Source organism: Streptomyces sp. NPDC053426 (assembly GCF_055585405.1).
Genome location: NZ_JBVJKE010000005.1, coordinates 113,633 through 170,469, shown reverse-complemented (window position 1 = coordinate 170,469; position 56,837 = coordinate 113,633). Strand labels below are relative to the sequence as shown.

General features: G+C 72.2%; 49 protein-coding genes (2 of these 49 running past the window's edge). 28 read left to right on the top strand and 21 right to left on the bottom strand.

Annotated elements, in window-relative coordinates:
• The 3 genes from ACZ62B_RS12555 to ACZ62B_RS12545 all read right to left on the bottom strand — a co-directional run.
• A protein-coding gene (locus ACZ62B_RS12555) for a transporter substrate-binding domain-containing protein (protein WP_344556421.1) crosses the window boundary here: on the bottom strand, positions 1-829 show its 5' portion. Its footprint begins 77 nt before the window's first position; the window shows 829 of its 906 coding nt (coding positions 1-829); the start codon lies at positions 827-829; the stop codon falls past the left edge of the window.
• Between the two features lie 12 nt (positions 830-841).
• On the bottom strand, positions 842-1,588 hold the full coding sequence (locus tag ACZ62B_RS12550) for a hypothetical protein (RefSeq protein WP_344556419.1): 747 nt from the start codon (positions 1,586-1,588) through the stop codon (positions 842-844).
• Between the two features lie 96 nt (positions 1,589-1,684).
• Positions 1,685-2,755 carry a LacI family DNA-binding transcriptional regulator gene (locus ACZ62B_RS12545; RefSeq protein ID WP_344556417.1) on the bottom strand — a complete coding sequence of 357 codons (1,071 nt, stop codon included), beginning with the start codon at positions 2,753-2,755 and terminating at the stop codon, positions 1,685-1,687.
• A gap of 184 nt (positions 2,756-2,939) precedes the next feature.
• Between ACZ62B_RS12545 and ACZ62B_RS12540 the strand changes: the two genes are divergently transcribed.
• A complete protein-coding gene (locus ACZ62B_RS12540; protein ID WP_344556415.1) occupies positions 2,940-4,487 on the top strand; it encodes a carboxylesterase/lipase family protein in 1,548 nt (515 codons plus the stop codon).
• 51 nt (positions 4,488-4,538) lie between these two features.
• On the opposite strand, the gene ACZ62B_RS12535 is transcribed toward ACZ62B_RS12540, so the two are convergent.
• Together ACZ62B_RS12535 and ACZ62B_RS12530 are read right to left on the bottom strand one after the other, a co-directional pair.
• A complete protein-coding gene (locus tag ACZ62B_RS12535) occupies positions 4,539-5,576 on the bottom strand; it encodes an MBL fold metallo-hydrolase (RefSeq protein WP_469690168.1) in 1,038 nt (345 codons plus the stop codon).
• 83 nt (positions 5,577-5,659) lie between these two features.
• Positions 5,660-6,601 (bottom strand): serine hydrolase, encoded by a 942-nt coding sequence (locus ACZ62B_RS12530; protein WP_344556411.1) that lies wholly within the window; start codon positions 6,599-6,601, stop codon positions 5,660-5,662.
• Positions 6,602-6,685: 84 nt separating this feature from the next.
• On the opposite strand from ACZ62B_RS12530, the gene ACZ62B_RS12525 reads away from it, so the two are divergent.
• Complete coding sequence (locus ACZ62B_RS12525; protein WP_344556409.1) at positions 6,686-7,654, top strand: LysR family transcriptional regulator; 969 nt, start codon at positions 6,686-6,688, stop codon at positions 7,652-7,654.
• 23 nt (positions 7,655-7,677) lie between these two features.
• Here ACZ62B_RS12525 and ACZ62B_RS12520 read toward each other — a convergent pair whose 3' ends face one another.
• The 4 genes from ACZ62B_RS12520 to mmuM form a co-directional block, all read right to left on the bottom strand.
• Positions 7,678-8,505 (bottom strand): MOSC domain-containing protein, encoded by an 828-nt coding sequence (locus ACZ62B_RS12520; RefSeq protein ID WP_468879119.1) that lies wholly within the window; start codon positions 8,503-8,505, stop codon positions 7,678-7,680.
• Positions 8,506-8,582: 77 nt separating this feature from the next.
• Positions 8,583-8,891 carry a hypothetical protein gene (locus ACZ62B_RS12515; protein WP_468879116.1) on the bottom strand — a complete coding sequence of 103 codons (309 nt, stop codon included), beginning with the start codon at positions 8,889-8,891 and terminating at the stop codon, positions 8,583-8,585.
• Between the two features lie 345 nt (positions 8,892-9,236).
• Positions 9,237-9,731, bottom strand: coding sequence for a Scr1 family TA system antitoxin-like transcriptional regulator (locus ACZ62B_RS12510; protein WP_469690165.1), 495 nt, complete (start codon positions 9,729-9,731; stop codon positions 9,237-9,239).
• Between the two features lie 340 nt (positions 9,732-10,071).
• Complete coding sequence (gene mmuM / locus ACZ62B_RS12505; RefSeq protein WP_468879111.1) at positions 10,072-10,983, bottom strand: homocysteine S-methyltransferase; 912 nt, start codon at positions 10,981-10,983, stop codon at positions 10,072-10,074.
• Positions 10,984-11,133: 150 nt separating this feature from the next.
• Between mmuM and ACZ62B_RS12500 the strand changes: the two genes are divergently transcribed.
• A complete protein-coding gene (locus ACZ62B_RS12500) occupies positions 11,134-12,918 on the top strand; it encodes a hypothetical protein (protein WP_469690163.1) in 1,785 nt (594 codons plus the stop codon).
• A gap of 72 nt (positions 12,919-12,990) precedes the next feature.
• Here the strand turns inward: ACZ62B_RS12500 and ACZ62B_RS12495 are convergent, their stop codons facing one another.
• Entirely contained in the window at positions 12,991-13,392 is a 402-nt protein-coding gene (locus ACZ62B_RS12495; protein ID WP_344556398.1) for a hypothetical protein, read from the bottom strand.
• A gap of 56 nt (positions 13,393-13,448) precedes the next feature.
• Entirely contained in the window at positions 13,449-14,339 is an 891-nt protein-coding gene (locus ACZ62B_RS12490; protein WP_469690161.1) for a septum formation family protein, read from the bottom strand.
• Between the two features lie 288 nt (positions 14,340-14,627).
• On the opposite strand from ACZ62B_RS12490, the gene ACZ62B_RS12485 reads away from it, so the two are divergent.
• The 3 genes from ACZ62B_RS12485 (at position 14,628) to ACZ62B_RS12475 (ending at position 18,146) form a co-directional block, all read left to right on the top strand.
• The gene (locus tag ACZ62B_RS12485) at positions 14,628-17,297 is read left to right on the top strand and encodes a winged helix-turn-helix domain-containing protein (RefSeq protein WP_344556394.1); all 2,670 of its coding nucleotides are present in this window, start codon (positions 14,628-14,630) and stop codon (positions 17,295-17,297) included.
• Positions 17,298-17,314: 17 nt separating this feature from the next.
• Positions 17,315-17,839, top strand: coding sequence for a hypothetical protein (locus tag ACZ62B_RS12480; RefSeq protein ID WP_344556392.1), 525 nt, complete (start codon positions 17,315-17,317; stop codon positions 17,837-17,839).
• Between the two features lie 109 nt (positions 17,840-17,948).
• On the top strand, positions 17,949-18,146 hold the full coding sequence (locus ACZ62B_RS12475; protein WP_344556390.1) for a hypothetical protein: 198 nt from the start codon (positions 17,949-17,951) through the stop codon (positions 18,144-18,146).
• A 17-nt stretch (positions 18,147-18,163) separates the two neighbouring features.
• On the opposite strand, the gene ACZ62B_RS12470 is transcribed toward ACZ62B_RS12475, so the two are convergent.
• Positions 18,164-19,576 (bottom strand): DUF2252 domain-containing protein, encoded by a 1,413-nt coding sequence (locus ACZ62B_RS12470; RefSeq protein WP_344556388.1) that lies wholly within the window; start codon positions 19,574-19,576, stop codon positions 18,164-18,166.
• A gap of 172 nt (positions 19,577-19,748) precedes the next feature.
• Between ACZ62B_RS12470 and ACZ62B_RS12465 the strand changes: the two genes are divergently transcribed.
• From ACZ62B_RS12465 to ACZ62B_RS12450, 4 genes are read left to right on the top strand one after another with little or no spacing between them, the layout of a single operon-like run.
• Positions 19,749-20,219, top strand: a complete 471-nt coding sequence (locus tag ACZ62B_RS12465) for an SHOCT domain-containing protein (RefSeq protein WP_344556387.1) — start codon at positions 19,749-19,751, stop codon at positions 20,217-20,219.
• Between the two features lie 45 nt (positions 20,220-20,264).
• A complete protein-coding gene (locus tag ACZ62B_RS12460; RefSeq protein WP_344556385.1) occupies positions 20,265-20,714 on the top strand; it encodes a DUF7144 family membrane protein in 450 nt (149 codons plus the stop codon).
• A gap of 10 nt (positions 20,715-20,724) precedes the next feature.
• Positions 20,725-22,047 (top strand): diacylglycerol/lipid kinase family protein, encoded by a 1,323-nt coding sequence (locus ACZ62B_RS12455; RefSeq protein ID WP_344556383.1) that lies wholly within the window; start codon positions 20,725-20,727, stop codon positions 22,045-22,047.
• A gap of 18 nt (positions 22,048-22,065) precedes the next feature.
• The gene (locus ACZ62B_RS12450; protein WP_344556381.1) at positions 22,066-22,908 is read left to right on the top strand and encodes a class II glutamine amidotransferase; all 843 of its coding nucleotides are present in this window, start codon (positions 22,066-22,068) and stop codon (positions 22,906-22,908) included.
• Positions 22,909-22,967: 59 nt separating this feature from the next.
• Here ACZ62B_RS12450 and ACZ62B_RS12445 read toward each other — a convergent pair whose 3' ends face one another.
• The gene (locus tag ACZ62B_RS12445) at positions 22,968-23,426 is read right to left on the bottom strand and encodes a peptidoglycan-binding domain-containing protein (protein ID WP_344556379.1); all 459 of its coding nucleotides are present in this window, start codon (positions 23,424-23,426) and stop codon (positions 22,968-22,970) included.
• A 268-nt stretch (positions 23,427-23,694) separates the two neighbouring features.
• Between ACZ62B_RS12445 and ACZ62B_RS12440 the strand changes: the two genes are divergently transcribed.
• The 8 genes from ACZ62B_RS12440 (at position 23,695) to ACZ62B_RS12405 (ending at position 33,133) form a co-directional block, all read left to right on the top strand.
• Complete coding sequence (locus ACZ62B_RS12440; protein WP_344556377.1) at positions 23,695-25,815, top strand: peptidoglycan-binding domain-containing protein; 2,121 nt, start codon at positions 23,695-23,697, stop codon at positions 25,813-25,815.
• Positions 25,815-27,623, top strand: a complete 1,809-nt coding sequence (locus ACZ62B_RS12435; RefSeq protein ID WP_344556375.1) for a PhoX family protein — start codon at positions 25,815-25,817, stop codon at positions 27,621-27,623. Before ACZ62B_RS12440 ends, ACZ62B_RS12435 begins: the two co-directional genes overlap by 1 nt.
• An 83-nt stretch (positions 27,624-27,706) precedes the next feature.
• On the top strand, positions 27,707-28,255 hold the full coding sequence (locus ACZ62B_RS12430) for an AAA family ATPase (protein WP_344556373.1): 549 nt from the start codon (positions 27,707-27,709) through the stop codon (positions 28,253-28,255).
• 131 nt (positions 28,256-28,386) lie between these two features.
• Positions 28,387-29,472 carry a glycoside hydrolase family 43 protein gene (locus ACZ62B_RS12425; protein ID WP_469690157.1) on the top strand — a complete coding sequence of 362 codons (1,086 nt, stop codon included), beginning with the start codon at positions 28,387-28,389 and terminating at the stop codon, positions 29,470-29,472.
• 1 nt (position 29,473) lies between these two features.
• Positions 29,474-30,886 (top strand): RICIN domain-containing protein, encoded by a 1,413-nt coding sequence (locus ACZ62B_RS12420; RefSeq protein ID WP_469690154.1) that lies wholly within the window; start codon positions 29,474-29,476, stop codon positions 30,884-30,886.
• Positions 30,883-31,953, top strand: coding sequence for a rhamnogalacturonan acetylesterase (locus tag ACZ62B_RS12415; protein WP_344556367.1), 1,071 nt, complete (start codon positions 30,883-30,885; stop codon positions 31,951-31,953). Before ACZ62B_RS12420 ends, ACZ62B_RS12415 begins: the two co-directional genes overlap by 4 nt.
• Before the next feature lie 100 nt (positions 31,954-32,053).
• The gene (locus ACZ62B_RS12410) at positions 32,054-32,515 is read left to right on the top strand and encodes a hypothetical protein (RefSeq protein WP_344556366.1); all 462 of its coding nucleotides are present in this window, start codon (positions 32,054-32,056) and stop codon (positions 32,513-32,515) included.
• 117 nt (positions 32,516-32,632) lie between these two features.
• On the top strand, positions 32,633-33,133 hold the full coding sequence (locus tag ACZ62B_RS12405; protein ID WP_344556365.1) for a hypothetical protein: 501 nt from the start codon (positions 32,633-32,635) through the stop codon (positions 33,131-33,133).
• Between the two features lie 15 nt (positions 33,134-33,148).
• Here the strand turns inward: ACZ62B_RS12405 and ACZ62B_RS12400 are convergent, their stop codons facing one another.
• Positions 33,149-33,727, bottom strand: coding sequence for a TetR/AcrR family transcriptional regulator (locus ACZ62B_RS12400; RefSeq protein ID WP_468720756.1), 579 nt, complete (start codon positions 33,725-33,727; stop codon positions 33,149-33,151).
• A 170-nt stretch (positions 33,728-33,897) separates the two neighbouring features.
• Here ACZ62B_RS12400 and ACZ62B_RS12395 point away from each other — a divergent pair, with 170 nt between their 5' ends.
• The gene (locus ACZ62B_RS12395; RefSeq protein ID WP_469690151.1) at positions 33,898-35,610 is read left to right on the top strand and encodes a PHP domain-containing protein; all 1,713 of its coding nucleotides are present in this window, start codon (positions 33,898-33,900) and stop codon (positions 35,608-35,610) included.
• Positions 35,607-36,116: a hypothetical protein gene (locus ACZ62B_RS12390; protein ID WP_344556361.1), complete on the top strand. Its 510-nt coding sequence runs from the start codon at positions 35,607-35,609 to the stop codon at positions 36,114-36,116. The genes ACZ62B_RS12395 and ACZ62B_RS12390 overlap by 4 nt, the downstream gene beginning before the upstream one ends.
• A 6-nt stretch (positions 36,117-36,122) precedes the next feature.
• Here ACZ62B_RS12390 and ACZ62B_RS12385 read toward each other — a convergent pair whose 3' ends face one another.
• From ACZ62B_RS12385 to ACZ62B_RS12360, 6 genes are all read right to left on the bottom strand, one after another.
• Positions 36,123-38,987: a glycoside hydrolase family 2 TIM barrel-domain containing protein gene (locus ACZ62B_RS12385; protein ID WP_469690148.1), complete on the bottom strand. Its 2,865-nt coding sequence runs from the start codon at positions 38,985-38,987 to the stop codon at positions 36,123-36,125.
• Between the two features lie 23 nt (positions 38,988-39,010).
• Positions 39,011-39,868, bottom strand: a complete 858-nt coding sequence (locus tag ACZ62B_RS12380; protein ID WP_344556358.1) for a carbohydrate ABC transporter permease — start codon at positions 39,866-39,868, stop codon at positions 39,011-39,013.
• Positions 39,865-40,818, bottom strand: coding sequence for a carbohydrate ABC transporter permease (locus ACZ62B_RS12375; RefSeq protein WP_344556357.1), 954 nt, complete (start codon positions 40,816-40,818; stop codon positions 39,865-39,867). The genes ACZ62B_RS12380 and ACZ62B_RS12375 overlap by 4 nt, the downstream gene beginning before the upstream one ends.
• A 23-nt stretch (positions 40,819-40,841) precedes the next feature.
• Positions 40,842-42,110 carry an ABC transporter substrate-binding protein gene (locus tag ACZ62B_RS12370; RefSeq protein ID WP_344556355.1) on the bottom strand — a complete coding sequence of 423 codons (1,269 nt, stop codon included), beginning with the start codon at positions 42,108-42,110 and terminating at the stop codon, positions 40,842-40,844.
• Positions 42,111-42,282: 172 nt separating this feature from the next.
• Complete coding sequence (locus ACZ62B_RS12365) at positions 42,283-43,509, bottom strand: ROK family transcriptional regulator (RefSeq protein ID WP_468720652.1); 1,227 nt, start codon at positions 43,507-43,509, stop codon at positions 42,283-42,285.
• Positions 43,510-43,633: 124 nt separating this feature from the next.
• A complete protein-coding gene (locus tag ACZ62B_RS12360; protein WP_468879067.1) occupies positions 43,634-44,890 on the bottom strand; it encodes a D-arabinono-1,4-lactone oxidase in 1,257 nt (418 codons plus the stop codon).
• A 156-nt stretch (positions 44,891-45,046) separates the two neighbouring features.
• Here ACZ62B_RS12360 and ACZ62B_RS12355 point away from each other — a divergent pair, with 156 nt between their 5' ends.
• The 7 genes from ACZ62B_RS12355 to ACZ62B_RS12325 all read left to right on the top strand — a co-directional run bounded on the left by ACZ62B_RS12355 (position 45,047) and on the right by ACZ62B_RS12325 (position 55,629).
• Entirely contained in the window at positions 45,047-46,369 is a 1,323-nt protein-coding gene (locus ACZ62B_RS12355; protein ID WP_344556349.1) for a radical SAM protein, read from the top strand.
• Between the two features lie 228 nt (positions 46,370-46,597).
• Positions 46,598-48,076, top strand: coding sequence for a cellulose binding domain-containing protein (locus ACZ62B_RS12350; RefSeq protein WP_468879060.1), 1,479 nt, complete (start codon positions 46,598-46,600; stop codon positions 48,074-48,076).
• Between the two features lie 106 nt (positions 48,077-48,182).
• Positions 48,183-50,153, top strand: coding sequence for a dynamin family protein (locus ACZ62B_RS12345; RefSeq protein WP_468879057.1), 1,971 nt, complete (start codon positions 48,183-48,185; stop codon positions 50,151-50,153).
• A gap of 3 nt (positions 50,154-50,156) precedes the next feature.
• A complete protein-coding gene (locus ACZ62B_RS12340) occupies positions 50,157-51,980 on the top strand; it encodes a dynamin family protein (protein ID WP_468879054.1) in 1,824 nt (607 codons plus the stop codon).
• A 17-nt stretch (positions 51,981-51,997) separates the two neighbouring features.
• Positions 51,998-53,953, top strand: coding sequence for a dynamin family protein (locus ACZ62B_RS12335; RefSeq protein WP_468879051.1), 1,956 nt, complete (start codon positions 51,998-52,000; stop codon positions 53,951-53,953).
• Positions 53,953-55,131 (top strand): nucleotidyl cyclase domain-containing protein, encoded by a 1,179-nt coding sequence (locus ACZ62B_RS12330; RefSeq protein ID WP_469690140.1) that lies wholly within the window; start codon positions 53,953-53,955, stop codon positions 55,129-55,131. The genes ACZ62B_RS12335 and ACZ62B_RS12330 overlap by 1 nt, the downstream gene beginning before the upstream one ends.
• A gap of 3 nt (positions 55,132-55,134) precedes the next feature.
• The gene (locus tag ACZ62B_RS12325) at positions 55,135-55,629 is read left to right on the top strand and encodes a Pycsar system effector family protein (RefSeq protein WP_468879046.1); all 495 of its coding nucleotides are present in this window, start codon (positions 55,135-55,137) and stop codon (positions 55,627-55,629) included.
• On the opposite strand, the gene ACZ62B_RS12320 is transcribed toward ACZ62B_RS12325, so the two are convergent.
• The gene (locus ACZ62B_RS12320; protein ID WP_468879043.1) at positions 55,562-56,365 is read right to left on the bottom strand and encodes a Crp/Fnr family transcriptional regulator; all 804 of its coding nucleotides are present in this window, start codon (positions 56,363-56,365) and stop codon (positions 55,562-55,564) included. The genes ACZ62B_RS12325 and ACZ62B_RS12320 overlap by 68 nt on opposite strands.
• A gap of 439 nt (positions 56,366-56,804) precedes the next feature.
• Here ACZ62B_RS12320 and rsgA point away from each other — a divergent pair, with 439 nt between their 5' ends.
• On the top strand, positions 56,805-56,837 hold the start of the coding sequence (rsgA, locus tag ACZ62B_RS12315; RefSeq protein ID WP_469690137.1) for a ribosome small subunit-dependent GTPase A. Its footprint extends 1,071 nt past the window's final position; 33 of the gene's 1,104 nt are visible here — the first part of the coding sequence; the start codon lies at positions 56,805-56,807; its stop codon lies beyond the right edge, outside the window.

Here is a 56,837-nt window from a genome sequence, read left to right as displayed (position 1 = left end):
CGGCGACCAGGGCGGGCAGTTGGGCCTTCACATCGCTGGCCCACTCGTCGGCGATGTAGCGGCGCAGCGCGTCCCGCAGCTTGTCGCAGTCGCCCCGGCGGTCCTCCGGCAGAGCGATGCCGTACCGGTTGATGTTGCCGAACGAGACGTCGGGCACGACCTTGACGGGCGTGGCGCTGTTCTTCTGCTGTTCCACGTAGCCGTAGAGCAGTGCCTCGTCGGTGAACACGGCATCGACGTCGCCCTGCTGGACCTTGCGCACGCACGTCGAGTAGTCGCTCTCCGTGTGCGGTGTCGCGCCGCCGGGCAGTGCGGCGATGGCCGCCGTCGAGCCCTCGACCGTGCAGATCACCTTGTCCTCGACGTCCTTCTCGGTCTTGATGCCCTCGTAGTCCTCGCGGACCAGGAACGCCTGCTTGGTGACGAAGTAGGGCCCCACGAAGTCGACCTGCTCGTCCCGCTGCGGGGTGATCGAGTACGTACCGATGACCAGCGTCGACGACTTCTCGACGAGCTCCTGCTCGCGCTTGGCGGACACCACGTCGTGCCACTTGGGGGTGAAGCCGATCCGCTTGCCGAGGTAGGCGGCGAGGTCCGGTTCGAAGCCGCGGTCGGTGTGCTCGCTGTGCAGGTTGAACCCCGGCTGGTCGGTCTTGCCGCCGATGTAGACGGTGCCGGTGAGGGAGGTCTCCTGGTCCGCGCCGTCCGCCGTCCACCCGCAGGCCGCGACGGTGAACAGCAGGGCGGCGGCCACCGTGACCCGCGCGCACCGGTGGCCGGGGGAGCGGGAGGAGTACGGGCGGCGCGGCGAATGCGTGTTGGCTGTCACTGGCTTCTTTCCCTAGTCGTCCAGATGCGCGGAGGCGACGGACAGGTCCACTTCGCAGCCCTGCTCGGCGTCGAGCAGGACGGACAGCTCGACATCGGTCACCCCTCGCCCCAGGGCGAAGGCGAACTCCGTGCCGGGGTCGCCCGTCCGCACCTGGTCCTTCCCGGCGCCCGCCGTGGAGGTCACGGTCAGCCCGGTGCCGGGCACGCACACCGGGGCGGCGGGGTCGTGCGGGGCGACCTCGAAGGTGATGGTGAGCCGCGGCTTCGGATCGTCGGTGTGCAGGGAGGCGTGGACGGTGTCGCCGTTCACCAGGGGTGGGGCGACGTCGAGCTTCACGCGGCTCGTCACGTCCACGGGGCGGCTGTCCAGGAACGCCCAGGTGCCCCAGGCCGGCAGTCCCACGGCCAGGACGGCCAGCGGGATCACCACGAGGACGAACGGCGGCCACAGCGGTGGCTGTCCGTCGGGGCCCCGGCGTCCGATCAACGGCAGCACGGCGGCGGCGAACGCCAGCAGCGCCGCCGCCGTCACGCCGACCACCGCGGCGTCCCCGCCGAGCGTCAGCCAGATGGCACCCGCCCCGAGGACGGTCACGAGATCGGCCAGGAGCAGGAGGGTGATCACCCACGCGCCCGCGGCGGCGTCGCGGACCCGCAGCGCCGCACGCCGCAGCCACGAGGGACGCGGACCGTCGTCGCCCGGGGGATCGGCACCTGTCGAGGTACTCGACGAGGTGCTCGTCACTTCGTTGCTCACGCGCGCAGCATAGGAGCATACGGAGTGACATGGCGGGGGATGTCACCCTGGCGGCTGACCACGGGACGAAGTGGCCCGCAACGGCGCTTGGTTGTGCTATCGAACGTCCCCCGAACCGTCGGACGGGTCCCGTGGCCGTGCCGTGCTGGCGCGTTCCACCAGACGGGTCGACAGTTCCGTGCGGGTGCTCTCCGGGCGGTGGCCGTCCATCATGCGCAGCAGCAGCCGCAGGGCCGTCGCCGCCATCTCGGACAGGGGCTGGCGGACCGTGGTCAGGGCCGGGGTGAGCCAGCGGGCCTCGGGCAGGTCGTCGTAGCCGACCACGCTCATGTCGTCCGGTACGCGCAGACCCCGCTCGGCCAGGGCCTCGTAGACGTCCAGCGCCATCCGGTCCGAGCAGACGAAGACGGCCGTGGGCGGCTCGGGCAGATCGAGGAGTTCGCGCACGCGGCGGCCGGCCGCGCCCTCGTCGGAACCGGCGTGCCGGACGTACTCGGGGCGGTGCCGCACACCCGCCGCGGCGAGGGCCGAGCGGTAACCGGCGATCCGCGCGTCGGCGCACAGCGTGTGCCGGTGACCGGCGACGACCGCGATGCGCTCGTGCCCCAGGGCCAGCAGGTGCTCGGTCGCCGTCACCCCGCCCCGCCAGTCCGCCGCGCCCACCGAGACCACGCCCGCCGGCGGTTCGAGCACCGGGTCGATCATCACGAACGGGATGCGGTGCTGCTGGAGCCACGCGTACTGCGGCTCGCTCAGCTCGGCCAGGTGGAACAGCACCCCCGACGAACCCCGCAGGACGAGCTTGTCCAGCCACCCCCGCTCCGGCCGCTCCGCACGGCTCCGCGTCAGGGCCGCCGAGACGACGAGTTCGAGACCCGCGTCGTCCGCCGCCTCCTCCGCGCCGTGCAGCACCGCGCCCGACCCGGAGGTCTCCAGCGAGTGCACCACGAGGTCCACCAGACGCGGCGCCCTCCCGCCGTCGAACCGGGGTCTCCTGATGTACCCGAGCCGGTCCAGTGCCTCGGTGACGCGGCGACGGGTCTCGGGAGCCACGTCCTCGCGGCCGTTGACCACCTTGGACGCGGTCGGCACCGACACCCCCGCCTCACGGGCCACCACCGCCAGCGTCGGCCCGGCCGTCACGCCGGCACTCCCCGCACGGACCATCGAGCACCCACCTCTTCGAATAGAAAGCGCTTCCTACTGTAGATCCGGTGCGCCGGGGCGGGAAGAACTCTCACGCGTACCCGGGAATACCGAGGGGCGTCGTGGTGCTCTCGTGTTACCGGCGGGGCCGGTGGGCCCGGCCGGTGCGTGACGCCGCGCGGCGCGGCGAAGGGCTGGTGGGCACATGACGGCGGACCGAGTGAACCCCGTGACCAGAACCCCGTACGGAGCCGTCCGCGGCCGCTGGGAGCAGGGCGTGGCCGTCTTCCGGGGCATCCCCTACGCGGCACCCCCCTTCGGCCCCCGCCGCTTCCGCCCGCCCACCCCGCCCGAGCCCTGGGACGGCGTACGCGAGGCCGCCGCCTTCGGCCCGACGGCCCCGAAACCCCCGTACTCGGAGGCCTTCGCGCAGTACCTGTCCGACCCGGCCGTCCCCGGCGACGACTGCCTCAACCTCAACGTCTGGACCCCCGACCCCGCCCCCGGCGCCCGCCTCCCCGTCCTCGTATGGCTCCACGGCGGCGCCCTGACCAGGGGCTCCTCGGCGGTCCCCGTCTACGACGGCCGCACCTTCGCCCGCGACGGCGTGGTGTTCGTGTCGGTCAACTACCGCCTCGGCGTCGAGGGCTACGGCCTCTTCCCGGACGCCCCCGCCAATCCCGGACTGCGCGACCAGCTCGCCGCGCTGCACTGGGTCCACGAGTCGATCGGGGCCTTCGGCGGCGACCCGGACCGCGTCACCCTCGGCGGCCAGTCCGCCGGAGCGATCAGCACGGGCGCGCTCGTCGCCGCCCCGCAGGCGCGGGGCCTGGTCCGCCGGGCCGTCCTGCAGAGCGGCCCGCCCGAGACCACCGACCGCGACAAGGTGCGCCGCATGGTCCGCCGCATGGCGAACCGCCTCAAGGTCCCCGCCACCGCCGAGGCCTTCGCCGCCGTCGACCGCGACCAACTCCTCCGCGTCCAGGCCGACATCGGCCGCCTCGGCAGCCCGATACTCGGCGGCCCCGCCTTCGGCATCGTCACCGACGGCGACCTGGTCCCGCGCGACCCCCTGGAGGCGCTCACCGACGGCGCGGCCCCCGGCGTGGAGCTGCTGACCGGCTGGACCCGCGACGAGTACCGCCTCTGGCTGGTCCCCGGCGGCCTGGTGGAACGCGTCGACCGCCTCGGCGCGGTCGCCCTGGCCGGCGCGATGGCCCGCTGCCGCTGCGGCAGCGAGGTCCCGCGCGGCTACCGCGCCCTGCGCCCCGACGCCGGTACGGCGGAACTCGTCGGCCAACTGGTCACCGACCACCTGCTCCGCGTCCCCCTGCACCGCCTCGCCGACGGCCGCCGGGACCCTTCCTACGTCTACGAGTTCGCCTGGCCCTCCCGCCGCCCCGGCATGGGCGCCTGCCACGCCCTGGAACTCGGCTTCGTCTTCGACAGCGGCGACGAGCCGGACGCCCGCAAACTCGCCGGCGAGGGCGCCCCGCAGGACCTCGCCGACGCGATGCACGGAGCGTGGGTACGGTTCGTCACCGACGGCTCACCGGGCTGGGAACGCTGGGACACGCACCATCCGGTGCAGGTGTACGGCGACGGCGACCCGCACGTCGAACACGGCCCCCGGGACCGCGAACTCGCCCTGTGGACCACCCCCGCCCCCGAGGCCCCCGCGCCCGCCACGCCCCCCGAACTCCGCTCGGTCGTACGCCGCCTGCGCCGCGTCGGCGCACTCCGCCGCGACTGACCCGGGCGTGCGGCCGGCCCGGCGGCTCCGAACCGGCCCGGTGGGCCCCGCCTACCGGTTCGCGGGCCGCATGTCGCCGTCGTACACGGTGCGGTAGTCCGGGACGACGGTCCGGGTGGCCGGAGACGCCTTCTCGACCCGGGCGAGGAAGGCGTCGAGGTCCATCGCCGGGTCGCGGACCGGGGAACCGCTCAGCGGCAGCTCGAAGTTGTCCCAGTGGACGGGGACGACGACACCGGGGGCGTCCAGGGCGCTCAGCAGCCGGGGCACGTAGTCGTGGGTGGTGCTGGTGGCGGTGGGTACGGCGACCATCGCGAGGTCGGGGCGCAGGCCCCGCACCGCCCGTTCGGAGAAGTCGCTGGCTCCCATGAGGAACGCCGACGGGCCGTGCTCCCCGGCCGTGACCTGGAAGGCCAGGGTGTCTCCCTCGGGCAGGTCCGCGATGGTGCTGGGAACCGTCGTGGGCGGGGCGTTCAGCGTGCCCGGGGCGAAGTACGAGCAGTTCTTGTTGCGGCTGTGCAGGCTGGGGACGACCTCGACGGTGATCGTGCCGATGTCCAGCACCTCGCCGCCCTTCACCACGGAGATCTGCTTCGAGTCGACTCCGAGGGCGGTGAGCAGGTGGTACGTGGTCTCGGTGCCGATGACACGGGCGCCGGTGGTCTTGGCGATGTAGGGCACGTCACCGAGGTGGTCCCAGTGGGAGTGGCTCACCAGCACCAGTTCGGGACGGCCGATGTGCGCGTCCACGACGGCGGGATCCGTTTTCAGTTCGGTACCCGAGTCGAGGCCGCCGTCGAACAGGCCGGTGGGGAAACGGGTGAGGTAGGGGTCGAAGAGCACGGTGCGGCCGCCCACGTCGATGCGCCAGCCCGCGGTGCCGAGCCAGCGGAACGACACGGAACGGGCGGCCCGGTCACCGCCCCGGTCGCGGCCGGCGGACGCGGACGCGGTGGCCGCTGCGGCTGCCGTGGCCGGGATCAGCGGGGCCGCCGCACCGAGCGCGGCGCCCCGCAGCACCGTACGGCGGTCGAACCCGCGGCCGGGGGAGACATCTGATCTGTCCGAGGTGTGTATGTCCTGGGTCATGGCGTCAGCAGATCAAGGGGGGAAGTCCCGTGTCCAAGACCGGCGTTCGGCACTTCCGATACGAGAACGCATATGTGCCCCGGTCAGCGGCCGTCGCCGCGGAGGGAAGCGGCCGCGATTCCGGCGGCCCGGCCGATCGCCGCGTCCACCGTGGCACGGGAGGCGGTCAGGTCGTGGGTGCGTGCGAACACGGCGATCGCGTAGCACTCGCCGTCCGGGTAACGGGCGACGCCCGCCTCCATGTGCAGTCCGGGCAGGGTCCCGGTCTTGGCCGCGACCGCGACGTCGTCCGGGAAACCCGACACCAGCCGGTGGCGGAAGACCTGTCGGCCCATCAGATCGCGCACGAGCGCGCAGGCTTCCGGCGGCCCGGCGGCATCGGTCCAGACGAGCCGGAGCAGCCGTGTGATCTCGCGGGGCGTACTGGCTGTGGTGTGGCGGGGGTCCAGCACCGCCAGCCGTCTCTTCCGCTCGTCCGGCAGGGCCGGGTAGCGCACGGCGAACTCCCTCTCGTCGCGTGCCCCGACCTCCGCGAGCATCGACTCCAGCAGGTTCCGCGGGCCGCCCACGACGCGCGTCCGGTCCAGGCCGAGTTCCTTCGCGAGCAGTCGCACGGTGTCCAGGCCGACCCGGTCCAGCAGCAGATCGGCGGCCGAGTTGTCGCTGACCGACATCGCGAAGTAGGCCAGATCGCGCAACGACAGCTCGACGTCGTCCAGACAGCCGGCGGTGCCCCAGCCGCCGAGCCGGTCGGCCGAGGTCACCCGCACCCGCTCCCTCGGATCGAGCTGGCCGGCCACGGCCTGCCGGGCGAACTCCAGCACCAGCAGTATCTTGAAGATCGAAGCGATCACCACGGCGTCGTCGGCGCCCACGGCGACTTCACTGACACCCCGCTCGCCGTCGGCCTCCCCGGCGGCCGGCGTGCGCGCGCGGACGGGAACAGCGTGCAACTGCCCCCTCGCGCCCGCCTCGGCGAAGACCTGCCGGATCCGATCCTCGATCGCTGTTCGCGTGCTCGTCACTGCTCATCCTCGGACATCGACGTTCCCCGTCATCGGCCGTCCGGTCCATCCCCGTACGGCGGCTTCCGGATAGGATCCTTGACCGTGGATCTCTTGCGCCACCTGCGTCTTTTCGTCACCGTAGCCGACGAGCTGCACTTCAGCCGGGCCGCCGAGCGACTGGGCATGGCCCAGCCACCGCTCAGCCAGGCGATCCGCCGGCTGGAGAAGGAACTCGGAGCCGAACTGTTCGACCGCTCGCAGCGCGGCGTCCGGCTCAGCGCCGCCGGAGCGGCGCTGCTGGAAGAGGCCCACGACCTCCTCGCCCGGGAGAAGAGGCTGCGCACCCTGGCCCGTCGCGCCGCCGACGGCGGCCTCGGCACCCTGCGCGCGGGCGTGCCTCCCGACACCACGGCCGCCGTGTTGTCCGCGCTGCTCTCCGCCTGCGCGGAACACGCCCCGGAGCTCTCCGTCGACCTCCAGGAGGTCACCACCGTGGAGCAACTGCGGCTGCTGGCCTCAGGCGGCCTGGACGTCGGACTCGTGCACCATCCCGTCGACGCCACCGAACTACGGCTGGGCCCCGCCGTCTCACTGGACCTGGGCGTCGTCCTTCCTCGCACCTCCCCCCTGGCCCGGCTGCCGGAAGTGTCGCTCGGCGACCTCTCCGGCCACGACCTGGTGCTCTTCCCCCGCGCACACGCGCCCGGTTGGCACGACCGCATCCTCGACGTGTGCCGCGCCGAAGGCTTCGTCCCCGGCCGTCTCCGCCACGCCTCCAACCCCGAGTTCCTGCTCGCCCTCGTGACGGCGGGGCACGGAGTCGCCTTCGACCAGGGACCGGCGGCCCGCAGAGAACCCCGCGTCGCCTGGTCCCCCCTGGCGGGCCGCCCCCTCACCCTGCGCATCGGCGGCGCCTGGCCCACCGGCCGTGGAGCCCACCCGGCCGCCCGCCGCTTCGCCGAACTCGCCGCCGAGGTCCTGGCCCGCCACCACACCGCCACCCCACGGCGCGGGGGCACCGCCCACCCACCCGACGACACCCCGCGCCCGTGGTCGGTGGTGTACGGCTGAACCCCCGCACACCGGCCGGTGTCCTAGAGTTCGGACTCTCCCCACGAGGTGACGTCCACGGCGTCGCCGACGGACAGGGTGCCGGTGCGCAGCACGGCGTACTTGGTCCCGTAGGCGACGCCGCCCTCGGCGGCGCGTCGGTAGTCGGCGAGGGTGCGGAGCGGCTCCGGGCCCGCCTTCGCCCCCGTGCCCTGTTCGACCATGGTGACCGCGCAGCGGATGGCGAGCTTGGCGTAGCCCAGTTCGGTGTCGCCGATGCGGATGCGGTGGGCGCGGTCCTCGGTGTGCGGTTCGGCCCAGCCGTCGACCACGATGTTGGGCCGGAAGCGGTTCATCGGCAGCGGCGGGACGCCGCGTTCGGCCAGCTTGCGGTTGAGCAGGCCGAGCGTGGCGCGTGAGACGACGTGCAGGGCGCAACTGTCGGCGTAGGCGGAGGTGCCGGGGGTCCTGCCGTCGGTCACCCGGTCGTGCTCCGGCGGCACGCGCACGAGCCGGCTCGGCACGCCGAGCACCTCCGTGAACCAGTCGGCTGCCGTGTCGCCCTGGTCGATGCCCTGGTGGACCGTCCCGAACAGGTCCACCTTCCGCCGGGCGGCGGCCGTGTCCACGCGGAGGTCCAGCGTTTCGAACCCTGGCGCGTGGAGGGTGAGTCGGCCGCCGTCGGCGCTGACCGCCGGCCGGACCAGGGCCAGCCCGGGATCCCTGCGCTGCGTCCGGCCCGCCCCCTCCTCACCGACGACCATGAAACTGCGATCGTGCGCGAGCCCGGCCGGGGTGAGCAGCGCCTCGCGCGCCGACGTCCCGGCGCAGCCCTTGACGGGGTAGTACGTCAGCTCGACAACGCTGGCCATGGTGGCGTTTCCGTCCTGTTCCGCCGGCCGGGAGGCCGAGCCGGCGGAACGCTCGTCCGCGCTCTGCCCGCACGAACCTACCCGCAGTGGACGCCACTGCGGGAAACCTGGGCCGTACCCCAGGAGCCGAGGATCAGCCCGTAGATCGATATGCACCGATCTGCGGCGGACAACGAGACAGGTCCGGCGTAGTACGAGTAGAGCCCCTCGTCGGTCACCTTCTTCTCCGAGTAGCAGCTCGAACCAGAAGTGCCGGCCCTGCATCGGTCAAGGGTCACGTTCGTCAGGGACGGTGTGCCGTACGCGCCGGCCGAGTTCTTGACCGTCGCCGCGCAGTTGTAACCGGTGGAGGAGTCGTAATAGAGGTAGACATTACCTCTCGACACCCCACTGTTGTCCTTCACCGGATACGTGCTGATGAGTGACCCGGAGCAGCCGTATCCTGCGGCGCTCGCCGTCGGCGCGGCCATCAGTGTGGCCCCCACGGTCGCCATGGCCACAACAAGACCGGAAGCGGCGGTTCGTTTCCGCATCTACCCTCCATGAGTGAATCTTCCCGCGGTTGACCGCGAGTGGGTGACATTGTTCCGACTGGACATGCGTCACGACGCCGGCGCGCGACCGGTCGAAGGTATTGCAGGAATATCCCGAACCGATCGGCACCAGGACCCGTCCGGCGATTCGGGAAAAGGACGGGGATTATGTCTGCGTGCCGAAACAGCGACATCAGCTTAATCGTGCATAGCTTGTCGGGCGGCGCGGGTCTTGGGAGTTGGCGTAATCACGACACCTCTTCGGGTGCGCTGAACCTCTTTCACCCTGGGGTGTCGGATGAGCCGGGTCGCCGCGGACGAGAGGCCGCAGACGCGGTACGGGTTTGCGCCTGGCGTGTGGTGACGGGCGGCATGGACGGAGGAAGTTGAGGCGACGCCGTTCAGGAGCGCTCTCGAAGTGCGGTGCTGCCCATTGGTCTCCCAGGAGACGGTCCGGCAATTCCCTCGTGTCCTCCACTTCTGCGTGAGGATCGCCACCTCGTCGGGATCGGCGATCAGTCGGCTGCCGCGTTGGTTCTCCGTGTGGGCGAGCCGCTGATGTTCGGGGGTTTCCAGCAGCACGAACGGGCCGTCGAGGGCTGCGTGTGCGGTGTGTCCCAAGGGCAGAACCCGCAAGGTGAAGCCCGGAAATTCGGCGAGCTGCCGCAGATGCCGCAACTGGTCGACGTACACCTCCCCACGTGAGTGTTTCTTCGGACGTGGGCGTCGTTCCGTGCCCGGTGCACGGGCGTTCGCGCGCCGGGCGCTGGAGGACCAAGGTGTGCGCGGGCGCACGGACGATGTGCTGCCGTGCGTCAGTGAATTGGCGACCGACGCGCTGCTGCACGGCGTGCCGCCCGGCCGTGGATTCCTCCTCCGCCTCCTGCCGTACGCCGACGGCGTCCGCGTCGAGGCGCGCGACAGCGGGGGCGGTGTGCCCGCCGTACCGCAGGACGAGCCCGACGAGAGCGCTGGCGGACGAGTGGGGCGTGGGGGAGCGGGACCCCGGGGAAGGTCGTCTGGTGCGAGTTCGCTACGGGGTCCGCAGCGCCGACGCCACCGACGCGATCGTCCCCGGTCCCACCCGGCAGCACCCTCCGATCAGCCGGGCCCCCGACTCACGCCAGCCCTTCACCCGCCCGGCACTGAACGTCGACCGGCCCGTCCACGCCCGCGCCCCGGCGTCCCACGTCTCGCCGCTGTTGGGATAGACCACGACCGGTTTGCCGGTGACGCGGGCGGCGAGGGCGACGGCGTGGTCCGCGTCCTCCGGCGTGCAGCAGTTCACGCCGACCGCGATCACCTCGTCCGCCCCTGCGGCCAGCGCGAAGGCCTCCTCCAGCGGCTGGCCGGCGCGGGTGCGGTCGCCGGAGGCCGAGTACGACAGCCAGGCCGGTACGCCCAGACCGCGCAGCGCACGCAGCAGGGCCTGGGCCTCGTCCGTGTCGGGGACCGTCTCCAGGGCGAGTACGTCCGGGGCGGCCTCCGCCAGGACCTCCATGCGCGGGCGGTGGAAGCGCTCCAGCTCCGCCACGCTCAGCCCGTACCGGCCCCGGTACTCCGAGCCGTCCGCGAGCATCGCGCCGTACGGGCCGACCGAGGCCGCCACCCACAGGGGGCGCGTCACCCCGGTCCGCCGGGCCGCCGTCCGGGCGCACTCCACGCTCAGGGCCAGCAGATCGGCCGCCCCCTCCCGGCCGGTCCCGCGCCGCGCGAACCCCTCGAACGTGGCCTGGTAACTGGCCGTGATCGCCACGTCCGCGCCCGCCTCGAAATACGCGAGGTGGGCCGCCGTCACCGCCTCGGGGTCCTCGGCGAGCAACCGGGCCGACCACAGCTCGTCGCTCAGGTCGTGTCCGGCCGCCGCGAGCTGGTTGGACATGCCACCGTCGAGTACGACCGTGCCGTCCGCGAGTGCCTCTGCGAGGGCGGGAGGGGTGCTCATACCGACGACGCTAGCCGAGGTGGTTCCGTACGCCGCGATCCGTCGGCCAGAAGGGCGTGCTGATCCGCGCGGTGATGTCCGTCGCGAGCGGCGGCGTCGGGCGTGTACCGTTCCGGGCATGACGAAGAGAATCGAGTTTTCTTCCGGCCGGTGAGCGTGGCCCACGAGCGCAGTGCGCTCGACCGCCCGGTCTCCCTGTTCGAGCATGCGCGGCGACTGTCCCGGCTGTTCCCGGACGGACCGCTGCCGGACGGCGGCCGTCCCTGGCCGGATGACGGCGACCACCCCAGTGTTCCCCCTCCCGAACGCAGGCTCGCCCTCACCGCCGTACTGCGGGAGTTCATCGGCGATACGGCCCTGTCACCCGCGGATCTTCATGACCGGTGCACTCGCCTGGCGGTCGACACCGGGGACGTGACCCGAGTCCTGAGCGAGCTCGCGCCCGAACCTTCGCAACGGCTCCTCGACGCGGCCCGGTGGCTCGTCAGGAACGGCTGGGATCGGCGCGCGGTCCTCGTCGGACTGGGACTGCTCTGCGGCCATGCCGAACAGCGCGACGTCCCGGCCGTCAGGACGGTCGGGCTGTTGTGCTTCGCCGACCGGCTCGCCGTGGAGGCGCTCGCGAAGGTACCGGGTGCGGCGCACGACCTCATCCGGCTCGCCGAACGATCACGACGCCCCGCGCGGGTTCTCGCCGTCCGGGCGCTGACCGCGCATGCGGATCCGATCGTGCGCCAGTGGGTGCGGTCGACACCCAGGGACCTGCTGTCCAGCGACCACGCGCGGCAGATCGCCGAGGAGCACGGGCTGGCGGAGCTGCTCGGCCGGCCGACGGCGGACGACGCCCTCTGGGACCAGGCCGGCAACCTCCTGCTCGCGATGACCAGCACGCGCAACTACCGGTCCGAGATCAGCCGGTATCAGGAAGCCGAGGTCGTCTGTCGACGGTGGGTCGCTCTCGCCGGCCGACGACCGGCGACGTTGCAGCGGGCCGCCGTGCTGACCATGGTCGCCCAGGACCTGTGCACGGGGCCGGCCGCCCCGGCGGTCGGCGGGCTTCGCCGAGGTCTCGTCGAGCGGATCAACCACGTGCTGTCCTCCCGGCCGTGGGTCGAGATGCTGCGCCGCGGTGCGCGTTCCGACGACCCGGTCGAGGCCCGGCGCGCCGCTTGGGTCCTCAGCGAGGTGCCCCGGAACGACGTACCGGAAGGAAGGTTCGCGATCCGGGTCGTGGTGCCCGATCCGGATCCGGTCGGCTTCCCCCAAGTGGAGGCCAGGGTCGTGGTCGACGGCATGCCGGTCGTCGCGGCCGCGTTCGACAAGGGTCCCGCCGAAAGCCCCGAGCGGCTGGTTCACCACGGGCGGCTCAGGGCCACGGGCGAGCCGAGGGAGGTCATGCTCGCCGAGGCGTACTGCACCGAAGGGTGCTGCGGCGGGCTGTACACCACGATCGTGCGCGACGGGGCGGAGGTGGTCTGGAAGGACTGGCGGTCCTCGATGCCGGGCGATCCGCCACAGGAGCTCCGGTTCGACGCGGCGGAGTACGACCGGGAGGTCGCCCGAGCCGAGCAGGACCACAGTTGGGAGTGGCCGGCCCGGACACTGGCCCGGCTGGTGGCCGACCGACTCCGCGCGGATCCGACCGTCCTGGGCCGGTGGGACTGTGCGCCCGGCTGGTGCACAGCCTGGCTGAAGGAGTTCGACACCGCGCGCCTGACCTTCACCCACCCGGCTCGCAAGGACTTCTTCGAGGACCCTTCCCTGCAGTTCGGCCTGGTGATCGACGTACGGGGCCGAGCCCCGGAGGCCCTCGCGGCCGAGATCATCGAGTCGTTGAGGAACACGGACCCGAAGTCCGTCGCGGAGATGATCGGCGGAAGCAAGGACGGGGCGGAGAAGCTGGGACTCGTCCGCAGGGAGCCGAGCCGCTGGTAGAACCCGTCCGCGCGGTCGATCGCAGACGTCCGGCAACGCTCCCGGCGGTCACCGGCGGTGAGGCGCGGGTACTCACGCCGGGTCCGCCGAGCCCCGCCTGTCCTCGACGTGGACGACGTGGAGTTCGGTGCCGTCCCGGTGGCGCTTGGAACGTCCGAGCAGTCCGACGGCGATCTCCGACCGGTCCTGGGGCTCATCGGGGCCGACGTAGGTGAGGACGTCGTCGTGGTGCCCGGTGACGACCCATCCCTCGGCGTCCTCGAGGGCGATCACTCCGAAGTCCCCCGCCGCGGACCCGGCATGCGCCGGGCCGAACCCCCGCAGGATCCCGGTGGCCTGTTCGGCGAGCTCTCCCTCCGGAGCGGTCAGCACGACACAAGTGCCGTGCTCGAACAGCACCCACGACTTGCGGGGGTCGGCGAGGAGCCGCTGCCAGACGTCTGTCAGTGTCTCGGTGTTCACGGCGGTCATCATGCCGCAGAGCACTGACACCAGGGTGGCGACCGGCTCTTCGCCGACGGGGGCGGGTGTCAGCCCGCCCAGATCTCCGCCTCGTCGGCCGGGACGGTGGTGGCCAGGCCCAGTTCCTTGCGGGCGGCGACCGACTTGTTCGGGTCGATGTCGGTGAACGCCGGGTCGTAGGCGACGTAGAACGCGTCGGCGTCGGCGGCGTTCGCGGCCTCCTTCCAGTTCCCGGCCGCCTTCGTCAGCGTCGCGCGGAGCTTGCCGACCTCGGTGCCCTCGATGCCGTCCAGGCCCTCGAGGTGGGTGTCGAGGGCGGCGGCGACGGCCTTGGCCTGTGCCTTGTAGCCGGCCAGGTCGGCCTCGACGGTGTCCTGCTCGGGCTGGTTCGCCCACAGGGCGTTGTAGACCGCGTTCGAACCCGTGAGGTACGTCGTCTGCTCGGGCTTGAGGGACTTCGCGGTGTCCAGCGAGCCGCTGAGCTTGGCCCCCTCCGCGGTGTAGGTGCAGCTCACCGAGCGGTCGCCGGTCGCCCAGCTCTCCTTGGTCGGGGTGTAGTAGAAGAGGGCGGCGCCCTTGGGGAGCGCCCAGGTGTCCGGGGCGTACTTCTGCGCCTCGACCGGGCAGCGCTCGTCCGCGATCGCCGAGATCTCGTCGTCGCCGGGGTACTCCGTGCCCTTCTTCTGGATCGCGAACTCGCCGACGACCTGGCCCTCGTGGGCCTCGTCGCAGGGCACGACCTCGACGGAGTACGCCTCCCCCTCGGCCTTGCCGTTGGGGTTGTAGCAGTCGCCGGTGTCCAGCGAGAACACCGAGCGCTGACGGGCCACCTTCTTCGCGCCGTCCTTGGCGCTGTCGACGGCGTCGGACACCTCCGAACATCCCACCGCGCCGATCGCGAGCAGGGCGACAACGGCGGATATGCCGCGAAGGGAACGATGCGGGGCACGGATTGCCATGGCGTGTGCATCCTCTTATGTGATCTTTATGAGGGTCGCGCGCATCGTATGCCATTCCCGTGGTCCGGTTGTGCGCAGACCCTCACCCCGTGGTGACGTCTCTGACTCGCGACGGACCGAAAGGGTTGTATCCGGACTGTCCGCAGGTGGGAGCCGGGTGCTGGTGAGTGCGTGGAGGGGGGTGTGCGAGCCCGCGCCCTCGACGAGGCGGCACCTCACGGCGCGCCCTCCGGTCACAGTGCTGGGATGCTGAGAGGGAGCCGCAGCCGAACAGAGGCGGTGAGCGCCATGACCGGGCTTGAAGGGGACGGTTCGTCCGCCGCGGAACCCCTCGCCGACCCGCACGGGGATCCCTTCCTGCGGACCCGGTTCGCCGTTCCGGCGAGACCGGTGACGTACCTGCGGCGGGAGCGGCTGACCAGGCGTCTCGACCAGGGGCTGCGGACTCCGCTGACCATGGTCAACGGTGCCGCGGGTGCGGGGAAGACCCTGCTCGTCGCGGACTGGGCGGAGCGTCTGGGCGACGGGCTGCCGGTCGCCTGGTTCACCACCGAGGCGGCCGGGGACGGGCCCGGGATGTTCTGGGCTTACCTGCTGCGCGCCCTGCACACCGCCGGTGTCCCGCCGCCCGCCGGCGTCGGGTTCCCGGCGGACGCGAACCGCGTGAGCCCCACCCTGGGGGCCCGCCTCGCCGCCGAGCTGAGCGTCCGGGAGCGGCCCGTGGTGCTGGTGCTCGACGAGTTCGACCGGGTCACCTCCCCGGAGATCGCCGAGCAGCTGGAGTTCGTGCTGCGTCACGCCGGGCCGGGGCTGCGGCTGGTCCTCGTCACCCGTACCGAGCCGCTGCTGCCCCTGCACCGCTACCGGGCCGCGGGCGAGCTGACGGAGATCAGGGGCGCCGAGCTGGCCCTCACCCCCGACGAGGCCGCCGAGCTGATGGAGCTGCACGGGCTGCGGCTGCCCCCGGCCGCGGTGAGCGCCTTGGTGGAGCGCACCCGGGGGTGGGCCGCCGGGCTGCGGCTGTGCGCGCTGGCGGCGGGGGAGAGCCCGGATCCGGAGGTGTACCTCAAGGAGTTCGAGGCGGACCGCAGCACGATCGCCGACTTCCTGCTGGCGGAGGTGCTCAAGCGGCAGCACGCCGAGACCCAGGACCTGCTGCTGCGGGTGAGCGTGCTCGACCGGTTCTGTCCCGGCCTGACGAACGCGGTCACGGGGCGCGACGACGCCGAGGCCATCCTGGCCCGGCTGAGCCGGGACAACGCCTTCGTCGAGCACCTCGGGCACAATCTGTACCGGCTCCACCCCTTGTTCGCCGAGATCCTCCGCGCCCATCTGCGGATGCGCCTGCCCGGACTGGAACCCGAGCTGCACCGGCGGGCCGCCGAGTGGCTGCGGCGGTCCGGACACCTTCCGGAGGCGCTCGGACACGGGGCCGCCGCCGACGACTGGGAGTTCACCGCGAACGCCCTGGTCGACGACCTCGCCATCGGCCAGTTCTTCACCGGGCCGCGCTCCGACGCGCTGGCCGGGCTGTTCTCCCGGATGGGGCGGGAGGGCACGGGAGCGGCCCCGGAGCTGGTGCGGGCGGCCGACCGGCTGGCCCGGTGCGAGATCGACGGCGGGCTGACCCACCTGCGCCGCGCACGGCACGAGCTGGCGGAGCACGACGGCACGGCGGACGCGGCGGCGGCCCGGCTGAGCTGCGCCCTGCTGGAGGTGCTGGCCGCCCGGCTGACCGGTGCGCCGGAGCGGGCGGAGGACGCGGCGCGGGCGGCCGGGAGGCTGCGGGAAGCGGTCCCCGCCGAGCTGCTGGACCGGCATCCCGAACTCACCGCGCTGCTGTTGGACCACCTCGGCTCCGCACGGCTGTGGGCCGGGCGCTTCGAGGAGGCGCGGGCCGCCCTGTCCACCGTGGCGGACTCCGCCCCGGGAGCGGCCACGGCCCTCCCGCGCGAGGACTCGCTCGGCCGGCTCGCCCTGATCGACCATCTGGACGGCTGGCTCGGCAGGGCCGAACGCAAGGCCCGCGAGGCCCTCGCCGAGACGGAGCGGTTCGGGCTGCCCCGGCCGTCCGGCTCCGGTGTCGAACGGCTCGTCCTGGCCGCCGTCGCCGTGGACCGTGACGAGCTGGGGCAGGCCCAGGCCCTGCTCGACACGTCGGCCGAGGCGCACCCCGCGATGCGGGACCCCGTACTGGAGGCCGGACGCGCCCTGACGGCCGCACGTCTGCATCTGGCGCGCGGCGATCCGGAGGCCGCGCTGAAGGCGGTGGAACCGCAGGTGCCCGCCGACGCCGTCTCACCGTGGGCGCGCGGGCAGACGGCGCTCGTCGCGGCCGACGCCCACCTCGCCGAGGGACGTACGGAGACGGCCGCCGGGCTGCTGCGGGAGGTGCCCGACGAGCAGCCGGCCTGCGTGGTGGGGGCCGCGCGGGTCCGGCTCGCCACCGGCGGGGCCGCCGAGGCCGTACGACTGCTCGACCGGGCGCGTCCGGAGGGGCGCGCCGGTCCCGCCGTGGCCGTCCGGGCCCTGCTGGTGCGGGCGCGGGCCGCGGACGAGGCGGGGGACGGCGCGACCGCGCGCGGACTCGTGGCGCGGGCGCTGGCGGAGGCGCGCCGGGAGCGGCTGAGGAGGCCCTTCACCGAGGCCGGGCCGTGGATCCGGCGCTACCTGGGCGCGGCGTCGCCGCCCCGGCCGGTGACCGGCCGGCCCGCACCCGGCAACGGCGCGTCCCCGCGCGGGCAGGAGCCGCCGCCCCCCGTCGTCGAGGAGCTGAGCGGACGCGAGTGCGACGTGCTGCGGCGGCTGGCCCTGACCATGTCCACCGAGGAGATCGCCGCCGACCTGTACGTGTCCGTGAACACGGTCAAGACCCACCTCAAGAGCGTCTACCGGAAGCTGTCCGTCAACCGCCGCAACGAGGCGGTGCGCCGCGCCCGCGAGCTGGACCTGCTGTGACGAGGGGGAAGCCCGTGTTGACCGGCACCGGGCACCGCGCGCCCGGCCGTGCCGCGCGCACCGCCGAACGCCGGGCGCACGCCGACTACACGGGCGGTGTCTACGGATCCATGCTCGCGGCCTCGGTGATCGTCGGGGCCGGCACGCTCGGCTCGTTCCCGCGGCTGGAGATGGTGCTGCTGCTGTTGCTCACCGGCGGGGTGTTCTGGATCGCGCACGTGCACGCGCAGTTGTTCGGGGCGCGGCTGGCGCAGCGCAGTCCGGACCGGCACGTCGTCCTGCGGGCGTGCCGTGAGGAGTGGACGATCGTCAAGGCCGCCGTGCCACCGGCGGCCGCCGTGGCCGTCAGTCCCGTGCTCGGCCTCGGCGTGCAGGGCACCCAGTGGTTCGCGCTGTCCGTCGCCGTGGCGGGGCAGGTGGGCTGGTCGGTGGCGGCGGCCCGCCGGGCCGGTGCCGGCCGGCGCCTGATGGCCCTGTCGGCGGTGGTGAACCTCGTACTCGGCCTGGTGATCCTCTCGTGCAAGCTCTGGCTGAAGCACTGAGACGGGCGGTCCCTCACCTGTACCGGGTGAGCCGGGCCGCCGCCCGGTGGCGGACGATCGCAGGGTACGGGCGCGGCCCGCCTGTCCCAGGCCACCCGGGGAGCAGCCCATGCGCTACGAGATCCGTGTCGACGGACATCTCTCGGAACCGCTGATCGAGGTTTTTCCGGAACTCGACCACGTCGTGATGTCCGGTCAGACCCTGCTGTTCGGGCACGTCGTCGACGAGGCACACCTGTACGGGCTGCTGGCCCGCTGTCAGTCCCTGGGGCTGCGGGTCGTGGAGATGCGCCAGGTGCCGGAGTAACGGTCCCGGCCGGCGGGTCACGGGCTCTCGGCGCGCACCCTGCCGGACCGCACGGCCTCGCCCAGCGCCTCGAAGTCCCGCTGGTTGCGGTCCGCGTAGTCCTGCGCGAACCCGGCGAGCGCCCGGTCGAAGCGGTCGCCGCGCCCCAGGTAGGCGGCGATGGCGACCGGATCGCCGGACCGGGCGTGGGCCCGTGCCAGACTCGCCCCGCACAGCCGCGCGAACAGCCGCAGCAGCCCCGGGTCCATGGTCTCCGGACGGGCGATGCCCTTCCAGTCGCGCAGCTGCCGTACGTAGAAGTCGCGGGGGCGTCCGTCGAGACCCACGGCGTGCGTCCAGCCGAGCAGGATGTCGCTGGTCGTCTGGATCAGCCGCTGACCCGCCACGACCCGGCGGCCCTGGTTGTCGTAGCGCTCGTGGTGCGCGCCGTCCGTGTACGGCGCGAGCACCGACTCCTGCGCCTCCTTGGCCTGCAGCAGCAGGGGATCGCCGTCGTCCCGGCCGAGCAGGAGCACGATCCAGCAGCGGGTGCCGACACTGCCGACACCCACCACCTTCCGGGCCACGTCGGCCAGGTGGTAGCGCCCCAGCAGGTGCCGGCGCTCCGACGACAGCGAGCGCGCGTAGCCGTCCAGGACCTCGCGCAGCGCCTCCTCCTCGGTGGAGGGATCGTCCAGCAGGTCGCGCAGCGGCGTGACCAGCGGCGGATCCGGGGCGATGCGCCGCCCGTCCGCCGATACACGGGTGAGCTTCGCGAAGGCCTGGAGATGCGTGCGGGTCCGGGCGCGTTCCGTCGCCCCGGCGGTACGGCGCCGGGCCGCACGGTTCATCGACGAGGCCATGAGCTCCCGCAACCGGTCGGCGTCGTCCTGCGCGTACCAGACGTCCAGGGTGCGCATCCCGGCGAACTCCCGCATGCGCAGGCGGTACGCCTCCACGCAGGCGCGCACCGCGCCGTTCTGCTTCCCGACCGGGAAGCCGTTCGCCCGGCCGGCGACGGCGAAGCTCGCCGCCAGTCGCTTGACGTCCCACTCGAAGGGACCGGCGTGCGTCTCGTCGAAGTCGTTGATGTCGAAGACCAGACGGCGCTCCGGGGAGGCCAGCAGGCGGAAGTTGAGCAGGTGGGCGTCGCCGCACAACTGCACGGTCAGACCGGTGTCCGGGAGCGGACCGAGGTCCGCCGCCATGATCGCCGCCGCACCACGGTAGAACCGGAAGGGGGACTCGAGCATGCGGCCGTGGCGGACCGGCACCAGCTCGGGCAGCCGGGTCGCCGACTGCCGCTCGATCACGCCGACGGGGTCGGGCCGGTCCCCGGCCGCCTCGAACCGGCCGTGGGAGGCGCGCGGGACGCGGCTGCGCGCGTCCTTGCCCCGGGCGGCACGCTCGGCCGGGCTCAGGGGGGTGCCGGACGAACTTCCTGCGGCCATCGCTGCCTCCCGTCCGTGCCGCGCGCGACGACTTCCCCGAGGCCCATCCCATCGCGTCGGCGCCGTGCCCGGATCACCCGTCCCGGGTGAGGCAGTGGGCCACGCGCCGAGTACAGGCTGAGCCTGGCACCCAACCGCACGTCGGGGCGCAGGCCCGGAACGGAGGACCGAGATGAGTGGTGCGACGTACCTCGCGTACGACTATCCGCTGCTGAGCGCCTTCTGGACCATACTGGTCTTCTTCCTGTGGATCATGTGGTTCGTCCTGCTCTTCCGGGTCGTCATGGACATCTTCCGCGACGACGACCTGAGCGGCTGGGCCAAGGCCGGCTGGCTGGTGTTCACGGTCGTCCTGCCCTTCCTGGGCGTCTTCGTCTACGTGATCGCCCGCGGCAGGAACATGGGGCGCCGCGAGATCGCCCAGGCGCGCGCACAGCAGGAGGCCTTCGACAGCTACGTCCGCGAGACCGCCAGGGGCGCCGGCGGCCGCGCCAGCAGCGTCGACGAACTCTCCCGGCTGTCCGAGATCAAGGCCCGCGGAGACATCACGGACGACGAGTTCCGCCGGGCGAAGGAACTGGTCCTGAGCGGCCACGGCCCGGCGGAACACCCGGGCCCGTTCGCTTCCTCCGCGAGCCGCTGAACACACGACACGGACACGGACACGACACGGAATCGAGGCATCGGAATGACAGCGACACATCCGACACACGGCGCACGCGCGGCGACCGGTGCGCACGCCCCGTCGGCCAAGGGGCAGTGGGCCGAAGGCCTGACCGTCTTCGCCGCCGTCACGCTCATGATCGTGGGAGTGCTCGACATCCTCCGGGGCATCATGGGCATCGCCGAGGACGACGTCTTCGTCACGACGCGGAACTACGTCTTCGAGTTCGACCTCACCGCCTGGGGCTGGACCCACCTGGTGCTCGGCGCCCTCGCGGTGCTCGTCGGCCTCGGCCTGACCCGGGAAGCCATGTGGGCCCGCGTCGCCGGCGTGGTGATCGCCGGGCTCATCATCATCGCCAACTTCCTGTCCCTGCCGTACTACCCGGTCTGGTCCGTCGTGATGATCGCCTTCTCCGGGTTCATCGTCTGGGCGCTGTGCGTGTCGCGTGCGCACACCGGCGCGGAACGCTGAGCCGGGCTCCGTGCCGACCACCGGCCGCCGGGGTGCCCGGTGGGCGCGACTGGCGCTCCTCGCCCTCGCGGCCGGCGTCCTGGTCCCGCTCGTGGCCGCCGGCCTGCGCAGCGTGCTCTGGGCGCTGCTCGGCCTCGCCGGACTGGCCCTGGCGGCCGTGGGACTGTGGTGGACGCTCTCCCACTTCGGGGCGGTGCGGATCGTCGGCGCGGTGCTGTGCGTGACGGCACCGCTGACGGTCCTCGCCCTGTACGCCGCGGGCGGGATGCTGGGGCCGGCCGCGGTGTCCCTGGCGCTGTGGGCGCTGGCCGTGGGCGCGGCGCGGAACGCGGTGGCGCCCGCGACCGCCGAGCCGGTGCCCGCCGAGCCGCCGCGCCGTCCCTGGGCGCTGATGAACCCGCGCTCCGGCGGCGGCAAGGTGGACCGCTTCCGGCTGGCGGACCGGGCGCGTGCGGCGGGTGTCCGGGTGGTGCTCCTCGGCGCCGGGCACCAGGACGTGGCCGCGCTCGCCGAGGACGCCGTGCGCGACGGAGCCGATCTGCTGGCGGTGGCCGGCGGGGACGGCACCCAGGCGCTGGTGGCGGAGGTGGCCGCCCGCCACGACCTGCCGTTCCTGGTGATCCCGGCCGGCACCCGCAACCACTTCGCGCTCGACCTCCGTCTCGACCGGGACGACCCGGCGAAGGCCCTCGACGCCCTGACGGACGGCGTCGAACTCCGGGTCGACCTCGGTTTCGCCGCCGGCCGGGTCTTCGTCAACAACGCCTCCTTCGGCACGTACGCGGCGGTCGTGGGCGATCCCGCGTACCGGGAGGAGAAGCGGCGGACCACGCTCCGGACGCTGCCCGGTCTGCTGTCCGGCCCGTCGGCGCCCCGGCTGCGGATGCGGGCCGCCGGGACGCGGGCGGACGGGCTGCAGGCACTGCTCGTCAGCAACAACCCGTATCTGCGGGTGGTCGACGCCTCCCGGCCGGGGCGCCGGGAGCGGCTGGACTCCGGACGGCTCGGGGTGCTGGGAGTGCGGGTCGAGAGCGCGGTGCGGGCCGCCGGGATGGCACGCGGCCCCCGCGCGGCCGGCCTGCTGCGGCTGACCGCCGACGAGGTCGTCGTGGAGGCGGACACCCCGGTCGTCCCGGCCGGCGTGGACGGGGAGCACGTGCTGCTGCCGGTTCCCGTGGTGTGCCGGATCGTGCCCGGGGCGCTGCGGGTGCGCGTCCCGCGGGGTGCGGTGGGTACGCGGCCGGGGAACGGGGCACCCGACTGGCCGCGGGTGACGAGGCTCGCGCTGGGCCGGCGCGACGACGGACCCTGGAACGGCGGTTGTGACCGTTGACCGGGAAGGCGGTGGACGATGTGCCGTTGGCTCGCCTATTCGGGCACTCCCATCCTGCTCGACAGCATCCTCTACAGGCCGGCCCACTCACTGATCGACCAGAGCCTGCACGCCAAGATGGGCGTCGAGACGACCAACGGTGACGGGTTCGGCGTGGGCTGGTACGTGCCGGACAAGGACAGCCCCGCGGTCGTCCGGGACATCGGACCGGCCTGGAGCGACCGCAACCTGCGGGAGATCGCCGAGCACGTCGTCTCGCCGCTCTTCTTCGCCCACATCCGGGCCTCGACCGGCACGGCGGTGCAGCAGACCAACTGCCACCCGTTCCGGCACGGCCGCTGGATGTGGATGCACAACGGGGCGATCGCCGAGTTCCACCTCGTCAGACGCGACCTCGCGCTGTCCGTCGAGCCGGGTCTGTTCCCGTACGTCGAGGGTTCCACGGACTCGGAGATGATGTTCTACCTCTCGCTGACCCTCGGTCTGGAGGAGGATCCGCCCGGTGCCGTCGCGCGGATGGCCGGCCTGGTGGAACGCGTCGGCCACGAGCACGGCGTGGAGTTCCCGCTGCAGATGACGGTCGCGGTGACCGACGGCGTGCGCCTGTGGGCGTTCCGCTACTCCAGCCAGAAGGAGTCGCGCTCGCTCTTCTACAGCACCCGCGTGGACACCCTGCGCTCCCTCCACCCGGACCTGGCCTTCCTGCGCGAGATGTCCGACGACGCCCGCCTCATCGTCTCCGAACCCCTGGGCGACCTGCCCGGCGCCTGGAACGCGGTCCCGGAGGGGACGTACGGCGTCGTCCAGCCGGAAGGGGACCGGATGGGGACCTTCACGCCTGTGGCGGCCCGAAGGCCCTGACCGCGGAGGGCCGGAGACCGTACGTCACCCCGGTCCCGCCGGGACCGGGGTGACGTGGGCTAGACGCCCGCCTTGACGCAGTTACGGCCGGGGTCGCCGTTGATGTAGTAGTACCACTTCATCGCCTTGCGGGTCTCCGGCCCGTAGATGCCGTCCACGCCGATCCTCGCCGCGGCCTGGACCTCCCTCACGGCCTGCCGCGTCAGGTCCCCGTAGATGCCGTCGGTGCCGCCGGTGTTCTTGCCGTGGCAGTGGATCAGGTTGAACTGCAACTCCTCGACGGCCGGCCCGGAGTCGCCTTTCCGCAGCTCGCAGTTCCTGCTGCCCGTGCCCTTGTAGTACGGCTGCAGGACCGTCGTCGCCCCGGCGTCCAGCGCCTTCTCCTTGACGCCGTTGCACGTCGGATAGGAGGCGGCGGACGCGGTGGGCGCGGCGGCGACCGCGCCCACCAGGAGACTCGCGGTGACGGCTCCCGAGAAGAGAGCGGCCTTGGTACGAGGCAGGCGGCCTCGGTGCATGGTTCCCCTCCTGTTGTTGGTGCGGATGTGGTCGGCGCACCGGTCTGCCGCTTCAGCGTTCCTGCGACCGGCCTGGCCGGCCAGGCCTTTGCGCCCTGCCGAAAAGGCCCAGCACACGAGGGGGCGCCGCATGCTCCGAATTCACCTCACCGACATCGCCCCACCTGGGCTTTTGCGTCCAGCCTCAAAGGTGTGGCGTGGTGGTGGAGTTGCGGCGAACGTTGGCCGGGTATGCCCCTGTGCCCACCGTTCACTGGAGAGAGCCGCCATGGCCGTCACCATCCTGCGCCGGTCCACCTGGGCCGCCCATGTCCCTGATACGTCGACGGGAGCGGAACTCATCGCGGACAGAGCCGCGACCGTCTACTGGAACTACGAGTTCCCCTACCGGGCGGCGGAGGAGGCCATCGTCGCGCAGGCCGGCATGGGCCCGCTGAACACCGGCCGCGCGTGGACACCGTGGAAGGGCGGCGTGTTCATCCACCACCGCGGGCTCGTCCCTCCCGTCCTGAACTCCGAGGACGACTGCCGCCGCGACATCGCCGAGGTGTGGGCGAAGGAATACGCCGAGGACTTCGAGGACATCGAGTACAACTTCCTGGTGTGCCCGCACGGACACGTCTACGAAGGGCGCGGCCTGCAACGGGGGGAGGCGAACTCGCCCGGATACATCCGGGAAGAGGGCTACGGGGACGTCGGACGCAACACCGGCTACTACTCCATCTGCGGCCTGCTCTGGAAGTACCAGCAGCCGACGTCCGCGATGAAGAACGCGATCAAGGACCTGATCTGGCATCTGCGCACCGCCGTCCCCGACAACCGCAAGGCCGGCGACGCGATCTACCCCCACTCCAAGAACAACCCGGACACCGACTGCCCCGGCAACCTCACGGAGTACGCGAAGACGGGGTCGGCCATCGACCCGGGCATGCCGAGCCAGTCGGCCCCCGCCCGGCTCGACGTCATCTCCCGCTCGGAGTGGGGAGCGCGCCCTCCCCGTGACGTGGTCAAGGTGGCGTACGGGCAGCGCATCGGCTTCGCCGTGCACTACTCCGCCGCGAACAAGTACCAGACCGTGCGGGCGATCCAGAACTACCACATGGACTCCAACGGCTGGGACGACATCGGCTACAACTTCCTCGTCGACTGGCAGGGGCGGATCTACGAGGGGCGGGGCTGGGACAACCTGGGCGCGCACATCACCGGGCACAACACCACCCACTTCGGGGTGTGCTTCATCGGCGTGGACGGCGATGCCACGACGGCGGCCAAGAACGCGATCCGCAGCCTCTACCACGCCGCCAACGAACGGACGAACAAGGTCCTCGACGCCACCTACCACGGGGCGCTGGCCTCCACCCAGTGCCCCGGCTCGGAGCTGCGGCTGTGGGTGATCAACGGGATGAGCGGGTCGACCCTGCCCATCGGAGGCGGTGATCCGGGCACTCCCGGAACGGGACTGGTCAGCGTCCGCTCGGTCTCCGCCCAGCAGCGGGCCGTCAACAGCCTCGGTTACACCCCGCCCCTGGACGTGGACGGCAGCTTCGGCCCGCTCACCGAGGCCGGGGTCAAATGGCTGCAGACCAAGGTCGGTACGGATCCCGACGGGTTGTGGGGGCCGCTCACCGAGGCGGCGTACGTGGCGTACATCGGCAGGGGCGGCGGCGGGGGCGGGTACGCGGCGATCCGCTCCATCGCCGCGCAGCAGATCGCGGTCAACGGTCTCGGTCACACCCCGCCGCTCGACGTGGACGGCAGCTTCGGGCCGCTCACCGAGGCGGGGGTGAAGTGGCTGCAGACCAAGGTCGGCACCGCGCCGGACGGTTTGTGGGGACCCGACACCGAGCAGGCCTACGCGACGTACACCGGGTCACCGAACTTCGGTGGGGGCGGGATCACCACGATCCGCTCCGTGCGGTCCCAGCAGAGCGCGGTCAACGGCCTGGGCCACACCCCGCCGCTGGACGTGGACGGCGTCTTCGGGCCGCTCACCGAGGCGGGGGTGAAGTGGCTGCAGACCAAGGTCGGCGCGGCGGCGGACGGAATGTGGGGACCCGCCACCGAGGCGGCGTACACCGCCTACACCGACGGGGAACGCCTTTCGGTCGACGGGGAGTTCGGACCCGCGACGATCACCGCGACACAGCGCGCGATCGGGGTCACCGCCGACGGGGAGTGGGGGCCGGCTTCCAAGCGCGCCCTCCAGCAGCACCTCAACACCTGGGCGGGGGCGGGCCTCGTCGTCGACGGCGACATCGGTGAGGCCACCGTGAAGGCGATGCAGCGGCACCTCAACAAGATGACCGGCGCCGGTCTGACCGTCGACGGCGACTGGGGAGCGGGCACCACCCGGGCCCTGCAGACGGCTCTCAACCAGGGGAGGTTCTGATGCGTGACGGAGCGTGGAGCAACGAGGCGCCGGGCAACGACGCGCCGGGCAACGGGACGGAGGCGGCGGGGGGCCCGTCGCGGCGCGGTGTGGTCGCGTACGGCGCGCTGACCGCCACCGGACTGCTGGCCGTCGGGGCACCCGGCGCCGCGGCGGCCGACGGCTCCGCGCGGCGGCCGGCCGCAGGGACCAGCCGCCCGCCGTCGTCACGGTTCGAACCCGTGGCGGCCAGTGAGGCGGACGCCGTCACCGTCCCCGCCGGGTACCGCGCGGACGTCATCGCCCCCTGGGGGCAGCGGATACGCACGTCCGGGACGGACGCGGACGGCTCCACCGCGCAGGCGCGGCAGGTCGGCAGCCACCATCACGGCATCCGGTACGTCCCCCTGGCGGACGGTGCCGCGGCGAGCCGGCACGGTCTGCTGGTCATCGGCCACGAGAGCGCCGATCCCGCGCTGCTGGGCGACGACCCCCGTACGGCCATGGCCGCCCAGGGGGTCACCGTGGTCGAGGTGCGGGAGTCCGGCGGGACCTGGAGGACCGTGGGCTCGGCGCTGGGCCGCAGGATCACGGCGGACACGCCGACCCGGTTCTCCGGTCCGGTCGCGGTCGACGGCGACCCGCGCGGTGTGCCGGCCGTCAGCGGTGTCGGCGTCACGCCCTGGGGGACGTGTCTGGCCGCGGAGGAGGACTTCCGGGCCTGCTTCGGCACGGACGACCCGGCCTGGCGGCGCACCGAGGAGGACATCCGCTACGGGCTGTCCGCCACCGGGTTCGGTCACCCGTGGCACCGCTCGGACCCGCGCTTCGACCTGTCCCGACCGGAGGCGAGCCCCCGGCACTTCGGCTGGATCGTGGAGTTCGACCCGCGCGACCCGTCCTCCGCGCCGGTCAAGCGGACCGCCCTCGGCCGCTTCGCGCACGGCGGCGCGACGGTGACCGGGAGCGCCGGCCGTGCCGTCGTCTACAGCACCGACGCCGTGGACGGCGGCCACCTGTACAAGTACGTGAGCGGGGGCGGCCGGAGCCCGCTGGACGACGGCACGCTCTACGTGGCGCGGCTGCGCGCCGACGGCACCGGGGCCTGGCTGCCGCTGCGGCACGGGCACGGCCCGCTGACCCGTGAGGCGGGGTGGCGTGACCAGGCCGACGTGCTGGTACGCGCCCGGCTCGCCGCCGACGCCCTGGGCGCCACCGCGCTGAACCGGCCGGAGCGGGTCGCCGTGAGCCCCGTCGACGGCCACGTCTACCTGGCGCTCGCGGGCGGCAACGGCACGGCCCGGTGTTCGGACTCGGGCACCGGGAGCGCGGTGCCGCGGCTGGGGGACGCCGATCCCCACGGGCGCGTCGTGCGGTGGCGGGAGACGGCCGGTGACGGGCTGCGCTGGGAGGAGTTCCTGTCGGCAGGGGAGCAGCGGTCCCCCGAGGCGGCCTTCCTCGCGCCCAAGGGCCTGTGGTTCGACGCGCGGGGCACCCTGTGGATCTCGACGGGGATCTCCGGTCACGCGCTGAACGGCCCCGGCGCCGCGTACCGGGAGGCCGGCAACAACGCCCTCCTGGCCGCGGACGTCGCGACCGGCACCGTCCGCCGCTTCCTCACCGCCCCGCGCGGCGCCGAGGTCACCGGGGTGGACGCCACCCCGGACGGGCGGACGCTCTTCGTCAACATCCAGCACCCCGGCGAGCGGACCGCCCGCTGGGGCGCCCCGGACGCGAGCGACCCCCGCGCGGTGAGCGGCTGGCCGGGACTGCGGCCGGGTGACCGGCCGCGCTCCGCCACGGTCGTCGTGCGCCGCACGGCCGGATAGGACCGGGCCCCGCGTGCGCCTCCTCCCGGGACGGGACCGATATCGGATCGCGGGAGGAGGCCGCCGGCTGGCACGCTGCCCCCATGGACCGGGCTGAGGCGCTGCTCATCGGAGGACGGGCCGGAGTCGGCAAGACGACGGTGGCGTGGGAGGTTTCGGCGCTGCTGCGTGCCGCGGAGGTCTCCCACGCGATCGTCGAGGGCGACTTCATGGGGCAGGTGCATCCGGCACCGGAGGGGGACCCCCACCGCTCGGAGATCACCGAGAGCAATCTGACCGCCGTGTGGGCCAACTTCGCCCAGCGGGGCTACCGGCGCCTGGTCTACACGAACACCGTGAGCGTGCTGCCCGAGGCGACGGGCATGTTCGAGCGTGCCATGGGGGCCGGGGTGAGGATCGTACGGGTCCTGCTCACCGCCTCCGACGCCACCGCCCGGGAGCGGCTGACGGGCCGGGAGCTCGGCTCGGAACTGGAGCGGGAGCTGGAAGGGAGCCTCCGCAAGGCGCGGCTCCTGGACCGGCGCGCCCCGGCGGGGACGGTACGGGTGGCGACGGACGGACGGTCCGTCGTGGACATCGCGCGGGACGTGGTGGCCGCCACCGGCTGGACCGTCATGCCCGCGCGACCCTGACGGTCACGTCCCGCCGGACCCGTTGACCTCTCCGTGACACGCCCTTACCTTTTCGACGTTCGTCGTTTCAGACGACGTTCGATATACCGAAAAGCGAGTGCATGTCATCTTCCCCACGAGAGGCAGACCGCATGAGCCGCGCCGCCGACGACCGCCTGCCCGACCCGTCCCCGCCCCCCGCCCGCAGACTCCTGCTGAAGGGCGCCCTCGCCGCGGGCGCCCTGGCCGCCGCGACACCCGCCGCGGCCGACGCCGCCGCACACCCGAAGGCAGCCCCGTACGTGAACCCGCTCGTCCCCAACCGCGCCGACCCGCACATCACCCGGCACACCGACGGCTTCTACTACTTCACCGCCACCTCCCCCGAGTACGACCGGATCATCCTGCGCCGCTCCCGCACCCTGGGCGGGCTCGGCCGCGCCGCCGAGTCCGTGATCTGGCGGGCGCACCCCTCCGGGGACATGGGCGCCCACATCTGGGCGCCGGAGATGCACCGCGTCGACGGCAAGTGGTACGTCTACTTCGCCGCCGCGCCCGCCGAGGACGTGTGGGCGATCCGCATCTGGGTGCTGGAGAACGCCCACCCCGACCCCTTCAAGGGCACCTGGACCGAGAAGGGGCGGATCAGAACCGCGTGGGAGACCTTCTCCCTGGACGCCACCACCTTCGCCCACCGCGGCACCCGCTACCTCGCCTGGGCCCAGCACGAACCCGGCCTGGACAACAACACCGCCGTCTGGCTCTCCGAGATGGCGAACCCCTGGACCCTGACCGGACCCCAAGTGCGGCTCTCCACACCCGAGTACGACTGGGAACGCGTCGGCTTCGCGGTCAACGAGGGCCCCTACGTGCTGCACCGCAACGGCCGCCTGTTCATGACCTATTCGGCCAGCGCCACCGACCACAACTACTGCGTGGGACTGCTGACCGCCGACGAGGACAGCGACCTCATGGACCCCGCCAACTGGGCCAAGTCGCCCGTCCCCGTCTTCACCAGCAACGACACGACCGAGCAGTACGGCCCCGGCCACAACTGCTTCACGGTCGCCGAGGACGGCCGTACCGACGTGCTCGTCTACCACGCCCGCCAGTACAAGGAGATCGTCGGCGACCCGCTGCACGACCCCAACCGGCACACCAGGATCCAGAAGCTCGGCTGGAAGCCGGACGGCACCCCCGACTTCGGCGTCCCCGTGGCCGACACCGCGGGGGCGTGACATGAGACGTGCGTACGCCGTACTGCTCGCCCTCTGTCTCGCGCTCGCCGGCGCCCTGGCCACCGCCGGGCCCGCGCAGGCCGCCCCGCAGACCATCGCCAACGGCACGCAGTTCACCGACCGTTCGGGCAGCCCCGTACACGCCCACGGCGGCGGCGTCCTCAAGGTCGGCGCGTACTACTACTGGTTCGGCGAGCACCGCAACGCCGACAACACCTTCCGCTACGTGGACGCCCACCGCTCCACCGACCTGAAGAACTGGGAGTTCCGGGGCCACGTCCTCACCGAGGACAGCCACCCGGAGCTCGCCACCGCCAACATCGAGCGGCCCAAGGTCATGTACAACGCGGCCACCGGCCAGTTCGTGATGTGGATGCACAAGGAGAACGGCAGCGACTACAGCGAGGCCCGCGCCGCCGTCGCCGTCTCCGACACCGTGGACGGCGCCTACACCTGGCGGGGCAGCTTCCGGCCGCTGGGACAGCACATGTCCCGCGACATCACCGTCTTCACGGACACCGACGGCGCCGGCTACATGGTCTCCGCCGCCCGCGAGAACTACGACCTGCACATCTACCGGCTCACCGCCGACTACACCGGCATCGCGAGCCTGGTCGCCAACCCCTGGCCCGGCGGCCACCGCGAGGCACCCGCCCTGTTCAAGCGGGGCGGCGTCTACTTCATGCTGACCTCGGGCGCCACCGGCTGGAACCCCAACCAGCAGCGGTACGCCACCGCCACCAGCCTCTCCGGCCCCTGGTCGGCGATGCGCGACGTCGGCGACTCGACCGCCTACGGCTCACAGACCGCGTACGTCCTGCCGGTGCAGGGCTCCTCCGGCACCTCGTACCTGTACCTGGGCGACCGCTGGGGCAACTCCTTCGGCGGGACCGTCAACGACTCCCGGTACGTGTGGCTGCCGCTGACCTTCCCGTCGGCCACGTCGATGTCCCTGTCCTGGTCGCCCGAGGTCACCGTCGACACGGCCGCCGGAACGGTCGACGGCACCGCCGCCACGTACCACACGCTGATCGCCCGGCACAGCGGCAAGTGCGCCGACGTGACCAGCCAGTCGCTCTGGCAGGGCACCCAGATCAAGCAGTACGGGTGCAACGGCGGCGGCAACCAGAAGTACTGGTTCAAGTCCGTCGGCGGCGGCCACCACCAACTGGTGGTCCGCAACAGCGGCCTGTGCGTGCGGGAGAACGCGAGCACCGTCTCGCAGGAGGACTGCGACGCCTCCGCGGCCGGCCAGCAGTGGTCGGTCACCACCACGGGCTCCTACGTCACCATCAGGTCCCGCGCCACCGGCGAGTGCCTGGACGTGAACGGCGCGTCCACCGCCGACTCCGCCGCGATCATCACACACACCTGCAACGGAGGGACCAACCAGCAGTGGACACGCGGGACATGAGACCGGGCCGCGCACCCGTCCGGGCCGTCGTGACGACGGCCCTGGCCCTGGGCATCGGCCTGTCGGCCGTACCGGCCCAGGCCCAGGCACAGCAGCACAAGGAGCGTCCGCCCGCCCCGGGCATCGAGAACTGCACGGCCACCGCCTGCCACTTCGACCTGCCGCCCGGCACCTACGACGTGCGGGTCACCCTCGGCGGCGACCGGGCGTCCAGCACCGCCCTCGGCGGCGAGACCCGGCGCGCCCTCCTCCCGGAGACCGCCGCACCGGCCGGGGAACGCGTCGTGCGGAGCTTCACCGTGAACGTCCGCACACCCGAGGGCGAACCCCTCGGCGCCGAGGGCACACCCGGACTCGACCTCACCGTCGGCGGGACCGCGCCCGCACTCGCCGGCATCCGGGTCACCCCGGCCCGGCACGCCCGGCAGATCCTCCTGGTCGGCGACTCCACGGTCTGCGACCAGCCCGGCGACCCGTACTCCGGCTGGGGCCAGCGACTGCCCCAGTACCTGCGCAAGGGACTGTCCGTGGCCAACTACGCGGACTCCGGGGAGAGTACGGTCAGCTATCTCGGGAACCCGCTCCTGTGGGACACCGTCCGGCCACTGATCCGGCGCGGTGACCTCGTCCTGATCCAGCTCGCCCACAACGACAAGACCACCGACGGGGCGACCTACCGGGCAGGCCTCGAATCCCTGGTGGCGGGCGTGCGGGAGCGGGGCGGCGAGCCGGTCCTCGTGACCCCGGTCGTGCGACGCTGGTTCAACGCCGACGGCACCCTGGACAACGGCACGGCCCTGCTGGTCAACGGGCTCGGCGTCGACCACCCGGCCGTCATCCGCTCCGTCGCCGCCGACCGGGACGTACCGCTGATCGACCTCACCGCGCGGACCAAGGAACTGGTGGAGTCCCTCGGCGTGGAGGGCTCCAAGGCGCTGTACCTCTACAACGAGAAACGGGACAACACGCACACCTCCGTGCACGGCGCCACCGTGTACGCGGACCTGGTCCGCCAGGAACTGCTGGACCTGCGTCTGGTGCCCGAGGGCGCGGTCAGGGTGGGATGAACCCCTGGGGCGCTCCGACCGGAACCGGGGCGCCCCAGGCCCGCCCGCGCCCCCGGACGGTTCGGCCGGCACCGAAGCGTCCCGCTCCTAGCGTTGCCGCATGAACGAGAACACGCAGACCTCCGCCCCCTCCGCGGCCGTCACCGGCATGGTCGACCACGTCCTCGCGCTGGCCGCCACCTGGACCCGCTGGGACGGCGAACCCGCGCACGCCGACGGCCGCGTCCACACCCCGCACAAGGCGATCCGCCGTGTCGCCGACCACCTCGTCGACCACCTCGCGGAGATGGAGGCCCGGCTCGCCGGTGAGGACCCCCAGCCCGACCACTGGCACGCCTCCCTGATCACCACCGGGGCCGACCTCGCCCCCTTCACCCCGCAGGACCTCGACGAGGCCCGCAGCCGCCTCACCCGGCTCGCCCGCGTCTGGGCCAACCGCCTCGACGCGCTCACCGACGAACAGCTCGACGACTCACCCGGCGAGGGCTGGAGCTTCCGCGAACTCGCCCGCCACCTCACCGAGTCCGTCTACTACGCCGATGCCGTCGGAGACCTGTCATGACCGCCCCCGCCTCCCGGGGGGCACGACAACGACACCGGTGCACGAGGAGATCGGGGTGCTCGGCCGGCAGCGCCGAGACGGGGACGCGTCCCCGCCGGTGCGCATATCCTGCGGGGCATGCCGGATCCCGTGTACCCCCTGCCGTCGGACGCCAGGCCGCCCTCGCTGGGGACCCACAGCGCGATGGGCACCATGCTGCTGCACAACTCCCGTGCGGACGACAGCGGTTGTTTCTTCGCCACCCAGTGGCTGATGATCATCCTGCCGGTGGTCCCGCTGCGCCGCTACTACGTACGGCAAGGCAGGATCACCATCGAGGGCAGCAGCACGACGACCGAGTACGAGATCGTCGGCCGGTCCCGCATCCGCGCCGTCGAGGTCATCCGGACCTACCTGTTCTTCTGGGTCGCCGTCCCGGCCGCGGTCCTCGGCCCGGTCCTCGCCTCCATCGCCTGGGACGACGACCCGTCCGGCGACGACGCCCAGCTCGTGGGCATGTTCGTGGCCGTGGGCCTGCTCCTGCTGCTCCTGAGCCTGCTGTTCCTCCACCGGACGTTCTGGCGGCCGGTCCGCAGCGCTCGCTGGACCACGGCTCCGCCCCGTCGCCCCCGCACCTAGTAGTGCTCCCGGCGGTCAACCAGCCTGCTCCCGGGGCCAGTTCTCCAAGGCGACGTGCAGGGCGTCGATCACCCTGTTCCAGGATGCCTCGTGGTCGCGGGGGTCACCGAAGGCGCCGGAGGACTCCAGGGCGCAGTACCCGTGGAAGGTGCTGCGCAGCAGGCGTACGGCGTCGGTGAGGTCGGGTTCGTCCAGGCCGTAGGCGCGGAGCAGGCCGTAGGTGACCTCGGCGGTGCGGCGCATCGCGGGGGAGTCGGTGACCAGGGACGGGTCCAGGCGGATCTGGGTGGCCGTGTAACGGCCGGGGTGGGCGAGGGCGTACTCCCGGTAGGCGCCCGCGAAGGCGGCCAGCGCCTCCTTGCCGGTCCGTCCGGCGACCGCCGCCGCGATCCGGTCGATCATCTCCCCGCCGGCCAGCAGGGCCATCCGGGTGCGCAGGTCCCGCAGGCCGCGCACATGCGCGTACAGGCTCGCGTCCCGCACGCCGAAACGCCGGGCCAGCGCGGACAGGGTGACGTTCTCGTAGCCCGCCTCGTCGGCGAGGTCGGCGGCGGCCGCGACGAGACGGTCGGTGGTGAGTCCGGCGCGGGGAATGGGGGCCTCCGAAGCAAACCCGACAGGAAGCGCCCAGCCTACCGATCAGGTGCGGGCGAGCCGCCGTGTCCAGGGCATGCCCCGCTCATCCGCACGTCGTTCAACGTTCACACGCTGCCTCGATCCTCCACACGCGGCGTGATCGCGCCGCGGCATCGAGGAGGCACATCATGGGTCACGGGCACGCGCACGGACACGGACACCATCACCACTCTCACGAAACGACGGCCCCGCTGCCCGCCGCCTTCGACACCTCCGTGCCCGACGAGGCGCTGAACCCCGAGCAGAGGTCCCGCCGTACGCTGCTGCGCCGGGCCGGGCTGCTCGGCGCGGGCCTCGCGGCCGGCACCGTGCTCTCCACCGGCGCCGGCGCGGCCACGCCCGCGCACGCGGCGGGCGACAGCCGCCGCGGCGCCGGCAGGGGCAAGGGCTTCCTGTGGCTGGCCGGTGACCACCACATCCACACCCAGTACAGCAGCGACGGCAAGTACCGGGTCGTCGACCAGGTCCGCCAGGGCGCCCGGCACGGCATGGACTGGCTGGTCATCACCGACCACGGCAGCACCACCCACGCCAAGATCGGTGTCGAGAAGGTCAACCCGGACATCAAGGAGGCCCGCGCCGCCTACGAGGACACCCTCGTCTTCCAGGGCCTGGAGTGGAACATCCCGGCCGCCGAGCACGGCACCGTCTTCGTCCACCCCGGCCGCAACGAGGTCTCCGTCCTCAAGCAGTTCGAGACCGACTACGACGGCAGCGTCAAGGGCGCCGGCGACTCCACCCCGGCCAACGAGGCGCTGGCCGTCGCCGGCCTCAACTTCCTCGCCGACCAGGTCAGACGGCGCAAGGTCAAGGACGCCCTGATGCTCGCCAACCACCCCGCGCGCAAGGGCATCGACTCCCCGCACGAGATCCGCGCCTGGCGCGACGCGACCGGCACCGGCGACCGGCAGATCGCCGTCGGCTTCGAGGGCGCCCCCGGCCACCAGGCCGCCGGACTGCCCGAGCCGCTCGGCATGGGGCGCGCCCGCGGCATCTACGACGGCAGCCCCGGCGCCAACTCCTTCCCCGGCTACCCGCTGGAGAGCTACCGCACCTGGGGCGGCTTCGACTGGATGACCGCCACCGTCGGCGGCCTCTGGGACAGCCTCCTCGCCGAGGGCCGCCCCTGGTGGATCACCGCCAACTCCGACTCCCACCAGGTGTACGCCGACACCGGCGCCCGGGGCGGCGGCGACTTCGCGGCCAACGGCCGCTACGACGACCCCGTCTACGCCGGGCGGATCGACGTCACCCAGGGCGACTACTGGCCCGGCCAGTACAGCCGCACCCACGTCGGTGCCGACGGCTTCTCCTACGCCGCCGTCATGGACGGCATCCGCGCCGGCCGCATCTGGGTCGACCACGGGCAGCTCATCAGCGGCCTCGACGTCCGCGTATCCGGCGGCAGCCGCTGGGCCACCCTCGGCGGCGCCCTGCACGTCCGCAAGGGCACCAGGGTCACGCTGACCGCCGACATCGCCCTCGCCGGCGGCAACAACTGGGCCGGGTTCACCCCGAAGCTCGCCCGCGTGGACGTCATCCAGGGCGATGTGACCGGCCCGGTCGCCGACAAGGACACCTTCACCGCGCCCACGGCGAAGGTCGCCCGGTCGTACGACATCGACAAGTCGGCCGGCACCGTCCGCGTCACCTTCGACCTCGGCCGCGTCGACCACCCGGTGTACGTACGGCTGCGCGGCACCGACGGCAACCGGTCCGCCGTCGGCGTGTTGGGCGCCGAGGTCGACCCGGCGGGCCCCGCCATCGACGTCGTCGGCGACGCCGACCCGTGGCGCGACCTGTGGTTCTACTCCAACCCGGTGTGGGTCCTGCCGTCGTGACGCCGTACGCCCTCACCGTGGACGCGGGCATCAGGGACCTGCTCGACGCCGACCACCTGCTGCACCGGATGGCGGCCGGACTCGACCTCCCCGAGGAGACGTTCGGCTGCACCCACCTCGTACGCGACGACCGTCCGCGCGTCGTGGTGTCCCTGTCCCTGCCCTCGCGGCCGCTCCCGGACACCCTCCGGGAGCGGCTCGCGGGGTACGGCGCCGTCTCCCCGGGCCTGCCCGACGAGGTGGGACGCGCGGTGCTCTACCCGGGCGTCTTCGCGCTCACCGGCACGACGACCGTCGCGGAGCTGCTCGCCGGCTCCGCGATCGCCCGCGTGACGGTCCTGGGCACACCCGAGCCACCCGGCCCGCAGACCCGCCTGGTGACCCGTGACCACGTACGGCCGCAGTGGTGGCGGGACGAACTCGTCCTCGCCACCACCCCGGCCCTGGGCGGTACCCTCGTGCCGTTCGAGGCCCCGGACCCCACACCCTGCTGCGCGGACCACTGAGCCTCGTCAGTCGCGCGGCCGGGAGAAGACGAAGGAGAACTCCGCGGGCTCGGGCCACAGGTAGTACCGGGGGAGCGGGCCCGGGCCGCAGGACTGGGAGCCGATGCCGTGCAGGCGGTGGTCGAGGTTGACCCAGACCGTGTCCCCGGGGACGAGGTCGGCGCGGTGCCGGGCGGCGTCCAGGTGTTCGGTGGTCCAGGGCCGGGCCGTGAACCAGAACTCCGGCTCGCCGTCGACCCGCAGACCGCCGATCTCCGCCCAGCGCACGTCGGCGTGGGCGCCGTTCTCCTGCGGGCGGACGTAGGGCGTCTGGAGCTCCCCGACGCTCGCGTCCCACAGCAGGTCCTTCGACGCCGCCCTGGTGTCCGGATACGACTCGTTCCCGCCGCCGAACCAGAGGACGGCGTCCTCGGGGGTGACCCCGACGAGGCCGAAGCGGACGCCCAGCCGGGGCAGTGGCGCCCGCCACTCGCCCTCCGGCACGACCGAGACGGTCAGCCGCACCCGCGAGCCGTCGGAGGTCCAGCGGTACGCCGCCCGCAGGCCCGCCTCCCGGCCGGCGGGAGCCACCCGGGTCCGTACGGTCAGCGCGTCACCGTCCGTCTCGACCGCGGCCGTCCGGTGCCGCATACGGTGCAGGCCCAGCTCGCGCCAGAGCGGCCCGTACCGGGTGTCCGTCTGCCAGGTCGCCCCGTCGTCGTTGTCGGTCGTCGCCCGCCACACGTCCAGCCGCAGACCGCTCACCGGCACACCGAGGAGGGCGCGCACCGCGCCGGTGCGGGCGTCGAAGACCGCCGGGCCCAGGGTGATCCGGTCGCCGTCGACGGCGGGCCGCACACCGGTCGCCGCCGGCAGCGGGGCGCGGCGGGCCACCGTCCCCTGCGCCCAGGCCACCTCGTGGTTCCTTCCGGCCCAGGGCGTGTCCTCGGCGAGCCGCGCCTCCACCGTCCACTGCACCTCCTCGCCCTTGCCGTCCGGCGCCTCGGGCAGCTTGACCTCCGCCGACTCCCCGGGGGCCAGCGGCGGCACGCCGAGCGGGTGCGCTCCCGTCGGCCGGCCGTCCACCTGGTAGGAGAACGAGAACTCCAGACGGGACAGGTCCGTGAAGTCGTACCGGTTGGTCACCCGTACGGTGCCGTCCGTGTCGCCCGCCTCGATCCGGACCGGCTCGATCACCTTCTTGTACTCGATCAGCCCCGGTGACGGCGTGCGGTCCGGGAACAGCAGCCCGTCGCAGACGAAGTTGGCGTCGTGCAGCTCCTCCCCGAAGTCACCGCCGTAGGCGTAGCCCAGCTCCGGGTGCTCGACGCCGTGGTCGATCCACTCCCAGACGAAGCCGCCCTGCAGCCGGTCGTACCGCTCGAACAGCTCCTGGTACTCGGTGAGTCCGCCGGGGCCGTTGCCCATGGCGTGCCCGTACTCGCAGAGGATCAGCGGCAGTTCGCGCCTGCGGTGGGTGCCGCCGTCCAGGCCCCGCGCGATCCGCTCGACCTCCTCGTGCGGCGGGTACATCCGCGAGTACACGTCCGTGTCGCGGCAGCCGGGGTCACCCTCGTAGTGCACCGGGCGGGAGGGGTCCCGGCCGTGGATCCAGTCGGCCATCGCGGTGAGTCCGCGTCCGGTGCCGGCCTCGTTGCCGAGGGACCACATCACCACCGACGGGTGGTTCTTGTCCCGCTCCACCATGCGCGCGGCCCGGTCCAGCAGGGCCGGCGTCCAGCGCTCGTCGTCGACGGGGTTGTCCCGCCACTCCTGTTCGACGAAGCCGTGGGTCTCCAGGTCGCACTCGTCGATCACCCACAGCCCGTACGCGTCGCACAGGTCGAGGAAGGCCGGGTGCGGCGGATAGTGGGAGGTGCGGACCGCGTTGACGTTGTGCCGCTTCATCAGCAGCACGTCCTCGCGCATGGTGTCGAGGTCCAGCGCGCGGCCCCGGCGCGGATGCCACTCGTGCCGGTTGACGCCCTTGAACAGCAGGGGGGTTCCGTTCACCTTGAGCAGGCCGTCCTCGACGACGACCGTACGGAAGCCGATGCGCAGCGGGACGCGTTCGCCCGCCGTGGCCAGCACCCCCTCGTACAGCCGGGGCGTCTCCGCCGTCCACGGCTCGACCGGGAGCGTCACCGGTTCCCCGGCCGCCACGTCGATGCCCAGCTCCTCGACGGTCACGCGCCCTTCGACGTCGGAGTCGACGCGCAGGGTGCCCGCGCCGGTGACGTGGTCGTAGGAGGCGCGCACGAAGAAGTCGCCCACGCCGCCCGCCGGGCGGTGCAGCAGGGTCACGTCGCGGAAGATGCCGGGCAGCCACCACTGGTCCTGGTCCTCCAGGTACGACCCCGCCGACCACTGGTGGACCCGGACCGCGAGGACGTTCCCGGACGGCTTCAGCAGATGCCCGACCGCGAACTCGTGCGGCAGCCGCGATCCCTTGAACTCCCCGATGTCCGTGCCGTTCAGCCAGACCCGGGCGCAGGACTCCACCCCGTCGAAGCGGAGCACGGCCTCACCCCCGTCCGGCCAGTCCCCGGGCAGGTCGAAGACGCGCAGATGGTCGCCGGTCGGGTTCTCGGTGGGGACGTGCGGCGGATCGACCGGGAAGGGGTACAGGTGGTTGGTGTAGATCGGTGCGCCGTGGCCCTGGAGCACCCAGTGGCCGGGCACGGTCACCTCGGGCCAGCTCCCGGCGTCGTACCCGGGCGCGGCGAACGAGTCGTCCTCGGCGTCGGCGGTCTGGGACACCCGCAGGCGCCAACCACCGTTCAGGGAGAGGGAGGCCGCGTCGGAGGACGCGTACCAGGCGCGCGGGGGCAGGGTTCCGCGGCCGGGGGAGACGTCCTCGACGTAGCCGGTCGCCGGGGTGCGCAATGACATGGATCTCCTAGATCGGTCCTGGCTCAGCCCTTGATCCCGGTCTGCGCGATGCCCTGCACCAGCCAGCGCTGGAGGAAGAGGAACACGCACACCAGGGGGAGGATGGATATGGCCGTGGCCATGAAGATCAGATGGAAGTTGACGGTCTGGTTGGTCATGTAGGAGGAGAGGGCCACCTGGACCGTCCAGGCGCTCGGGTCCTGGCCGATGACCAGCGGCCACAGGAAGGAGTTCCAGCCGCTGATGAAGGTGATCGTGGCGATGGCGGCGAAGAAGTTCAGCGAGTTCGGCACGACGACCCGCCAGTACGCGCCCCAGTGGCCGAGCCCGTCCACCCGCGCCGCCTCCTCCAGCTCCTTGGGGAACCCCAGGAAGTACTGCCGGAACAGGAAGCAGGTGAAACCACTGAAGAGGCCCGGAATGATCAGACCCCGGTAGCTGTCCACCCAGCCGAGCGAGGAGACCAGGACGAAGCTGGGCACGAAGGTGACGGCGGTCGGCACCATCAGGGTCACCAGGACGGCGTAGAACACCTTGTCGGCGTGCCGGTACGGGATGCGGGCGAGACCGTACCCGGCGAGCGAGCAGACCAGCAGTGTGCCGACGGTGTGCGCCACGCCGACGACCGCCGAGTTCCACAGCGACCGGGCGAAGTCGACCGTCGGGTCGTCGAACGGCTCGGTGATGTTGCCCCATTGGACGTCGGTGGGGAGGAACTTCCATTCCTCGCCCGTGATCTCGGCATCGGTGGACAGGGCGTTGCGCACGATCAGGTAGAAGGGGACGAGGAAGAGCAGCGCGGCGACGGCCGTGGCGGCGTACAGGCCCGCCGAGCCGATGACGTTCCCGCGCCGGACCCGGCGCGATGTCCTGGTGGTCACTTGGTGCCCTCCGACCTGCCGAAGCCCATGATCCGGCCCTGAAGCAGCGTCACCAGACAGATCAGCAGCGTCAGGATCAGCGCGCCCGCGCTGCCCGCGCCGTAGTCCTGGTTGTCGCCGAGCGCCTTGTAGTACAGCTCGACCAGCGGCGGGCGTCCCCAGGTGGTCTTCGACAGCAGGTTGAAGAACTCGTCGAAGGCCTGGTACGCTGCCACGAGCAGCAGCAGGACCACCGCGGTCGAGGTCGCGCGCAACTGCGGCAGCGTGATGTGGCGGAACGTCTGCCAGCCGGGCTTCGCCCCGTCGATGGCCGCCGCCTCGTACAGCTCCGGCGGGATGTTCTGCAGCGCCGCCAGGAACAGGATCATGTAGAACCCGGCCTGCAGCCACAGCCGTACGGTGACGATGACCAGCCAGTACCAGGGCGGGTCGGGGCTGGCCAGCCAGGCGGTGTCGTCGGCGCCGAACCAGCCGAGGACGGTGTTGGCGAGCCCGAAGCGCACGCCGTTGAAGATGGACATCTTCCAGATGAGCGAGGCGGCGACGTAACTCACCGCCGTCGGCAGGAAGAACACCGACCGGAAGAACGCCCGCATGAACCGCAGCCGGTTCACCGCCAGCGCGAGCGCCAGGGACAGCGCCCAGGTGGTGGGGACGATGATGACGGCGAAGACGGTGAAGGTGACGAGGGAGCCCGTGAACCCGTCGTCCGTCAGCATCGTCCGGTAGTTCTCGAAGCCGACGAACTCACTGGGCGTGACCGTGAAGCGGGCCTCGAAGAACGACAGCCACGCGCTCCAGAGGATCGGGACGTAGACGAAGATCAGCAGGCCGATGAGGAAGGGCCCGGTGAACAGCCAGAAGGCGAGGGTGCTGTGGGTTTGCAGGCTCCGCCGCGGCCGGGCGGGGGCGGAGCCGGTGGTGACCTCGCGCGTGGTGGTGGTCGACATCGTGTGTCCGCCCGTCCGCCGCGCTATCCGAAGAGCTTGTCGAGTTCGCGGTTCACCTTCCCGTCGGCCTTGTCGAGTTCGGCCTCCGGGTCACCGCCCTTGCGGACGCAGTTGGCGAGGACGTCCTCCAGGGCCGTGATCATGGCCTGGGTCCAGCCGATGTTGTCGAAGTGGCCGAACTCGTTGAACAGCCTGACGCCCTCGGCCGGCAGGCCCGACTTGAGCTTGTCGGCGGACTCGGCGAGCGACGTGCGCGGCGGGATGTGGAAGCCGTAGGAGAGCGCCCAGTCCTCCTGGTACTCCTTCTGGTCGATCCACAGCCACTTCACGTACTCCTTGGCCGCCTCCACGTTCTTGCCCTTGGCGTTGACGAACATCGACCAGCCGCCGTTGTAGACGGTCTGCTCGCCCGCGTCGGTGACCTTGGGGAAGGGGAAGATCCCGAGGTCGTCGCCGAGCGCCTGCTGCATCTGCGGCATGGCCCACATGCCGCACCACTGGATGGCGGTGAGCCCTTGGTTGAGCGCGGAGGGGTCCCAGAAGTCGGTCGGCGCGTCGAGCAGCAGATCACCGCTGGTGAACAGCTTGCGCAGGGTGCGGAAGCCGCCGACGACACCGTCCGTGTGGTACGCGATCTCGTTGTTCTCGTCCAGGGTGTCGGCGCCGGACGCCCAGATCATCGGGTTGACGATCGAGTGCAGGGTGTTGCCGAGGTAGACGCCCTTGACCTTGTCGGTGGTCAACTCCGCCGCCGTGGCGAGGAGTTCGTCGAGCGTCCGGGGGACGCCCACGCCGGCCTCGTCGAACAGCGACTTGCGGTAGAAGAAGAACTGCGGGTCGTCGATCATCCGTACGCCGTAGATCTTCCCGTCGACGGTGTGCGACCGGATGTCGGCCGGGTTGAAGTCGTCCTTCACCGGGCCGACCAGGTCGGTCAGATCGGCGACCTGGCCGCTCTTGACGAGCTGGATCTGCGGGTGGAACTCGAAGACGTCCGGCGCCTTGTCGGTGAGCAGCGAGGCGAACAGCTTGCTCTCGAAGTTGGAGCCCGTGATCCACTGCGTGGTCACGTCGGCCTTCTCGTACGCCTTCGCGTACCGCTTGATCGCCTGTTCGGTGCCGGCCTCACCGTAGGCGTGGAAGTACTGGACCAGGCTCTTGCCCGATCCCGAGCCGCCGCCACCGCGGCCGTTGTTGCCGCCGCAGGCGGCCAGTCCGCCGGCGGCGGCGAGGCCCAGGGCGGCGCGGAGTGCTGATCGACGGTTCCACATGCTGTTGCCCGATTCCGGCATGGCGACGTCCTTGTCTCGAGTGCGGCTGTCGGCGGGATGGCGCTCAAGGACTTGCGGTGCGCAGGACTTGCGGTGCGCGGGACGTTAACCTTCGGCCAATACTTCGGCAAGGGGTTGGACAAAGTCCGTTCGAAGCGTTGCGACCCGTTCGTGATGACGAACGGGACGGGAGTTACCGGCGACCGCCGGCGGTACGGTTCCCGGTGCGCTTCCCGGCCGACTGCAACGCGCCCTCCAGCGCGAACGTCGCCGCTCCCAGGCACACCGGATCGGTCGGGATCGGGGAGAGGACGATCCGGGTGGCGGCCAGCGGGCGGCGCAGCGCGTGCCGGGCGACGGCCGCGCGGACCTCGTCGAGCAGCGGCTCACCGAACGCGGCCGCGACCCAGCTGCTGAGCACGACCACCTCAGGGTTGAAGAGGTTGACCAGATCGGCGATCCCGGCGCCGAGGTAGCGGGCGGTGTGCCCGAGCACCTCCACCGCCACCGGATCGCCCGCGCCGACCCCCTGGGCGAGCGCGTCGACGGTGGCCGTCTGGTCGTCGGCCCGCAGCAGCGGGCTGTCCGGGCTCAGCTCCCGCAGGTTGAGCATGATCCCGGGCGCGCCGGTGTACGTCTCCACACAGCCGCGGTTGCCGCAGTGGCAGGGGCGGCCGTCCAGGACGAGGGTGGTGTGCCCCCACTCACCTGCGCTGTTGCTCACCCCCCGGTGCACGGCGCCGCCCAGCACCAGCCCGGCGCCCACCCCGGTCCCGAGGTTCACCACCACCGCGTCCCCGCACCCGCGCGCCGCCCCGAACCACAGCTCGGCCACCGCGCAGGCCCGCAACGGGTTGTCCAGGTGCAGGGGGTGGGCGATGTGCTCCGTGAGCAGGTCGAGCAGGGGGACGTCGTGCCAGTCCCAGTTCGGCGCGTACGCGGAGATCCCGGTGTCCCGGTCCACCTGACCCGGCACGCTCACCCCGACCCCGAGCACCCGCGCGCCCTCCACCCCGGCCTGTGCCACCACCGACCCCACCGCCGTGGCCACGTGCCCCACGACCTGCTCGGGCCGGCTCTCGCCGGGGCGCATGCCCTCCTCGGCGCGGGCCAGCACGTTCAGCGCGAGGTCGAACAGCTCGACCCGCACGTAGGTCTCGGCGAGATCCACGCCGATCAGCGCGCCCCCCGACGCGTTGACGGCCACCAGGCCCCGGGGACGGCCGCCGGCCGAGTCCTCGAAACCCACCTCGGTGATCATGCCGAGGCCGAGCAGCTCCCCGACCAGCGTGGCGACGGTGGCGAGACTCAGTCCCGTGGCGGCCGCCAGCTCCTGCCGGGAGGTCGGCGACGCGGCGATGATCTGGCGCAGCACCTGATAGCGGTTGGCCGTCCGGATGTCCCGCGATGTCCGCTTCACCGAGCCGCCCCCATCCCCGCCGGGCCGGGCCGACCCGGCACCGGCGCGGCAAGGCTATGGCGCGGGCGGAACTTTCGACAAGGGGTTCGGAAAGGGGCTTGACGAAGCCCGGCCGGGGCCGGGATCAGGAGCCGAGCACGTCCCGCACGAAGGCGTTGGTGAACACGCGCCGCGGGTCGAGGTCGTCGACGATGCCGCGGAAGTCGTCCATCCGCGGGTAGCGGGCGCGCAGCTCCGCCGCCGGAGTGGTGAACACCTTCCCCCAGTGCGGGCGCGGGTCGAACGGCGCCAGCGCCTCCTCTACCCGCCGCACCACCGGCAGCACCGCCTCCGTGTCCTCGATCCAGGTGAAGTGGACGGCCACCGTGTCCCGGCCGTGGGAGGGGCTGAGCCACTGGTCGTCACCGGCGACGGTGCGCACCTCGCAGGTCTGCAGCACGGGGGCGACCGTCTCCCGGATCCCGTCCAGCGCGTGCAGCGCGGCGAGGGCCGACTCCCGCGGCATCAGGTACTCCGACTGCAGCTCCGCGCCGCTGCTCGGGGTGAACTCCGCGCGGAAGTGCGGCAGCCGCTCGTGCCAGGGCCCCGGCACGCCGAACTGCTCGGTGCAGTTCACGGCCGGCATCCCCGGCACCGGGTGCATCTTCTCGGTCGCCGGAGCCGCCCAGGGGAAGTCCGGCAGCGGCTGGTCGGTGCGCCGCTTCACCCACACCTGGCGGAAGCCCGGCGCCCGCCAGTCGGTGAACAGGCTCACGCTGTACGCCGCCGACATCACCTTCTCGAACGTGGCCTGGTCCAGCCCCTCCAGGGGCATCTCGGTGAACACGTGCTGCTCGACCTCGTAGGCCGGCTCCAGGCTCAGGGTGAGCGCGGTGACGACACCGAGCGCGCCCAGCGAGGTGACCACACCGCCGAAGAGGTTCGTCACCCCTTGCGTGAACCACCCTCTGGAACCGTCCGCCACCACGATCTCCACCGCGCGCACGGACGAGGCCAGCGGCCCGTTGCCGACACCGGAGCCGTGGGTGCCGGTGGCGACCGACCCGGCCACCGAGATGTGCGGCAGCGACGCCATGTTCGCCAGCGCCAGCCCGTGCCGGTGCACCTCGCGGGCCAGCTCGGCGTAGCGCACGCCGCCCCCGACCCGTACCGTCCGGGCCGTCGTGTCCACGTCGATCTCGGGGGGCAGCGCGTCGAGGGAGAGCAGGACGCCGTCCTCGCCGGGCTCGGCGATCTCGTTGAAGGAGTGCCCGCTGCCCAGCACCCGCACCCGCGAGCTCGCGGCGACCAGGTTCAGCAGCGCGTTCACGCTGTGCGGGCGGTGCAGCTCCTTGGCGGCGTACGTGATGTTGCCCGCCCAGTTGGTCACGCTCTCGGTCATCCCTCGTCCTTCCTGACCAGCGGGGCCGAAAAGGTCCCCCGCCGGAACCTACCTCGCGAGTGGTCCGCGCCCTGTGGGGGGACCCGGCACCCCGGACGTCCGAGCGGGGGCATACCGTGAGGAGTCGTACGTCCGCACCGGGAGGAGAACAACGGGATGGGCAGCCGTACCGCGCTGGTCGAGGATCTGATGGAGCGGTTCCCGCACGTGCCGCGCGAAGCCGTCTTCAAGGAGGACCTGCTGCGCGGCGGTGTGGCCTTCGACCCGTCCGCGCTCAGCGACAACGAGGGCGGCGAGGTCAAGCCGAAGTCGTACTTCATCTTCTCCTTCGACCACGGCACCCTGCCCGAGCTGGGCGAGGCCGCGCTGCGCCGCCCACCGGAGGAGATCATCCTCACCGGCGGCCCGTACGACCTGCGCCGCACGGTCGTGTCGGTGCGGGTGAACCCGGCCTCCCCCTACCGCGTCGCCGCCGACGAGCACGGCGTGCTCGGCCTCTACCTCGACGGCAGGCGGATCTCGGACGTCGGCGTGCCGCCCATGCCCGAGTACTACCGGCACACCCTCTCCAACGGGAAGTCGGTCATGGAGGTGGCGCCCACCATCCAGTGGGGCTACCTGATCTACCTGACCGTCTTCCGGGTCTGCCAGTACTTCGGCGCCAAGGAGGAGTGCCAGTACTGCGACATCAACCACAACTGGCGCCAGCACAAGGCGGCCGGGCGGCCCTACACCGGCGTGAAGGACGTCGAGGAGGTCCTGGAGGCCCTGGAGATCATCGACCGGTACGACACCGCGAAGGCGTCCACCGCCTACACCCTCACCGGCGGCGCCATCACCAGGACCGTCTCCGGCCGCGACGAGGCCGACTTCTACGGCCACTACGCCAAGGCCATCGAGGAGCGCTTCCCCGGCCGCTGGATCGGCAAGGTCGTCGCCCAGGCGCTGCCCAAGGACGACGTGCAGCGCTTCAAGGACTACGGCGTGCAGATCTACCACCCCAACTACGAGGTGTGGGACGAGTACCTGTTCAAGATGTACTGCCCCGGCAAGGAGCGCTACGTCGGCCGCGACGAGTGGCACCGGCGCATCCTCGACTCCGCGGAGATCTTCGGCGCGCGCAACGTCATCCCCAACTTCGTGGCCGGCGTGGAGATGGCCGAGCCCTTCGGCTTCAAGACGGTCGACGAGGCCATCGACTCCACCACCGAGGGCCTGCGCTTCTTCATGTCGCACGGCATCACGCCCCGGTTCACCACCTGGTGCCCGGAGCCGACCACCCCGCTCGGCAAGGCCAACCCGCAGGGCGCCCCGCTGGAGTACCACATCCGGCTGCTCCAGGCCTACCGGCAGACCATGGAGGACTTCGGCCTCTCCTCTCCCCCCGGCTACGGCCCGCCCGGACCCGGCAACGCGGTGTTCTCCGTCAGCTCCTTCATGGACAGCCTCCCGGCACAGGAGTCCGCCGGGACGGTCTGAGACACCGGGGACGCAGGGCCCTCGCGGAGAAACCAGGAAGGCCGGAACCGAGACGTTCCGGCCTTCCGTGCGTATGGTCCCTGCGAGGGGTGGCCACGCCGCCACTCAAAGTGAGGGAAGCGCTTGTCAGTTGTGGCGGGAACGTGAAAAGCTCGGCCACTGCCGCGAGGTTTCCCCAACTCCACCACTCCTATGGCGAGTTGACCTCGTTCGTGATGCGGGAGTCCCATGCCCGACCTGCCGAGCCCCCAGGACGCCACCGAGGCGGCGCTGTTCTCCGAGTGCTGGGACGCGGCGCTCTCCTACGCCGACCTGTGCACCGCCGGGTCCGCCGCCGCGGCGGAACTGGCCCGCGAGGCCTTCGAACAGGGCATACGGGAGCTGCGCGAGGCCGAGTCGGGCACCGTCCGGGGCTACGGCCGCCGCTCCGCCCGGCTGCCCCGGATACCCGTGCTGCTGACGGCGGTCCGCGCTACGGCCGCCGCCTGGGAGGACGCGGGACAGGGCCACAAGCTCGACCCCGACCTGCGGCTGTGGCTCCACTCCGACCAGGCCGCCCGCTACACCGGCCCGCCACTGGAACGCCCGGTCGCCCTGCGCGGACTGCGCGATCTGCAGCCGGCCGACGCCGAACTGCTCTGGCTGGCCGAGGCGGAGGCCCTGCCGCTGCCCCTGGTGGCCCGCCGGCTCGGCCTCGACCCCGCCACCGCCGCCGGTGAACTCGCCCAGGTCGGCCGCCTGTTCCGGGACCGCTGCCACCGCAACCACCTCGACTCGCCCCTGGACGCCGAGTGCCGCAGCTACGCCCGGCTCCTCGACGCCGTCACCCGCTCACCCGCCGCGGACACCCCCGACGACCTCTCCCGCCACCTCGCCACCTGCGTGCCGTGCGCCGAGGCCGCCGCCTGTCTGCGGCTGCACGGCGGGGGACTGCCCGGCGCGCTGGCCGGCGGGGTGATCGGCTGGGGCGGCCTCGCCTATCTGGAACGCCGCCGCCGCGCCGCCGAGGTACGGCTCGGGGCCGGACGCCCGGACCGGCCCGACCCGGACGGCGGCGACCCGGCGGACGGCACGGCCGGGACGCGCGTCGCCCGGCACGCCCTGCTGGTCGCCGCCCTCCTGGTCTCCCTCCTCGCGCTCGCGGTCACCCTGATGCCGTTCGGCGACACGGCCGACGAGAGCGCCGAACGCCCCGACGCCGACCGGCAGCCCGTGGCCGACCCCGGCCCCTCCCTGCCCGCCGCCCCCACGGCCTCCCAGGACACCCCGTCCGCGTCCGCGTCCGCGTCCGCGAAGCCGTCCGCCGGGCACACCCCCGAGCGCACCCCGGACCGGGAGAACCCCGACCCCGGACCACAGGGCACCTCCTCCGCCACCGCCGACGGCGAACCGGCCGCCTGCCACGCCGACTACGACCTGGTCAACCAGTGGCCCGACGGCTTCCAGGCCACCGTCACCGTCACCACACGCGACCCCCTCGACTCCTGGCACGTCGGCTTCGCCTTCCCCGACGGCCAGCGGATCACCCAGATGTGGGACGCCTCGCTCGACCAGGACGGCTCCCGGGTCACCGCCACCGCCGCCGACTACAACAAGTCGGTCGCCGCCGGCGGGAAACTCGCCTTCGGCTTCCTCGCGTCCTGGAGCGGAACGAACTCCCAGCCCACCGACATCACTCTCAACGGCCTTCCCTGCGCAGGCAAATGACCCACGCCGACCCGCCTCGGGGGCGAGCCGGAACCGCTGGACGCATTCGGGCAGATTCCATCATCTGATGAGAAGTTGACCCGACTGTTCTTCCTACGCTGGCGGCGTGACAGAACAGCAGGTGGTGAACGGCCCGGGGGAAGCGCGGGACTCGGCGGTGTCCGGGCATCTGCGATGGATTCACGACCTGCTCGACCGTCTCCGTCTGCCACCCGAACGCCTGGACGCGCTGCGCTCCCGGCTTCAGGCGGTCGACGCGCGAGCGGCCGACCCGGAACTGCGGGTCGCGGTCTTCGGTGAGGCCTCCAGCGGCAAGAGCACCCTGCTCAACACCCTGCTGCGACGCCGGCTCCTGCCCTCCTCGGCCCGGGTGACCACGCACACCACGACCGTGCTGAGGTACCGGGACGGCGCCCAGGGCATGGTGGTCCGCACCACCGACGACACCGTACGGGCATGGCCGTCCAGGGAGTTCTCGCAGTGGACGGGACGGCTGCACACCGCACGGCCGGGCGATCTGGAGATCGCCCTGGAACGCGTACTGACCACTGACCTGGCCACGGAGGTGGCGGAGCTCGAGGTGCTGTCACCCGTTCCCCTGCTGGGTGGCGGCACGGTGGTCCTCGACACCCCGGGGTTCAGCGTGACCGACCCGGGGCATCGGCAACTGGCCGAGGCGGCGGTGCGGCAGGCGGACCTCGCGCTGGTCGTGGTGCCGGCCGTCTCCGCCATGTCGATGACCCTGGTGGAGTTCCTCGACGGGCCGCTGCACGACCACCACGACCGGTGCGCTTTCGTCCTCACCAAAATGGACCTGCTCGACGACGACGAGCGCTCCGAGGTCGTCGAGACGGTCGAGACCCGGCTGAGGGACCTGGGGATCGCGGACCCGGTGCTCCTGCCCTGCGCCCCGGCCCGAGCATTGAAAGAGCTGACCGCCGTACCGGACGCGACCGGTACGGGACCGTCCGCGCCCCCTCCCCGTGGCTCCGGCCCGGACGCGCACCTGCCGCGATTCCTCGCCGTCGAAGCGCGGATCGCGGAACTGGCCGCTGCGAGACGGCAGTCCGCCATGACGGCCACGGTGCTCGCGCTGCTCGCGGAGCTGCTCCTCGCCGTGGAGGAGGCCACCGAGTCCCAGCGCTCCGCGCTCCTGCGCACGGAGCAGGGGCTGGCCGCCCTGTCCCTGCCCGACTTCCCGGCCTTCCTGGGCGCATGGTCGCAACGCGTCCTGGACGGGGTGGAGCGACAGCTCGGCCGGGCCGCGGCGGCGGGTGTACCGGCCGGCTCCCGGACGGAACTGGACGCGGCCATCGCCGCGGCCGTGGCGGGGGAAGGGATCGGCGACATCGCCAAGGCCACCGAGAAGGTCTCGCGCATCGTCCGTCTCCACCTGCGGGCCGATGTCGAACGGACCGTGCACGCCGCAGTGGACCAGGCCGGTGAGCTGCTGAAATCCGAGGCCCGGAAACTGGCGAAGGACTTCACCGCGGAGTACAGCGCACTGGCGGGACTGGCCGGCGAGTCCTGGACCGCACCGGCGGCGCCCCAGGTCGGGGTCCGTGGCCTGCCCGCCCCCGACCTCTCCGGTGTCGACCGGCGGCTGACCGAGATCGGCACCCGGCTGACCGCCGGCGGCAAGCTCCGCACCGGAGGCGGGGCGATGGCCGGAGCCGTCGCCGGCAGTCTGATCGCCCCGGGCATCGGCACCTTCATCGGGGGCGCGCTGGGCGCGCTCATCGGCAAGGGGAGTCACGAGGCGGCTCGTACGCGTTTCCTGGAGCGGATCCAGCCGATCGTCTCCGCCGCGTACGAGGAGATCGACGCCCTCGTCGGCGAGTCCCTGCTGCGCGTCCGCGTGGGCGTCATGGAGAGCACCGCCGAACTCCGCGAGCGGTACGACGGCCAGTGGGGTGCGGAGATCGTCCGGCTCACGGCCGCGCACACCCGGCAGCGTGCCGAACTGGCTGCCGGAATCGCCACCATGGAGCAGGCCGCGGCCGCCGCCAGGCGCCGTCGCGAAGACGTCGCCGCGCTGCGTGGCGACGGGACCGCCCCCGATTCCGAGGAGATGTGACCTGTGGACAACGGTTACCCGCCCGCCGGTACCCAGCCGTCCGTCACCACCCACCACATCGCCGATGTCGGCGCCGCCGCACCCGGCTGGTTGCGGGAGGCCCGCGGGCTGTCCGGCGCCCACGGCCTGGACCGCATCACCGTGGCCTTGGAGGCACTGGCCGCCGAACGAGGCAGGCCGGCCTTCCGGATCGCGGTGGTGGGCGAGTTCAACCGGGGGAAATCCACTCTGATCAACCGGCTGATCGGCCGGGAACTCCTGCCGACGGGACCGCGTCCGGTCACCCGCGTGCCGGTGACGGTCCGAGGGGCCCAGGCAGATTCGCTGCGGCTCACGTGGCCGGACGGACACCACGAGATGCGCCCTCTCGACGCCGACGATCCGTGGGGCGGACTCATCGGTCCTCCGACCGCTCCGGGACCCGGTGCAGGAGGTTCCTCCTCCGGGCCGGTGCCGCAGGAGCCCGCAGTGGTCGCCTCCGTGGCCGATGCCTGGCTGCGGGAACTGGGCGCCGAACTCGTGGACCTGCCGGGCGTCAACTCCGGGGGTGGGGAACAGTTCGAGCAGGTACGCGCCGCCTCCGCCGCCGGCGACGCCGTGCTGTTCGTCGTCTCGGCCGTCTCCCCTCTGAGCAGCACCGAGATCCGGCTTCTTCAGGAGGAAGTGCTCTGCCGCCACGTCCCCTTCGTCGCCGTGGTGGTGACCATGCTGGACCTGGTCGAGGAGGAGGGCCGCGAGGAGACCATGCGGCACCTCCGCGAGCGCCTGACGGAGCTGCCCGGCGACCTCCCCCTGCTGCGGGCTCCGGAACCGGGCGCCGGGGAGCCGGAGCTGACGGCCCTGCGTGCCCTGGTCGAGGACTTCGCCGGGAGCAGCGGACGCGCGCTGTGGCGCGACCGGCGCATCGCCGCCCAGGTCGCCGACCACTGCGAGGCCATGACCGGGATCGCCGCCGCCGCCCTCGCGGCCGAAGGGCTCTCCGACACCGAGGCCGACGAGCAGGCCGCCCGGGCCGACGCACTACTGGAGAAGGAGGAACAGCAGTGGAAACAACTGCACATCGACCTCACCGAACGCCAGCTGACGCTCACTGCTCGCCTCCGACAGCAGATCCACAAAGAGCGCGACGGTCTCATCGAACGGCTGCGCTGGGAACTGGAACGCTCCCCGGACCCGGGAGGCTGGTGGGAACGCGACCTGCCGTTCCGGCTGAGGCACGAACTGGCGCTGCTCGCCCAGCGGTGCGAACGCACCGTCCTGCCCGGTCTGGCCGCCGACACCGACTGGCTGGACGCCGAGGTCGCCCGGCGGTTGCCCGGCACCGTCCCCGCCCCCGCCCCGAGCCGCGGCCCCGTCTGGCGCGGACCCACCGTGGAACCGCAGCTCACCGGGGAGATCTCCGACCTGACCAGAACACGGCTGGCGACCCGGCTCGGCGCCCAGGGCGGTGCCATCGTCGGCTACTTCATCGCCCTGGCCCGCGCGGTGCCGGTGCCGATGATCTACGGAGCGGGGTTCAGCCTCATCGGCGGCCTGCTGGCCGAGGGCGCGATCCGGTCCGCGACCGAACGCCAGCGCAGCGAGGTCGACGCCGTCCTCGTCCGTGTGGTCGACGAGGGCACCACGGCCTTCCTGCGGCAGGCCCTCGACCTGCTGACGGGCATCTACGCCGATGTGTTCGACCGGCTGCACCGGTCCCGCGAGGTGTGGCACGACGCCCGGCGGGCCGCGCTCGCCGCCCCGGCCGCCCCCGGCACCGACTGGCCGGGCCTGGCCCGCGACGCGTCCGCCCTGGCCGTACGCATCCGCACCGCACTCCAGGACTGAAGGAAAGAGTGACGACCATGACCACCACGGAAGCGGCAGGTTACGACACCGCGGGCGCCCAGCGCCTGCGCCTGATGGAGATCTGCAGGGAACTCGGGCGGATCGCCGAACGCATCGGCGACACCGGGGCGCAGAGCGTTGTGACCGACCTGCTCGGGCGTATGGACACCGACGCCTTCCACGTCATGGTGGTCGGTGACTTCAACCGCGGCAAGTCCACCTTCGTCAACGCCCTGCTGGGTGCCAAGGTGCTGCCTGTCAAAGCCACCCCGGCCACCGCCGTCATCACCGAGGTCAAGTTCGGCGACCCTCCGGCCGCCCTGCTGTGGCGGGAGGACGTCACGGAGCCCGAGAGGGTGCAGCCCGGGGAGCTCACCGCCCTCATCACCGTCAACGGCAAGGAACGCGACCGGCGCAGCCCCTTCGTCAAGGCCGAGGTCCTCTGGCCGCTGGAACTGTGCCGCCGCAACGTCGTACTGATCGACTCACCCGGACTCAACGAGCACGCCCACCGCGACGAGATCACCCTCAACCACCTGGCCAAGGCGGACGCGGTCGTCTTCCTGCAGCATGCGATCGCTCCCATGAGCATCAGCGAGTCCCAGTTCCTCACCTCCTACCTGGACGCCCACGACCCGTTCTTCGTCTTCACCTACTTCGACGCCATCGACGACACCGAGCGGGCCGATGTGGCGGCCGGCGCGCAGCAGCGCATCCACCAACTGCGCGGCGAGGACCGGGACGAAGGCCGCTTCCACTTCGTGGACGCCAAGGCCGCACTGCTCGCCCGGATCGCCCACGACACAGCGGCGTACGAGGAATCGGGCGTGGCCGGCCTCGAGCGCTCCCTGGAGCGCTATCTGGTGAAAGAGCGGCACAAGGTGAAGCTGCTGGCCCCGGCGCGTGCCCTGCGCGGCCTCGCACGTGAGCTCGACCGCAACATCCCCCACGAGCTCGCCCTGCTCGACGCGAAGTCCTCCGACCTGGAACGGGACTGGGAAGCGGCGCAGCAGCCACTGCGCGACCTCGAGGTACAGGCCCGGCAGATCTCCCTGGACATCTGCAACCAGACCCGGATGCTCCAGGACCGCGTGGAAACGCTGCTCGGCGGCTACCTCGCGTCCGTGGCGGACGAGGCCCCGACGCTCGCGGCCGAGGTGCCCCTGACGGCCAAGATCGGCATGAACCCGCTGAAAGTGATGGAGCAGGCCGAACAGGTCACCCAGGAGATCGCAGCCGGCACGGCCAGGGCCCTCGAAACAAAGGTGGCTGCCTGGGTGAGCAACTCACTCGAACCGGTGATCGTCCAGGACATGGAGAAGCTCGCCGAGCGGATGAACGCCCAGCTCACCTCCTTCGAGGCCCGTCTGGACGAGTTCCGGATCAGCCTCACCGGCGTGGAGGACGCGGGCCGAGCCGGGGAACGCCAGGAGGAGCAGGCGCTCACCAGGTTCATCTCGGGTGCGGCCGGACTGATCCTCGGCGGTGTGGCCGGCGGCCTGGTCGGGGCCCGCTTCGGAGCCAAGGAGGCGCTGCGCACCCTTCCGGTCACCATGGCCATCCTCGTGGCCTGGATGTTCACCCCGTTCGGGCTCCCCACCCTGGTCGGCAGCATGGTCGTGCACGCGGTCATCAAGAGCAAGCAGGCCGGAGGCCGCCTGGAGAGCAGAATGCGCGAGGCGGTGGGCCGGGAGATGTCCACCCAGATGCGGCTGGCCGCCCCCCAGCAGGCCCGTGAAGCGGCCGAGGCCTTCGCCACCACGACCATGGACCCCATCGCCCGGGAGATCACCGAAGGAATGTCCGCCCGCATGCGGGAGCTGACCCGCAGTGTCGAGTCGGCCCGGGAGATCTGCGGACAGGGCGAGGCGGCCGTCGCGGAACGCCGCGCCGCACTGCGGGAACTGGACGCGCTGCTTCGTCGGGTCGGTGACGATCTCGGCGACCTCACCGACGAACTGGCGCTGCTCTGATGGCCCGTTACCGCGGGCGCCTGTGCATGGCCGTGGACCTGCGCCAGTACAGCCGCCACACCTACAGCGGGCAGGCCGACGCCCAGGTGAGGCTCCGTCTCGTTGTCGAGCACGCGATGCGCCGCGCACGCATTCTGCGGGTCCGCACGCAGCAGCAACTGCAGGGTGACGGCCGGCTGCTGGTCTTCCCGGCCCGCACCGACGTGGTGCGGGCCGTTCCTGAGCTGATCCTTGGTCTCCGGGACGGGTTGTACGAGGCGAACCGGACACCCGGGGCGTTCGGCAGGATGAGGATGCGGGCCGCACTCGCGCAAGGCTCCGTCTCCCGGGGCGAGAGTGGCTACCTGGGCGACTGCGTGGTGCTGGTCAGCCGGCTGGTGGACTCCGAGGAGCTGCGCGGGACGCTGGAGCGCAACGAGCACAGTGACCTGGCCCTCGCCCTGCCCGACGAACTCCACCGGGACGTGATCCTGCGGCAGTCCCGGGGGCTGCCCGCCCCGGACTTCCGACGCAGCGAGGTGATCATCGAGAAGAAGGCGTTCGCGGTCGGCGCCTGGCTGTACGCACCGAGGTCGGCGCCGGCCAGGGACCCGAGCCCGGAACCGGTGATCTGGGGGCACTCACCGGGGCGCGCGGCACTGCGGGAGTACGTCGTCCCCGCGCTGGGCGCCGCCCACCTCGCCGCCACCGTGGTCGCGCACAGCCAGGTCCTGCGGGAATGGGCGGTACCGGGGTCGGCGGGCCACCCGGACGGGGACTTCGACGGGCCGGGCGGGGCGAGGGGGGACGCACACGGCACCGGTCATCCGGATGCCCCGGCCCAGACCCCGCACGGCACCGATGCCCACCACCCGGACGCGTCCCACGCCGGCGCGTTTCACGACGACGTTGCCCACGCCGGCGCGTCCCACCACGGCGCGTCCCACGACGGCGCGTTTCACCAGGGGGCGGACCTCTCCGACGTGCATGATCCCGGTTCGTACTCCTCCATCGATCCGTACCACCCGGATCCGTACCACCCGGATCCGTACCACCCGGATCCCTTTCATTGCGACCCGCATGTCCCCGGCTCGTACCACCCTGATCCGCACCACCAGGATCCCGGCCCGCACATCGACCACGCGGACCATGCCGACGACCTCGGCCACTTCGGCCACTTCGACCACGGCGGGCACTGAGAGATGACCGAGCACCTACCGACCACGGAGGAGTTGGCGGCCGCTGTCGCCGCGATGGCTTCGTTCCAACAAGTCACGCAGCAGGCCGACGCCAAGGCCGGGACGATGGTCACCGTGCACGTCGGTCTCGCGGCCGTCGTCGCGACCCAGGTCGGGTCGGCTGGCGTCCCGGCGTCCGGCGCGGCTCCGGTGGCCGTCTTGTTCTGGCTCGCCGCCTTCGCCTACCTGCTGAGCTTCACCGTGTCCGGCTATCTGCTGGTCCAGGTGATCCGCCCGCGGACGGGGAGACACACGACGCCGAACCGTTTCTCGCTGAACGCCGCCCAGCACTCCGGGGCGCCCGGCGACCAGTTGGCGGCCCAGGCATGGGCGACGGCGGCTGCCATCGCTCGCATCGCCTCCCTGAAGAACCGCTACACGGCCCGCGCCGTCAGCTGGGTCGCCGCGATGGTCCTGGCAGCGGCGGGGTGGCTGGTGCTGGCCGGGGTGACGCCATGAGAGGCGGGCCGTCCCCGTGCGCACCGGCGATCCGGCTGAGTTCGGGGACGTCCCGGACCAGGATGCGGCGGTACCCGGTCTCGATCACCCGGTCCTGGCGGAGCGAACGCAGCACTCTGTGGACGCTCGGCTCGGAGGCTCCGACCAGTGCCGCCAGTTCGGGCTGGCTCAGGGAGACCCCGATCGAGATACCGGCCTCGCGCGGGCTGCCGTACACCCTGGCCAGCTCGGTGAGCACCCGCGCGACCCGGGTGCTCACCGCCGAACCTCCGAAGTCCTGTCTTCGCCGGGTCGCCCAGCGCAGCTTGCCCGCCACCACGCCCATCACCGCCTGCGCGGCGTCCTCGTACCGGGCGAGGGCCGCGAGGAAGTCCTGACGTGTGATCCTCTTCGCCAAGCCGGCTCCGGCCGCCACGACCGTGGCCACCCGTGGCTGACCGTCGAAGCAGGCCAGCTCGCCGACTATGTCGCCGCCGGACCGGACCGCCAGGAGCGCTTCCCGGCCGTCCTCCGTAGTGGCCAGCACCTTGAACCAGCCACCCAGCAGGAGGAAGACGTGCGAGCCGTGGTCGCCCTCGCGCAGAAGGCGTTCGCCTCCCTCGAAGCGGACCGGCCGTCCGAGGTGGATCAGCTGGTCCCGTGTCCTCGCCGACAGGGTGCCCAGCAGACTGGCAGTCGGCCAGTGCGGTTCGGCGGGCCGCGGAACCGGCCCCGTGCGCGCAGCGCTTGACGTCATGGAAGGGCCCTTCGCATCACCGTTCATTTTCGGCCGAGATGCCGTCTGTCTTGCATTGTGTACCCAACTCGTGGGATCTGCACAGGAGTCGGGGGATCCCGTGCGGTTCTTCGGAAAGGGGCGCCTGTGGGGCGGGTGTCATGGTAAAGGCGCCGAGAGGGGGCACGCCGCCGCGGGCCCCGGGTGCTCGTCGTGAAAAACCGGTGGTGCCCGTCTCCGTGCCGCTTCTATGATGACCGGGAGGTCGTGCGGCGGCCACGTCGGCCGCCGCGTCCGAGCCGAGCGAGAAACAGGAGGTGTGACCGATGACTGTCTCTGTGAGGGGTGCTGCCCGCATCCGGACGATCGTTCATCCCACCTCCGTGGCCCTCGGCTGATACCTCCTCTTCTGCCGCGCCTGTGACGCGCGGTGCCGGGGCCGCCCTTCGAAGGGTTTCCCTTGAACCTCTCCTCTTCTCCGACTGCTTCCTCG

Excerpts from the sequence above, each read along its gene's own strand:
- ACZ62B_RS12545 (WP_344556417.1), bottom strand. The coding sequence starts at position 2,755 with ATGGTCCGTGCGGGGAGTGCCGGCGTGACGGCCGGGCCGACGCTGGCG.
- ACZ62B_RS12540 (WP_344556415.1), top strand. The coding sequence starts at position 2,940 with ATGACGGCGGACCGAGTGAACCCCGTGACCAGAACCCCGTACGGAGCC.
- ACZ62B_RS12535 (WP_469690168.1), bottom strand. The coding sequence starts at position 5,576 with ATGACCCAGGACATACACACCTCGGACAGATCAGATGTCTCCCCCGGC.
- ACZ62B_RS12520 (WP_468879119.1), bottom strand. The coding sequence starts at position 8,505 with ATGGCCAGCGTTGTCGAGCTGACGTACTACCCCGTCAAGGGCTGCGCC.
- mmuM (WP_468879111.1), bottom strand. The coding sequence starts at position 10,983 with ATGAGCACCCCTCCCGCCCTCGCAGAGGCACTCGCGGACGGCACGGTC.
- ACZ62B_RS12495 (WP_344556398.1), bottom strand. The coding sequence starts at position 13,392 with ATGATGACCGCCGTGAACACCGAGACACTGACAGACGTCTGGCAGCGG.
- ACZ62B_RS12490 (WP_469690161.1), bottom strand. The coding sequence starts at position 14,339 with ATGGCAATCCGTGCCCCGCATCGTTCCCTTCGCGGCATATCCGCCGTT.
- ACZ62B_RS12485 (WP_344556394.1), top strand. The coding sequence starts at position 14,628 with ATGACCGGGCTTGAAGGGGACGGTTCGTCCGCCGCGGAACCCCTCGCC.
- ACZ62B_RS12475 (WP_344556390.1), top strand. The coding sequence starts at position 17,949 with ATGCGCTACGAGATCCGTGTCGACGGACATCTCTCGGAACCGCTGATC.
- ACZ62B_RS12470 (WP_344556388.1), bottom strand. The coding sequence starts at position 19,576 with ATGGCCGCAGGAAGTTCGTCCGGCACCCCCCTGAGCCCGGCCGAGCGT.
- ACZ62B_RS12465 (WP_344556387.1), top strand. The coding sequence starts at position 19,749 with ATGAGTGGTGCGACGTACCTCGCGTACGACTATCCGCTGCTGAGCGCC.
- ACZ62B_RS12460 (WP_344556385.1), top strand. The coding sequence starts at position 20,265 with ATGACAGCGACACATCCGACACACGGCGCACGCGCGGCGACCGGTGCG.
- ACZ62B_RS12450 (WP_344556381.1), top strand. The coding sequence starts at position 22,066 with ATGTGCCGTTGGCTCGCCTATTCGGGCACTCCCATCCTGCTCGACAGC.
- ACZ62B_RS12445 (WP_344556379.1), bottom strand. The coding sequence starts at position 23,426 with ATGCACCGAGGCCGCCTGCCTCGTACCAAGGCCGCTCTCTTCTCGGGA.
- ACZ62B_RS12440 (WP_344556377.1), top strand. The coding sequence starts at position 23,695 with ATGGCCGTCACCATCCTGCGCCGGTCCACCTGGGCCGCCCATGTCCCT.
- ACZ62B_RS12435 (WP_344556375.1), top strand. The coding sequence starts at position 25,815 with ATGCGTGACGGAGCGTGGAGCAACGAGGCGCCGGGCAACGACGCGCCG.
- ACZ62B_RS12430 (WP_344556373.1), top strand. The coding sequence starts at position 27,707 with ATGGACCGGGCTGAGGCGCTGCTCATCGGAGGACGGGCCGGAGTCGGC.
- ACZ62B_RS12425 (WP_469690157.1), top strand. The coding sequence starts at position 28,387 with ATGAGCCGCGCCGCCGACGACCGCCTGCCCGACCCGTCCCCGCCCCCC.
- ACZ62B_RS12420 (WP_469690154.1), top strand. The coding sequence starts at position 29,474 with ATGAGACGTGCGTACGCCGTACTGCTCGCCCTCTGTCTCGCGCTCGCC.
- ACZ62B_RS12415 (WP_344556367.1), top strand. The coding sequence starts at position 30,883 with ATGAGACCGGGCCGCGCACCCGTCCGGGCCGTCGTGACGACGGCCCTG.
- ACZ62B_RS12410 (WP_344556366.1), top strand. The coding sequence starts at position 32,054 with ATGAACGAGAACACGCAGACCTCCGCCCCCTCCGCGGCCGTCACCGGC.
- ACZ62B_RS12405 (WP_344556365.1), top strand. The coding sequence starts at position 32,633 with ATGCCGGATCCCGTGTACCCCCTGCCGTCGGACGCCAGGCCGCCCTCG.
- ACZ62B_RS12395 (WP_469690151.1), top strand. The coding sequence starts at position 33,898 with ATGGGTCACGGGCACGCGCACGGACACGGACACCATCACCACTCTCAC.
- ACZ62B_RS12385 (WP_469690148.1), bottom strand. The coding sequence starts at position 38,987 with ATGTCATTGCGCACCCCGGCGACCGGCTACGTCGAGGACGTCTCCCCC.
- ACZ62B_RS12375 (WP_344556357.1), bottom strand. The coding sequence starts at position 40,818 with ATGTCGACCACCACCACGCGCGAGGTCACCACCGGCTCCGCCCCCGCC.
- ACZ62B_RS12370 (WP_344556355.1), bottom strand. The coding sequence starts at position 42,110 with ATGCCGGAATCGGGCAACAGCATGTGGAACCGTCGATCAGCACTCCGC.
- ACZ62B_RS12360 (WP_468879067.1), bottom strand. The coding sequence starts at position 44,890 with ATGACCGAGAGCGTGACCAACTGGGCGGGCAACATCACGTACGCCGCC.
- ACZ62B_RS12355 (WP_344556349.1), top strand. The coding sequence starts at position 45,047 with ATGGGCAGCCGTACCGCGCTGGTCGAGGATCTGATGGAGCGGTTCCCG.
- ACZ62B_RS12350 (WP_468879060.1), top strand. The coding sequence starts at position 46,598 with ATGCCCGACCTGCCGAGCCCCCAGGACGCCACCGAGGCGGCGCTGTTC.
- ACZ62B_RS12335 (WP_468879051.1), top strand. The coding sequence starts at position 51,998 with ATGACCACCACGGAAGCGGCAGGTTACGACACCGCGGGCGCCCAGCGC.
- ACZ62B_RS12330 (WP_469690140.1), top strand. The coding sequence starts at position 53,953 with ATGGCCCGTTACCGCGGGCGCCTGTGCATGGCCGTGGACCTGCGCCAG.
- ACZ62B_RS12325 (WP_468879046.1), top strand. The coding sequence starts at position 55,135 with ATGACCGAGCACCTACCGACCACGGAGGAGTTGGCGGCCGCTGTCGCC.
- ACZ62B_RS12320 (WP_468879043.1), bottom strand. The coding sequence starts at position 56,365 with ATGACGTCAAGCGCTGCGCGCACGGGGCCGGTTCCGCGGCCCGCCGAA.